Below are 57,360 nucleotides of genomic sequence, written 5' to 3'. Positions count from 1 at the left end.
GCGGTGGTAGTTCAGTTGGTTAGAATACCTGCCTGTCACGCAGGGGGTCGCGAGTTCGAGTCTCGTCCACCGCGCCATATGATTGTAGACAACCTTTTGTATACTAAAAGTGACCCTTTCGTCTAGTGGCCAAGGACACTATCACTTCATGGTAGTAACAGAGGTTCAAATCCTTTAGGGGTCGCCAAACTCGGTGTTAATTTAGATGGGCGCTTAGCTCAGTTGGTAGAGCGCTACCCTTACAAGGTAGATGTCACTGGTTCGAGTCCAGTAGTGCCCACCATCTAAAAAATCTTCAAAATTCCCATATATTTTATTTTTCTCAAAACAAATTTTTATATAATACTTATATACTTGATTTTAAACATTGCAATTATGCATTGTAAAAGGCTTAAATTGGCAAAGAAAAGTAATCGTATTTTATTTTTAGTATTTGTACTTTTAAGTATAGCGATACTCTTGATCGGTAATCAGTTTAAAGATTACAAAGTAAGTGAGTATACATCCAAAAAATATGATTTAATAGCTCAGTCGTTAAGTAATGAAGTTGCAACGCTCATACAAGAAAAGAAAAATGCCACTCTGGCTATGGCTATATCTTTTTCAAAAAGTGATGAATTAAAAAATGCTTTACTTGAACAGAATCAAAATACAGATGTTTTAAAAAGATACTCAAAAGAACTTCAGGAATCTACTGATTTTAAAAATGTGTGGATTCAAATTATAAACAGAAACGGCATCAGTTTAGCAAGAAGTTGGACAGATAGATATGGTGATGATCTTGCATCTATAAGAGAAGATGTAAGGAGTATGAATAATAATCCTAGAATAAATTCAACTATTAGTATTGGAAGATACGATTTGACTTTTAAATCTATGGTTCCAATCTATGATAAAACAACAAACTATATAGGCTATATAGAGATAGTTACACACTTTAATTCAATTGCTAAAAAAATAGAGAAGAAGAAGTTTGAACCAGTAATATTGGTAAATGAAAAATATGTAAAACAAATAACATATCCTTTTACTAAACTATATTCAAACAACAACTATATTGCTAACAATAATGCAGATAAAAAACTAATTGATTATATTTCTAAAAACGGTTTAGGATATTTTATATCACCATATAAGAACTATATAATCGATAAGGAAAAAAACTATATAGTCATAAACTATACATTATTTGACACATCAAAAAAACCAATGGCAAACTTTTTAATGTTCAAGTCTTTAAACGATATAGATATGAGTGCTGTTAATTCAATAAAATCTACAATTAACCTTTTTATACTATTAACCGTTGTAGTAACTGCTATTTTCTTCTATTTCATATCCAATAAAGAGAATATAAATATAGAGGTAGATTCAAAATTAAGCATAGCAGTATTTGGTGCAATATTTATTTTTATATCATTTATATATTATTTAGCATTAACATGGAATTTTGAACAAAAAAGAGATAGTTTCTTTCAGAAATATAATCAGAATATAAAAAAAGATTACCATATTATTCAACATCAATATAGCTCCGTTGCTAAAACTATATATAACACTATAATTAATAAACCAAAAATAGTAGACTTACTGAGTTTTGCTTATGAGGGAGAAAAACAGAAAGATATTGCTAGAAAAAAGCTATATGATGCTTTAGTAAAAGATTATGAATACTTTAAAACACACGAGATAAGACAATTACATTTCCATTTAAGAAATAACGATAGTTTTTTAAGGTTTCACCGCCCACAAAAGTACGGTGATTCTTTAATTGGGGTTAGATCTACGGTTGAATGGGTTAATAAAAACAAGACTATGATAGAAGGTTTTGAAGAGGGTCGTATATTTAACGGTTTCAGACATGTATACCCGCTGTTTTCAAAAAAATATTCAGATCACAGTGAACATGTAGGTAGTGTAGAAATCTCTTTTAGTGCATATGCAATAGCAACAGAGTTTGCTGAGGTTCACGATGTAAAAGCTAGTTTCATTATAAATGAGAACGTAGTTAAAGATAAAGTGTTCAAAAAAGAACAAAAAAATTATGAACAAAGTCCGTTTAGAGGATACCTTTATGAAAAAAGTATAAAAAACCAGTTTGCACACTCTTTTACACAAACAAATATAAAACTCTTATCAATAAAACAAATAGAACAGGCTAGTAATATAATCATTAATGGGGAAGTGTTTTCAATACAGTCAACTGATGAGAATGTTATTTTTACTTTTATGCCTTTAAAAAATCCTGTTACGAAAAATGTTGTAGCGGCAATTATCCTTCAAAAAGATAGTTATGAACTGAGTAAGCAAGATAATTTATACAATATATTTTTATTCTCAGGCATATTAGCTATATTATTTGTATTGATGTATATCTACAAAGAATTTTCATCAAAAAACAAGTTTAGAATGCTCTCTTTAAAAACACAAAAGATCTTAGATGCACAGCACTCTATTGTAGTTATAACTGATGGTAAACAAATAAAAGATGCGAATAAAAAGCTTCTAGTTTATTTTGGTTATAAGTCCATAGATGAATTTAGAAGAGAAAATGATTGTATATGTAATTTTTTTGAAAAAGATGATAGATTTTTTCACTTGGGCAAAATTGATGAAGAACAGGAGTGGATAAACGAGATTGACAAACTTCCTTTTAAAGAACATATAGTTGCTATGCGTGATTTTAAAGGTAAACAAAATATATTTTTTGTTTCTGTAAGTCATTTTGATAATAACCATATAGTGTCTTTTAGTAATATCAGTGATACTATGGCTGAGCATTTTTCTTTAATGGAAAGGGTTGTTCATGATAAACTAACTGGTGCATATAACAGAGACTATTTTGATAGTAGAAAAGAACTTTGGTTGCAGGAACTATCGTATAAAAAAGTTCAGCTAGGAATAATTATACTTGATATTGATAATTTTAAAAGTATTAATGATACGTATGGACACAATGTAGGGGATGTAGTTTTAAAACAAATTGTATCTATAATAGAACTAGTAACTAGACAGGAAGATACACTAATAAGATGGGGTGGTGAAGAATTTTTACTGGTTAGTTATGTAAGCTCTTTGGATGATTTATATAATATTGCAGAGAATATTAGAAAAAAAATTGAAAACGAGTTATTTGAAAAAGTCGGATTAATAACTTGTAGTTTTGGTGTAACACTTTACAAGTCTAACGAAGATGTTGTTAAAGATACGATTGAAAGGGCTGATCAAGCTCTTTATGAGGCTAAGCAAGCCGGAAAAAATCGTGTAGTATCTAAATAGATTTAAGTTATTAGAAAACGGCTTATGATTTTTAAAAGCAAAGTTTAGGTAAAATCGCTCTAATTATCTAATCGCTTTTAAGGAAATATATGTTTGAAGTAGTAATAGGACTTGAAGTCCATGTACAACTAAACACTAAAACTAAACTTTTTTGCTCGTGTCCTACGAGTTTTAATCATAAACAAAATACAAATACATGTCCAACTTGTTTAGCACTACCTGGTGCACTTCCTGTATTTAACAAAGAAGTTTTACACAAGTCTATTATGTTCGGTACGGCTATAGACGCAACAATAAATCAGACATCTTATTTTGACAGAAAATCTTACTTCTATCCAGACAGCCCATCTGCTTATCAGATCACTCAGCTTTATACTCCTGTAGTTGAACACGGTGAATTAGAGATTGATTTTGAAGATGGTACTCATAAAACTATCCGTATAAATCGTGCTCATATTGAAGCAGATGCTGGTAAAAACATCCACGACGGAGAGATATCAAAAGTTGATTTAAATCGTGCAGGTACTCCGCTTTTAGAGATCGTTAGTGAGCCTGATATGCGTAGTGCTGAAGAAGCTATTCTTTACCTTAAAAAGCTTCACTCAATTATTCGTTACCTAGATATTGGTGATGCGAATATGCAAGAAGGTTCATTTAGAGTTGACGTTAATGTATCTATCCGTCCAAAGGGTGATGAGAAGCTTTACACACGTGTAGAGGTTAAAAATATCAACTCATTCAAATTTATCCATAAAGCGATCGAAGTTGAAGTAGAGCGTCAGATTGATGCTTGGGAAGATGGTCTTTACGATGATGAGATCTTCCAAGAAACTAGACTTTATGATCAGGACAAAAATGAAACACGTTCTATGCGTGGTAAAGAGGAAGCTGCTGATTATAGATATTTCCCAGAACCAGATCTTTTAAAAGCTGTAGTAACTGATGAGATGATGGAGTTATACTCAAAAATACCTGAACTTCCTGATGAAAAGCGTGATAGATTTGTAAAAGAATACGGTATGAGTGAGTACAATGCTGGTGTAATTACATCAAGCGTTGAGATGGCTGAGTATTTCGAGACTATGATGGAAGAAGGCATTAGCGCTAAAAATGCGGCTACATGGCTAACGGTTGAGCTACTAGGTCGCCTAAAAGGTGATATGACAATTACAAACTGTCATGTAGATGCTAAGAAACTAGGACTTCTTGTTAAACGTATAGAAGATCAGACTATAAGCGGTAAAGCTGCCAAAGAGGTACTTGACAAGCTTGTAGAAGAGAACCTTGACGTTGATGGTGTTATAGACGCACTTGGACTTAAACAAGTTACAGATATGGGTGCTATTGAAGCTATATGTGATGAGATTATAGGTGCTAATCCTGAAAAAGTTGCAGAGTATCAAGGTGGAAAAGAGAAGCTGTTTGGTTTCTTTGTCGGCCAGGTTATGAAGGCAAGTAAAGGTACTGCAAGCCCACAAGCAGTAAACGAAATTTTAAAATCAAAACTAGGGTAATTTTAAAATGGATATCTTAAGCAAGGGTATTATAAACATCTCCTATGCTTTGGATGAATCTGAAAAATACAACAATACAAAAAAGTTTTTTTACAATCTGCTAGAAAACGATAGTTACAGACTAAAAAAATATTTTGACGGCTTTATGATCACACTTATATTTTTAAGTGTATATATCCTTATACGTGACGTTAAACACGATATTAATGAATTTTGGATCGGTTTTAACAACATTGTAATATCTATAATATTTCTAATAGAGTACTCTCTTAGATTTTGGGTAAGCAGTAGTATAAGCAAAGTTGTAATACATCAAAACGAGCATAATTTGATGTTAAACAGAAAGTTTAGCATCAAAAAGCTTTTTATTCATGTAGCAAAAGATAAATTAAAATATGTACTTTCAATCAAAGCCATAATAGATCTTCTTGCAATTATACCGTTCTTTCACCAATTAAGACTTCTTAGAGTTCTAATTCTATTTAGAGTATTTAAACTCTTCCGTTATGCTAAGAGTTTTCAGACTTTTGTATCTGTTCTTGCTACGAAGAAGTTTGAATTTATTACACTATTAATGTTTGCATCGATCATTATATTTGTATCATCTGTTTTAGTATATGTTATGGAGGCAAACAACCCATCTTCACCTATTAATACACTTTTTGATGCTTTTTACTGGTCTATAGTTACAATATCTACAGTTGGTTATGGAGATGTAACTGCTGTTACCAATGAAGGGCGAATAGTTGCACTTTTAGTGATCACTTCAGGTATAGCTGTACTTGCTTTTTCAACATCTCTTGTTGTATCTGCTTTTAGTGAAAAACTAGATGAGATGAAAGAGATGAAAAGTATAGATAATGTTTCTAAATACAAATCTTTTTATCTTATCTGTGGATATGAAGGTATAGCTAGTGAAGTAGCAAAAATTCTTAGAAGCAACAACTTTGATATTTTAGTTATGGATGAGGATGAAGGACGGATTAAAAATGCTATAAAAGATGGCTTTGAAGCTCTTAACTTTGATCCTGGAGAAGTTGAAAGTTATAAGAAATTAAATATAGACATATCAAAACAGGTTAGAGCTGTTTTAGCACTTCGTCAAAGTGATGTAGAAAATGTTTATACGACTCTTACCGTTCGCTCAATGCATCAGGATGTATATATATTGTCACTTTTAATGGATGAGATGCATAGAAATAAACTCTCTATTGCCGGTGCAAATGAAATAATATACTCAAAAGATCTAGTAGGTATGATTGCAAAAGAATTTGTAGGTCAGCCAGTTGCATTTGAAGTTATACATGCCCTTAGAAGTGAGTATTCAGGTGTAGATATGGAAGAAATTTTGGTTACTAACCGTATCAGCAGTTATATAAAGCAGGTAAATCAATTAGAAAATGAAAAATATCGTGTCGTGCTACTAGGTATATGGAAAAAGGAAGAAGACAAGTTTTTATTTAATCCTCCAAAAGACACATCAATAGACCTTGGTGACTATTTGGTAGTTATAGGTAATTCACTCTTTATTCGTGAGTTTAAAAGAGCAGTCCAAAAGAAGATTTTTAGATGAAACAAATAATAGACAGAAAAGCAACAGCACTTTTATTTGGATATAATGAGTACTCACTAGAGATAAAAAAGAGTATAGCTTTTAAATATGATGATATAGAACTTTTTAGTTTAGATGATAATCCTGAATCAAATAAGTTTGATTTGAGTGATGACTGGAATGAACTTGAAGAACGTTTTGATATGGATAATTCGATAGCATTTTGTGTTTTAAAAGATGATGCAAAAAATATTTTTTTAACTTTGTCGTTAAGATCAAGTTTTAAAAATCTAAAAATTATAGCTTTTTGTAAAAATAAAGAGGGAGCTACCAAACTTACTTTAGCAGGTGCTGACAAGGTTATACCACTTGTCCAGACTACTGCTGCTATGATAAGTGATATGCTTAGAAAACCGATCGTTACGAAGGTTATGCACGGTATTTTATATGAGAAAAGTGATCTCAAAATTGCTCAGATATGTGTTGAAAAAGATGCAGACTTTATAGGCAAACATCCTTTTGATGTTAATTGGGGTGAGGAATACGGAATTATTGTTCTTTCAATTATGCAAGATGATGTCGATTCTAGTTTTATATACTCATCAAAAGCAAAACATAAAGAGATAAAAACAGGTGATATCCTAATAGTTGTAGGATATGATAAAGATATAATAGAATTTGAATCATTGATAGGGAGTAGATGTGAAGTCAATTGGAGTGATTGGAGCAGGTAAGTGGGGAAGTGCATTAGCTTACGCATTTAGTGAAAAAAATGACGTAGTTATAACATCCCGTACACCTCGCGATTTACCAAATTTTGTAACTTTAGAAGAGGCTTTAAAGTGTGAATACCTAATAATGGCTATTCCTGCTCAGCAAGTCTCATCGTGGCTTGAGAAAAACTTCAAGTTTAACTCTCAAAAGATATTAGTAGTAGCTAAGGGGATCGAAGCTTCAAGCGGGCGTTTTTTAAATGATATTTATAAGCCTTACGTGCCTGATTCAAACATAGCCTTTTTATCTGGACCGTCATTCGCTGCCGAAGTTCAAAAATCACTTCCTACAGCTCTTGTCGTAAACTCTTTAAATGAAGAGTTAGCAAGAGATTTTGCAGAGTTGTTTCCATCTTTTATTAAAAGCTATACATCGACTGATGTAATAGGGGCTGAGATAGCAGGTGCATATAAAAACGTTATAGCAATAGCAGCCGGAATTTGTGAAGGTTTAGGTCTTGGAAAAAATGCCGCAGCAGCTCTCATCTCTCGTGGGCTAGTTGAGATGGAGCGTTTCGGTCTTGCTTATGGAGCACGAGAGGAAACTTTTACAGGGCTTGGAGGTGCAGGTGATCTGTTCTTAACGGCAAGTTCAAATATGAGTAGAAATTTCCGTGTAGGTCTTGGTCTGGCAAAAGGGAAAAACCAAGATGAGATCCTTACTGAACTAGGCGAAGTTGCAGAGGGTATAGGGACAACTTATGCACTTCATGAGATATCTGAACATAAAGATCTTTATCTGCCGATTGCTAAAGAGGTTTATGAAGTATTAGAGGGTAAAGATCCTCAAAAAAGTTTAAAAGATTTACTGTCAAAATAAGGGAGAATAGAATGTATGAACATAAAGAACAACTGCAAAAGATAGGAATAGGATTAGGTGCTTGGGTATTGGTATTTGCCTTATCAATGATGCTATTTAATCCTATACAGTCTTCACTATTGGCTCTAATTGCAATGATGGTTGTTCTTTGGACAAATGAAGGACTGCCTTTGGCAGTTGTGTCACTGCTTCCAATCATACTGTTTCCTGCATTTTCAGTGCTTGATACAAAAGCAACAGCGATCAACTACTCACATCCGATTATATATCTTTTTTTAGGTGGTTTCTTACTTGCTATTGCAGTTGAGAAAACAAAACTGCATACTTGGATAGCTGATAAGATGCTTTCACTTTTTCCAAATACTCCACGCGGTATGATCTTCTCTTTGGCAATAACATCAGGTCTGCTTAGCTCAATTTTATCAAATACTACAACTACGCTTTTGTTAATGTCTATAGCATTGTTTATCACAGAAGATGTAAAACTAAAACTTAGATTTGCTCTTGCAATCGCTTATGGTGCGAGTGTAGGCGGGATTATGACGCCTATCGGTACTCCACCAAATTTAATTTTACTTGGCGTAATGTCTGAAAAAGGGATGGAAACCATACCATTTTTCCAATGGATGTGGATGGTGGCACCACTTGCAATAGCTATGTTTATAGTTGTAAGTATGTTTTTAAGTCTTGGAGTACCAAATGTACCTATTCATAGAGAGAGTGAAAGAAAACCGCTTGAAGTAAAGCAGAAAAAAGTGTTATTCATTATAGGCTCTTTAATACTAATGCTTCTACTAAATGCACCTATGAAACCGTTTTGGCCGGGTCTTGGTCTAAGTGAAGCAGGGATGCTTCTTGCTGCAGGGCTAATTCTTTTTGCTCCACCGTTTAGTATCTTAGAGTGGATGGAAGACAAAGCAAAGATCCCATATAGAATTATGTTTTTATTTGGTGCAGGTTTTTCTATTGCAAAAGCTTTTAGTGAAACAGGTCTTGCGTCTGAAGTTGCATCATATCTAATATCTATGACAGAACTTCATCCAATCATTTTACTCTTTGCCGTGGCAATGCTTATTACATTTACTACAGAGATCACATCAAACACCGCACTTATATCTATAATGCTTCCTGTAATATACTCAGTAGCTGTTCAGACAGGTATAAATACGACACTTTTTATGATGGTAGCAACTCTTTGTGCCAGTTATGCATTTATGCTTCCAATTGCAACTCCGCCAAATGCTATTGCCATGAGTAGCGGGGTAGTCGATGTTAAAAGTATGATAAGATACGGAATTGTTTTAAATTTTGTAGGTATTTTTTTAATAGTTATGATAGCTGAATTTTTTTGGAAAGGAATTTTATAAATGATAGTACATATAGTTATGTTTAAATTTAAAGATGAAAACAAGCAAGAGAACCTTATGGTTGTTAAAAGTAAGTTAGAGGAGTTAGTATCAAAAATACCGATGCTTGATAAGATGGAAGTTGGTATTGATTTTAACCAAAGTGAACGTGCTTTTGATCTTTCACTTTATTCGACATTTGCTACAAAAGATGATCTTAAAGCTTATGCTATACACCCTGCACATCTTGAAGTAGTAGAGTTAATTAAAAATGTTACAGAGGTTTCTAAAGTAGTTGATTACGAAATATAACTCTTTAGTTATCTAATGAATATTTCAAAACTTACAAAAATAACTTTGTTACTTTTGTCTATGTTGACTATGATGTCAAATGTAGCAATAGTAACAATGCTCCCACATCTAAACGAACACTTTGAAGGTGTAGATAACATTGAACTTTATTCAAGATTGATGATCACTCTGCCATCACTCTCAATTGCATTTTTATCTCCATTTTTAGGACACTTAGTATATAAGATCGGTAAAAAAAGATCTGCTGTAATTGCTTTGGTTTTATTCTCTTTGTTTGGAACGGCTGGACTTTACTTACAGAGTATATATGAGCTTTTATTTTCAAGATTTTTATTTGGTATTGCTATAGCAATGCTCATGATCATCTCTACATCTTTGATTGGTGATTATTTTAAAAATGAAGACAGACATAAGTTTATGGGTCTGCAAAGTGCTTTTATATCTATAGGTGGAATAATGTTTATAGTAGGCGGTGGAGTTCTTTCAGACATAGGTTGGAGATATCCTTTTTGGATCTATATACTTGGTTTAGTTGTCCTAGTTTTTGTTTTAAAGTATCTTGTTGAAGTAAAAACATCTGAGATAACAGATGAAGATGATACTTATCTAAATCATAACCTTTGGTATATATACCTTCTGGCTTTTATATTGATGTTGATTTTTTATATATTGCCTACTCAAATACCGTTTTTGATTGTCAATGTTTTTGGTGCTAGTGGCACTTTAACAGGAGCTATTATAGCTACAGCTTTTGTATTTAATGCCATTGGTGCTATAAGCTTTTCAAAACTAAAAAAGAGGTTTGAATTTAGCAGCATATATATGATCGGTATGGCTATTATTGCCTTTGGGTTTATGGCTATAGGGAATGTTAATAATGTTTACCTGTTTTTCATAACATCTCCAATTATGGGATTTGGAGGTGGTTTGTTAATGGCAAATATGACTTCATGGATGCTTCATGTTGCACACCATACAAAACGTATAAAGGTATCTGCTTATTTAACCAGTGCATATTTTTTTGGGCAGTTTTGTTCACCAATAGCAACTATGCCACTAGTTAAGTATGCCGGAGTTAAAGATTTCTTTGAATTAAGCAGTATATTGCTTGTCTTAATTTTATCTGTTTTTTTAGTTTTTAACAGAATTAGAAAAATATATAAATAATATTTAATATATTATATTTAGTTATCAAAAAAATAATCATAAAATATACTTAAAATTGATAAGTAGTTTTTAAACACTAATACTTTTGTAACAATTATTCGATAATCTGTTAAAAAACTATAAAAGGAAAGTATTATGAGTGAACCGCGTTTAGAGAATATAGGAGATTATGACAAACTAAAAGGTGAAAAGAAAAAAGTTGTATGGGCAGTTATATTAGCTTGTCTTACAATAGGAGTTATCTACTCAATTTCGTATAACTATTATGATAACACAGATGAAAATTTAGCGCAAGAAAAGTCTTATCAAGCCGTACCTATGAAGTAATATTATCTATTTTTTAGGTAACATTACAAAAATTTAATTAAGGTTGATAAATGTTGATGACAATAGTCGCTATATATACTTTATATGTCTTAGTGTCTATCTATGTAAGTGTTATGCAGATTGGATATATTAACGAGGCTAAAAACAAAGATGCAGTACTCCTTAGCCCGAGTGAATTTGTAAAAGCTGCTTCATATTCCGTAGCCAAAGAGAAACTCTCTATTTTTACATCTTTTTTTGATTATATATTTTTTATAGCATGGATGGGTTTTGGTATATCTTATCTAAGTTCAAATATCTTCTTTGAAAACGAAGTATTTTTAAATATTGCTATTGTGATGGGTTTTGTAATTATAAATGCTGTTTTATCACTTCCTGCATCTTACTATGAAAAATTCGTCTTAGATGAACAGTACGGTTTTAATAAATCAACATTTGGTTTATGGTTAAAAGATACCGTGATCAGCTTTGTTATGACTTTAATTTTCGGTTCAATCGTAGTTTGGGGTATTTATGAGATTATCTCAAATTTCAGCTTGTGGTGGTTATGGAGTTTTTTATTTATATTTGGTGTAGTTGTACTTATAAATATGCTTTATCCGGCATTTCGTGCAATGTTCTTTGACAAGCTAACACCTCTTAAAGATGAAGACTTAGATGCTAAGATCAAAGAACTTATGGATAAAACAGGCTTTAAAAGTTCAGGTGTATTTGTAAGTGATGCTAGTAAACGAGATGCAAGATTAAATGCATATTTTGGTGGTTTTGGAAAAGCTAAAAGGGTAGTGTTGTTTGATACTCTGATTGAGAAGCTTAGTACAAGAGAGCTTTTAGCTGTTTTAGGGCATGAACTTGGTCACTTCGCACACGGTGATATATATAAAAATATAGCATTAGTAGGCGGTATGTTATTTATAATGTTTGGAATTTTCGGTAATCTTCCTGAATCTCTTTATTTAGAGCTTGGAATATCTCAAGAACCATATTTAGTTATGATCTTACTTATGCTTTTTATGCCTGTTTTAGGCTTTATTATGATGCCTATTATGGGAATGGTAAGCAGACATAACGAATATGAAGCTGATCGCATGGGAAGTGAGTTAGGTGGAGCAGGCGGTGAGATAGAACTTGCGAATGCACTTAAAAAACTTGTAGAGGAAAATAAAAGCTTTCCGCTTTCACACCCTCTTTATATTTTCTTTCATTACACACATCCGCCTGTAATTGAAAGACTTAGAGAGTTAGGGGTAGATATATAAGCTACCGCTTTTACCAGTGGCGAATTTCGTAGTGGCATTTCATGCACTGCTTAACTATACTGGTATAAGCTTGTATAGATGAACGAGCGTCTTTTGCATCAAAACGGTTGTATATTGTTTTAGCTTTTTCATCTATTTTTGAAACAATATCGTTTGATAAATCAATTTTTAATTTAACTCTCTTAGCTAATGGTTCTTTGCTTTCCTCTTTAGTCAAAGGCGGTTTAACTCTAACTACTGCTTTTGAAAGTTTTAAAGCACCATCTCTTACAATATCTTTATTATTATAAAAAAAACCAGTTTCAATTAATGACATCGCCTCTGCCATCTTTTGCATATCATCTATTCTGTTTTGTTTGGTATATGCCTCTGCATAAATTGAGGTAATTAACACTAATATTAAATAGATTTTTTTCATTTTGAACTCTTTCTTTTATTATTCTTAGTATTATTCTATAGATAATAAAGTTAAAGTATTATAAAAACTAATATAATGATGCAAATTATTGGAGATTATAAATCCTATTTTACACTTTAAACAGTGTAAATATTTAATTTGATATAATATCTGTAAAATTTATGGACTATATTTTGAAAACTCTTTTGCGCTTTTTTTTAGTTTTAATCATCATATCAAGTACATCTTATGCACTTGATTTTAAACAAACAATAATTATAAAGCTAAAAAAGGATGAACAAAAGAAATTTCTTGTAAAATACGAAAATTTTGTAAAACTTTTTGATTTTAGATGGACGTTATATAAAAATGGTGGACTCGTAATACATAGGTCATATGACAAAATGGTAGCTCAAAATATTCTTTATAAAAGATATAAGAATAACTCTTTTAGACTTGATTTGAAGTCAAGGGGAGAGAGTCAAAAGTTTTCTACACCATATATCTTAGTGAAGTTTGAAGAGTTTGATTATAAAACAGATGAAGCTGTGCTAAAGATGTTTTTATACGACAATGTCGGTAAAGTCAGTTTAGAAGAGATAAAAGAAAGAGGATAGATGCAGAGAGTAGAAGAACAAATTGCAAGACTTATAGATGAGTGTGACTACAGTGAAGTTACACGCTTGTTTAAAAACCTAAGTGGTGGGAAAAGGCTTCGTGCAAAATTGATTTTAAAAATAGCTGGTGAACACAATGAGGCACCGCTGTTAGCTGCAATCGTAGAACTTATCCATGCTGCTAGTTTACTTCATGATGATGTAATAGATGAGGCAGATACAAGAAGAGGTGTACCTTCTGTTAATGCCACTGATGGAAGTAAAACAGCCGTAATGCTTGGGGATATTTTATATTCAAAAGCTTTTACGGAACTTGTTAACTTTGATAAAGAGATCGCTAAAACTATAGCTTCATCAGTAACAGCACTTTCTAAGGGTGAGATGATGGATGTTAAGATGGCAGATGAATTTAACTCAGATGAAGATAAGTATCTTGATATGCTTTATTTAAAAACTGCAACTCTTATAGAAGCAGCAGCAGCTGCTGCTGCAAGACTAGTAGGTAAAGATGTAGAGGCTCATGCAATATACGGTAAAAACCTTGGTCTTTCATTTCAGATAATAGATGATATTTTAGATATTACACAAGACTCTGAAACTCTAGGAAAACCTGCTCTTAATGACTTTGTAGAAGGAAAATGTACACTTCCTTATATCTATCTTCACAGAAAACTTAATGATGGCGATAAAAAACGTCTTGAATCATTACACGCTAAAAAACTTGAAGCTGATGATAGTGCATGGATAAAAGAAAAAATGAGTGAGTTTAAAACAGTTGAACAGTCATTTGAATTTGCTGCACTTCTATCAGACGAAGCAAAAAGTGTTATGGAAAATGATGCTGAGCTGGTTGCTATTTTAGATTCTATGATTAAGAGAAGTTACTAATGCATTATTTAGTCGTAAGCTTTTCACATAAAAACTCTCCATTAGAGGTAAGAGAGAAATTAACTTACCCTAATGATAGGAACGTAGATGGTTGTCTTACAAAGATCAACTCAAGCGAAGCTATAAATGAAGCTATTTTGATCTCGACTTGTAACAGAATGGAGATATTTTGTTCTTGCAGCGATATTATTGAAGCAAAAGGGCATATATTTGAAAAGATAAGCCAGAGATCTGACATATCTATAAACGAGCTTGAGAAGATAGCAGATGTATATGATGACTCAAGTGCTATTCATCATCTCTTTGCCGTAGCATCTGCACTTGATTCTATAGTTATCGGGGAGACTCAGATAGCAGGACAGATGAAAGATGCTTTTAGATTCTCATTCGATAAAGGGCATTGTGATAAAAAAATAGCGCGTGCTGTAAAGGCTGCATTTAAATGCGCTGCTAATGTTAGAAACAATACGGATATATCTTCAAAACCTGTATCTGTTGCATCCGTAGCCGTTTCAAAACTAAAATCTGTTTTAAAGAAGATAGAGGGGAAAAAGACACTTATTATAGGTGTCGGTGAGATGAGTGAGATAACTGCCAAGCATATGATAAGTAACGGTGCAGATGTATATATAATGAACCGCACAAGAGAAAAAGCTGAAATTTTAGCAGAGGAAGTTGGAGCAAAAGTTTATGACTATACAAAGCTAGATAAAGCCGTAAACGAGTTTGAAATACTCTACACTGCTACAAGCTCAAGCGCACCTATAATTACTGATGATATGATCGATGTATGTAACTTTCAGCGTTTTTGGTTTGATTTGGCAGTACCACGTGATATAAGCTGTTCATACAGCGGTATGATCCAGCTTTTTACTGTTGATGATCTAAAGTCTATTGTGGAGGAAAACAAAGGTATTAAAGAAGATGAAGCTAGAAAAGCTCATGGCATTGTAGGTCGCAGTGTTGTTGAGTTTTTTGAATGGCTTGACGCATTAAATGTAGAGCCGATGATCAAAGATATATATCAAAAAGCCTACAAGACGGCAGAGATAGAAGCTAAGCGTGCGATAGATAAAGGTTACCTGCCTAAAGAGTACGCAGAGCAGGCTCAGAAGATGGCTGAACAGACATTAAAAAGGTTTTTACATGATATGACATCTAAGATGCGCCAGGTTACACACGAACCAAAATCAGACAGTGTGAGTGGTGTTATGCAGATGTTAGCAAACAGTGAAAACGACAATATCCCAGATAGATTTAAAAAAGAGGTTAACAAATAAAATGAGAAGAAGTAAAGCGTTTATCCCAACAAGTAAAGATGCACCAAGTGATGCACAATTAGCTAGTCACATATTTTTATCACGTGCAGGGTTTATTTCTCAAGTCGCAGCAGGGTTATACTCATATATGCCCCTTGCTAAAAAAGTTATTAGAAAAATAGAGAACATTATTCATGATGAGATGGAAGGTATTGGAGCACAAGAGGTTGAACTTAGCTTTGTAGCACCAAGTGATTTATGGATAGAGAGTGGACGTATAGACAAGTTCGGTAAAGAGCTTTTAAGATTTTACGATAGAAAAGAGAAGCTTTTCGTACTTGGTCCGACTCATGAAGAGATGATGGTTGACCTTGTTCGCGGACGTATCACAAGTTATAAAAACCTGCCGTTTAACCTATACCAGATTAAAACAAAGTTCCGTGATGAAGTTAGACCTCGTTTTGGTCTTATGCGCGGACGTGAGTTTATTATGAAAGACGGCTACAGTTTTCATGCAAACACTGAAGATCTTGACAGAGAATTTGATGCAGTTGAAGAGGCTTATAAACGTATACTTAAGCGTTTAGGTCTTGATTACCGTGTAGTTGAAGCTGATAGCGGTGCTATCGGTGGTACTGGTTCAAAAGAACTTATGGTACTTGCAGATTCAGGTGAAGATACTATCGCTGTTTGTGATAAATGTGAGTACGGTGCTAATGTTGAAGCTGCGCAAAGAGGTGTTAGAAAAGAGATTCCATCTCAGTTAAACAGAGCATATGAAAAAGTATCAACACCAAACATGACCTCTATTGAAGATTTAGCTAAACACTTTGATACTGATGCATATAACACTCTGAAATGTGTAGCCAAAAAAGCTGTATATGAAGATTCTAAAGAGATAGTTCTATTTTTCTTAAGAGGAAATGATTCTCTTCAAGATGTAAAAGCTGTAAATGCATGTGATGCACTAGATATTGAAGATGTAAGTGAAGCGGAACTACAAGAGTTAGGTTTAAGTGTTGGCTACATTGGACCAATGAATAAAAAAGATATAAAAGTTATCTTTGATAATGAGTTAAAAGATGCACAAAAACTAGTATGTGGAGCTGATGAAGCGGATGCTCACTATGTAGGTTTTTATATGTCTATGCTTGAAGATGTAACTTATGCAGATATAGCTGAAGTAAACGAGGGTGATACTTGTCCACACTGTAGTGGAAAACTTAGTTTCACTAAGGGGATTGAAGTTGGTCACATCTTTAAACTAGGTACTACATATTCTAAAGCTTTAAAAGCAGAGTTCTTAGATGAAGGCGGAAAAAGTCAACCGTTCATAATGGGTACATACGGTATGGGTGTATCACGTTTAGTTGCTGCGGTAATTGAGCAACACCATGATGAAAACGGTTGTATCTGGACTAAAGCAACGGCACCATATATGGTGAATGTAATGATCTCAAATATAAAAGACGAAGCTCAAAACACTTTAGGTGAAGAGTTATACCTTAAGCTACTTGGCGAGGGTGTTGAAGTAATGATCGATGATAGAAAAGATAGATTTGGTTTTAAAATGAAAGATGCTGAGTTAATTGGTTTTCCATACACTGTTATAATTGGAAAAGAGTTGGAAAACGGTGTAGTTCAGATCTTTAACAGAGCTACAAAAGAAAAAATTTCTGTACCTTCTGGTGAAGTGTATAAAAAGGTCATGGAGCTTTTATAGATGATATATTTTATAGTCTATCTATTTTTGGAAGTACTTATATCTGTTAATATTTCATCGTATCTAGGTGGATTATTGACATTTTTTGAAATACTTATAACTGCGTTTATAGGTATATATATTCTTGTAAATTTTAAAGAATCTCTTCGTGAGAATTTAACTGCAGTATCTTATAACTGTATAGATTTACAGGAGTTTCAGAATTTAAATCTTTTTACACTAATAGGTGCTATTTTTCTTATAATACCAGGTTTTTTAACTGATATAATCGGTGCATTAATGCAATTTAGTGTTTTTACAACTATGATTGTAAACCGTTACCAGATGTACTCATCAAAAAGATGTCATACAGATTTTGATGAGTTTAGTTCACAAAATTCACATATAACAAAGGAAACAGATGTCATTGATGTTGAAATTATTAGCGATAACTCTACTAAGCACTAGTTTATTACAAGCAGCAGCTTCAAACAAACTAGTTGAAAACTTTTTAGTTCAAAATTTTCAAAATAATCCAAATATAAAAAGTGTAAAAGTTTCTGTTAATTCAAAAACTAAAATTGTACAGATGCCAGAGTGGGAAGCTTTTGTAGTAGATATAGATGCTATACTAAAAAATAATAAGAATGTTACGCAGAAAATGATCTGGTTCTCAAACGGAATAGTTATAACTGATGATTTAATAGATATGAAATCTAAAAGATCTTTAAAAGACGGTGTTTCACCTAAAATTGAAGGAAGACACTATAAAAAAGAGAACCATATATACGGTAATGTAAATGCAAAACACAAAGTTGCTATTTTTTCAGATCCTTTATGTCCGTTTTGCCGCTCGTATGTTCCAGAAGCACTTGAATATATGAAAAAACATCCAAATAAATTTGCTGTTTATTATTATCATTTTCCACTACCTGGACTTCATCCTGCTGCAGTTGAATTGACAAAAGCGGCAATAGCAGCAGAACTGCAAGGTAAAGAAGATGTAGTTTTAAAACTATACAAAATAAAATTAGAAGCACATGAACGTAATATTACGAAAATACTAAGTGCTTTTAATAAAGTTATGGGTACAAACATTACAGAAAAAGACATTCAAGATCCACGTGTTGAAAAACAGTTTACTCAAGATCAGGTAACTGCTGATGAATTAATGGTTCAAGGTACTCCTACAGTATTTTTTGACGGAATGAAAGACAGATCAAAGAAAAAATATTTAGGTGTAAAATAGATGAAAAAATTAGTAATAGCTACCAGAGTTTCAGACCTTGCTTTATGGCAGGCATATCATATTAAAGAAAGAGTTGAAAAATCTTTCCCTGAAATTGAAGTTGAGTTAAACAAGATAGTAAGTAACGGTGATAAAGTTCTTGATAAACCACTGGCACTGATCGGTGGAAAAGGGCATTTTACAAAAGAGCTAGAAGATGAGATGTTGGCTGGAAATGCACACTTGGCAGTTCACTCTTTAAAAGATGTACCTACGTACATCCCTGAAGGTCTAGAGTTAGTTGCAGTTACACAGAGGCAAGATCAAAGCGATGTGTTCTTATCTCATAAATACAGCTCTTTAGATGAGCTTCCAGAGGGTGCAGTTGTTGGTACTACAAGTCTTAGACGTCGTATGCAGCTTCTTCGTAAACGTCCTGATTTAAAAGTAAAGGATTTACGTGGAAACGTAAACACTAGACTTAGAAAACTTGCAGAGGGGCAATACGATGCAATTATACTCGCATTTATCGGACTTAACAGATTAGATCTGTTAAAAGATATACCGTATACTCAAAAATTATCACTAGATATGATGATCCCTCCTATGGGTCAAGCAGCTCTTGGAATAGAGATAGTTCAAGGTAATGAAAAGGTACGTGAAATAGCAGAATCTTTAAAAGATGAAGATACTTTTATATGTACTCAAATAGAGAGAGATTTTATATCTAAGATTGGTGCCGGATGTTCAGCTCCTGTAGCTTGTAATGCCGTTAAAAATGGAAATGAGATAACATTTCGTGTAATGCTTGGTTTCCCTAATGGTACAAATGTTATGGAAGATAAAGTTGTATGTAACGTTAATGAGAGTGAAAATATAGGTGTTCAACTGGCACAACAAATGATAGACAACGGTGCGTTAGATCTACTAAAGCGTGCTGAAGAGAATGCATTTAAAGAGGAGATGCCTCAGAGATTGTAAAAGTGAAGATAAGTGGTGGGACTTATCTTCATAGTAAAAAAGGGAGAATGAAACAGGTTCTAGTTAAAATTGTTTGATTTTTTAATAATAAAGTGGTGACCCCAAGGAGACTCGAACTCCTGTAACATGGATGAAAACCATGGATCCTAACCGCTAGACGATGGGGCCGATAAAATGGTGTCCTGTTCAGGATTCGAACCTGAGGCCACATCATTAAAAGTGACGTGCTCTACCAGCTGAGCTAACAAGACGTTTGTTCTCTTTGTTAAGAGGTCGAAATTATAGACAAATCAGTTTTTAAAGTCAAGAGTTTTTTTGACAAATTTGTAAATTTTTTTGAAATTTATTATTTTGGGTAAAATATGAACATGAATTACTTTAGTTTTGAATATCCTTGGTTCATATTATTTCTTGTGCCGATTATTTATTGTTTATACAAATGTAAAGAGTATCCAAAGAGTATCTATTTTGTTCACTTGCATCTAATGAGTGCAAAAAGATCTCTAAAACATATTGAGTGGATAATAAAAATACTTATCTTTATATTTTTAGTTATAGCTTTGGCATCTCCTATAATTATAGATAAGGCTAATCCACTAAATCGTCACGGTAAAGATATACTGCTTGCAATAGATGCAAGCGGTTCTATGAACTCATCAGGTTTTGATTCAAGTGATGATGAAGAACTTAAAGGTAAGAGCAGGTTCGAGATCACAAAGTACATAGCAAAAGAGTTTATAAAAAACAGACAAAGTGATAATGTCGGGATAGTTCTGTTTGGGGATTTTGCTTTTATTGCAAGTCCTATTACTTATGAGAAAGATATAGTTATAGATATGTTTGACCTTTTATCGCAAGGTATGGCTGGACAAAATACGGCTATGGGTGAGGCTATATCTATGGGTGTCAGAGCTTTTAAACACTCTACTGCTAAAAGTAAAGTTATTATACTTCTGAGTGACGGTGAGCACAACAGTGGATCAATTAGTCCAAAAGATGCGGTAAAGTTGGTAAAAGAAAAAAATATAAAAATATATACGATAGCAATTGGGAAAAAAGGCGAAGCGGATGAGGCTCTTCTTAGTAAAGTAGCAACTTCAAGTGGAGGGCACTTTTATTATGCTTCTAATTCAAAAGAGTTAAAAGCCGTATATGAAAATATAGATGAGTTGGAGAGTTCAAAAATCAAAAGCAGGGAGTTTTTACTAAAGGACTACTATTATGAACTGTTTTTATTACTAGCAGTAACTCTTTTACTATATCTAATGTACAGGGAGATAAAAAGATGAGCTTTTTAAACCCTGAATATCTTTGGCTATTTTTGTTTTTATTGGCAATTATAGTAAAAAAAGACTATAAAAACTTTTTACCAAGTACATACGGGTATACGATTACATTTGTGTTTATCGTATTGGCCCTGGCTCGCCCTGTAATTGAACAAGAGCCAATAAAAACAAAGCAGAATCTTAACGATGTGGTAGTTGCGGTTGATCTCTCATACTCTATGCAGGCAGAAGATATTTATCCTACAAGACTTACTCATTCAAAAGAGCTGCTAAAAGAGTTGGTAGAGAGTCATAAAAATACAAGGTTTGGAGTTTTAGGATTTACAACAAATGCCATAATATTAAGTCCACTTACGCAAGATAGTGAGCTGCTTCTACATCTGTTTAATTCACTTGATGAATCACTTATAGTTACAAAGGGATCAAGTGTAATGCCTGCCTTAAAGCTAGCTAGAAAAATATCAAAGAGTAAAAAGCTCTCGGTTGTATTGTTTACAGACGGTGCAGATGAGCTTAACTACTCTGAAGAAGCTAGGTATGCAAAAGAGAATAACATGATAGTAAATATTATGCTCACAGCTACAGATGCAGGCTCAACTCTGAAGTTAAAAAACGGCGATTTGCTTGAAGATGAAAATAGTAATATAGTTATAACCAGTGCCAACACTGCTGTTAAAACTATTGCAAATGTAACTGGTGGAGTTTATAGTAGAAGTTTTTCAGACATAGTATCTGCTCTAAATTCACAAAGAGAAGATGTAATAAGCACACAGGTTACTATTGTTCAAAATAAAGAACTTTTCTATTATTTTGTAGCCTTGGCTATTATAAGTTTTTTAATAAGTGTTACAAATCTAAAGCGATTTATATTGGCTTTTTTGCTTTTATTTGGAGTAAATACTCAGGCACTTGATTATAAAAGTTTTTATGAGGCTAACAAGATGTATACTTTGGGAAAATATGAAGAGGCACTGGATATTTACAAGCAGTTAAAATCTGATGATGAACTAAACAAGTCAATTATTTTTTACAATATGGCAAATACTTACGTTAGATTAAAAGAGTTTAAAAAAGCGCGTGAGAGTTACATGAAGTCGCTTACTCTTCACTATTCACTAGAAGCTGATCAGAATATGCGTTATATTGAAGATGCCGGAGAAAATAAGCAGATGAATACAGGTCAGCAAAAGTCTGCAAAAAAATCATCTCATGCCAAGCAAAGAGAATCTTCTCAAAAGAAAAAAGAAGGTGGCGGTTCAAACATGAATGTCAGTGCGGCATCAAGTAGTTCAAGTGATAACAGCGGTAAGAAAGTTAAGTCAAACCAAAGTTCTGTTGATATGAGTCAAGGAAAAGCAAAATTAAGTTCACGTCAATATGAGCTGATCAACAAAAGGGGTGTAAGTGAAAAGAAACCTTGGTAGGGTAATCTTATTTTTATCTCTGATAATTATAAACCTGTATTCAAATGAAGAGTATAGATGGAGTGCTTCTATAGATAAAACACAAGCGTATGTAAATGAAGCCGTGCATCTACATTACAGTTGTAAATTTAATTCAAGAGACGAGTTGCACGTTATTGAATTTAATCCTGTAGGAGAGTATAAAGATTACGATATACATCTGCTTAGTGAGATTGAAAGAATAGAAGACTCAAAAAGAATAAACGATTATGAGTTTGTAGCTTTTTTAAAAACAAGCGGTTTTGTAGAGTTTGAATTTGACGTATTGATGAAAAAAACAAATCAAGACTCAATTGAAAATACGGTTTTGGGTCGTGACAATGCAGTGTATGAACAGTTTAGCAAAAAACTTATAAAACAAAAAAAGTTAAGTTTGAATGTTATGGCAAACAATATCCCGTTAGTAGGTGATCTTAACTTTACTATAAAGAAAGATAAACCTAGTGTTAGTGCGTATGAGCCGTATCATTTTGAGATCATTATAGATGGAGTTGGAAATTTAGATAAATTGCAGATGATTGATCTGAATATTTCAGGTGTAAAAGTTTTTACATCCACTCCTAAAACAGATTATAAACTTACTAAAGACGGTTATAAAGGCTTTTGGAGTCAAAAATTTGCATTAGTTACTGATAAAAGTTTTCAGTTTCCATCTATTAAATACACATATTTTAATCCTTTTGAAAAACGCTCAAAAGAGTATGAAGTTAAAGCTTTCGATATAGAGGTAAAAGAACTTTATAAAAAAGACGAGCTTTTAGATAAGATAGAAAGAGATGAAATTGTTTTTAAACAGGAATATATATATTATCTATTAGTCTTTATTCTTGGATTTTTATTGGGAAAAGTAAAAATAAAAAAATCAAAAACTAAAAGTGTAGATACAGAGTTTAAAAACAAAGTAGATAGTTGTAAAAACTTAGATGAGCTATTGATTTTACTTGTTATAAATAATTCATCACGATTTAGTGATATAATAAGAAAAATTGAGAAAAAACAGATAGAATTAGAAGTAGCTAAGAAAATGTTGATCAAATGAGAAACATAAGAAAAGTTAAAAAAAAACTGTGTAAAATGCGAATATATTAATGTTTAAAACAGAATGGAAAAAAAATGAATACCAAAAGTATTAAATTCAGAATCACATCTTTAATCGCCGTTGCTATATTTATAGTTATTTCAAGTCTATTATATGTGTCGGTTTCACGCTCAAGCGAATCTCTTGTAAAAAGTAATATGGATCTTTTAGATGCGGTAAAAGAATCTAAAAAAGAGCATATTATGGATTTTTTCTCATCTGTTAAAAACTTATTGTTGGCAAAAAGTACGGATAACGCTACAACTCAGATTTTATGGACTATGGATGAAGGTTTTGAAGAGTTGGAAGATTTTGATAAAGTTGATATTAAAACAATTAAAAAAGAGTTAATTGAACATTATGAAAAAGAGTATATCAGCAGAATAAACTATAAAGTTAAAGGCTCAAAACCAAAACGTTCGGCTGAAGAGTATCTTCCTAAATCTAAAGCAGGTCTTGTAGCTCAGTATCTTTATATAGTTAAGAATGAAAATCCTGTTAATGAAAAACAAAATCTTTTTATGAATAAGGATTTCAGTGATACATACTCGCCAAATCATGTTCAAGTTCACCCTACATATAAACATATACTTGACAACTACGGTATGTATGATATTTTTTTAGTAAATGCGAATGGAGATATCGTTTACTCAGTTGCTAAAGAGAAAGATTTTGGTACAAACATATTAGAAGGGGTATATTCTGATAGCGGTATTGCAAAGGTATTTAAAGAAGTTCAAAATAAACAAAGAGGATATGTAGCTTTTTCAGATTATGCGGCTTATGAGCCAAGCTACAATGATCAAGGTCTATTTTTGGCATCTCCGCTAAATTTTGGTAAAGATTTCGAAGGTGCGGTTATATTCCAATTACCTAGAAGCAAGATAAATAACGTTGTAAATTTTTATGGAAATTTTGAAAAAGCGGGTCTTGGAAAAACAGGTATAGCAAACCTTGTTTCAAGTGACGGTTATATGAAAAACGACAGCCGTTTTATAAAAGATATAAAAAATAAAGATGTTTTAAATGCAGGTACTACGGTTGGAACATTCCAAATAAAATCTAAGTCTGTAGATGCAATTAAAGCAGGCAAAACAGGAAGCTGGATCATTGATGATCACAGGGGTGTAAGTGTATTAAGCTCATATGAGCCGATAGATGTTTTTGGAAAAAAATGGGGTGTAATAGTTGAGATAGAAGAGGATGAAGTCTTAGAAAACGTTCATGAACTAAGAAATATTATTATAGGCGTTTCTGTTGGATTGTTTGTAGTATTTTTTATAATCAGTGCACTTTCAATTCAAAAAATTGTTGTAGCCAAACTTCAAGTACTTCAAGATGCTACATATGATCTAGCAAAAGGTGAAGGTGACTTGACACAGCGTATTTCAGTGCCAGAAGGTGATGAGATATCTGATGTTGCTACAAACATAAATGATTTTATTAAAAAAGTACAAGAGACTGTATCTGAAGCGAAAAACTCATCGTCTCAAAATACATCTATTGCTTTTACTCTGTCAACTACATCAATTCAGATGCAAGAGAAAGCAAAAAAAGAGAGCGAGATAGTAGAAGCTGTATCTACAGAGGGTAATGAGTTAAGAGATATTCTTACAAGTTCAGTTCAACAAGCTAAAGAGACAAAAGAGAACATTAACTCTGCAGGAGAGATTCTTCGCGGTGTTAATAACCAAATAGTACATTTGGCAAACGAGGTTCAACAGCGTGCAGAAGACGAGGTTCAATTATCACATAGACTTGAACAGTTAAGTGCAGATGCAGCACAAGTTAAAACTGTTTTAGAAGTGATCTCAGATATTGCTGATCAGACAAATTTACTTGCACTAAATGCTGCTATTGAAGCTGCGCGTGCAGGTGAACACGGTCGTGGATTCGCTGTTGTTGCAGACGAGGTTAGAAAACTGGCTGAGCGTACTCAAAAATCTCTTTCAGAAATCAATGCAACTATAAGTGTGATCGTTCAGTCTGTTATAGATGCAAGTGACAGCATTTCAAAAAATGCAGAAGCTATGGGAAATCTTTCTGAATATGCTTCTAAAGCTGAGAGTGAAATCAATGAAAGTGTTGGAACAATTGACAGCTCAATAGCACAAGTTGATGAGACTGTAACAGGTTATATTAATAACTCTGCGACTGTTGAGTCTATGGTTAGTAAGGTAAATGAGATTGAAAATATATCATCTGAAAATAAAAGAAGTATAGAAGATATTGCAAATGCATCTTCTGAATTATCTAAGATGACAGAACATCTCAATGATATGTTAAACGATTACAACACATAAGTTTTGCAAGAAAAAATATATTATCTAAACAAAGAAGCAGTTGATAATGATATCTTTTTCAAAAACGTACTTTGTTTAGACACTACAAATAACTATTACTGGAGTGATGACTGGAGTGAAGAGTTTTATATAAAACTAGCATACTCCGGGTTTATCTCCACATCTTTAGAAGTTAATAACGATCTAGTTTTACTTCCTGAACTCCAATTTGACTACGCTGTTTTAGACTTTGAAGATCTACATATATCTAAAAAGCTGCAAAAACTACTAAACTCCGATAGATATATATTTTCACAAAATACAAATTTTGATGAAGTACTTGATCAAATAGACAAACTACATGAACATAATTGGTTAAAAGGAAAGTATAGAGAACTTCTAACAACTTTATTTGAAAAGAATGATTTAAGAGATAATTTTAAAGTATATAGCTACGAAGTTTTGTGTTCAAAGACAAATAAACTTATAGCGGGTGAAGTAGGTTACAAGACGGGAAATATATATACTAGTCTAAGTGGTTTTAGTCTAAGGGAAAAAGAGTTTAACAACTTTGGAACTCTTCAGCTTGTGCTTCTTGGGAAACATCTTGAAAAAGAAGGTTATGCTTTTTGGAACCTGGGACATCCACATATGGATTATAAAAAACAACTCGGTGCTAAGGTTTATAGTAGAGATGAGTTTTTAAAGAGATTTGAGAGTTCTATTTAACTAAATATTTACCACTCTGGGATATACTTATATAAATTCAAAATAGGTATGTTTAATGAGTAAATTAGCAGAGATTAAAAAAGAAGTAAGTAAGGTTGTAGTTGGTCAGGAGAAGATGATAGATTCTCTTCTTATTGCACTTTTATGTGAGGGTCACATCTTGATCGAGGGTGTACCAGGACTTGCAAAAACAACAACCGTAAATGCACTTGCTAAATCTTTGGGACTTGGCTTTAAACGTGCTCAGTTTACACCCGATCTTTTACCATCAGATATACTTGGTGCTGAGATCTATGATCCTCAAAACAATGCTTTTAAAATTAAAAAAGGTCCTATTTTTACAAACCTTCTACTTGCAGATGAGATCAACCGTGCTCCTGCAAAAGTACAATCAGCTCTACTTGAAGTTATGCAGGAAAAGCAAGTAACACTCGGTGATGAAACCTTTAAATTAGATCTTCCATTTTTTGTTATGGCTACACAAAACCCTGTTGAGCAAGAGGGTGTATATCAACTTCCAGAAGCACAGCTAGACAGATTTATGTTAAAGCTGATTGTTGATTACAATACAAAAGATGAAGAATTAGAGATCGCCAGACGTATATCAAGCGGTAATTTTGAAGAGATTCAAGCAGTGATCAATAAAGACGATCTAGATGATTTGAAAAAACAGATTAAAAACGTACATGTTGACGCGGAAGTTGAAGAGTATATGATAGAACTTGTAAATGCTACAAGACATCCGGAAGAATATGGGTTAGAAGATCTAAAAGATTTTATACAGTTTGGTGCGTCTCCTCGTGTAAGTATAGATATGTTTAAAGCGGTAAAAGCTATGGCTTTCATGCGCGATAAAGACTTTGTAACACCTGTAGATGTAGCCTACATTGCAAAAGAGCTTATGCGTCACCGTATCGTACTTACATATGAAGCTGAGGCTGAGGGTATAACGACAGATGAGATCATCCAAAAAGTTTTAGAGACTGTAAAAATACCATAAGTTAAATCATGTCAAAACTACAAAAAATATTAGTACGTGCCCGCCGTCAGGTCTTTAGCGAAATGGTTGGAAATAACCCATCCATTTTTCAGGGCGAGGGTTATGATTTTATAGAGCTTCGTGAATATATGCCGGGTGATGATATACGCCATATAGACTGGAATATTACGGCAAAGATGCAGAGCCCTTATATTAAGATCTTTCGTGAAGAGAGAGAACTGAATGTTGTATTAGTATCTATTTTAAACGGTAGTGTACATTTTGGCTCAAAGAAATTTAAACAAGAAAGTATTGCGGAAATAGTTGCGCTTTTAGGGTTTTCAACTTTAAAAAATGGAGATCTTTTAAGCTATTACAGCTTTACTGACAAAATAGATAATTTTTACAAACCGAGTAAAAAGATACATCAGATCCAGTCAATTACAAAAGATATTTTAGAGTTTGATGCACTAAACAAGCAGGTAGATTTTAAATTTATTTCAGACACTCTCTATAAAAGGCTAAAAAGAAAATCACTTATACTTTTTGTAGGTGATTTTTTTGAAGTGCCTGATTTTAAACTGCTTGCTAAAAAGCATGAAGTCGTATCTATAATAGTCCGTGACAAACTAGAGGAAAAGCCTCCTCAAATGGGTTTTTCATCACTAGTTGATCCTGAGAGCGGGACTACTTTAGAAGGTGATTTTAATTCTTCAAGCGTACAAGCTTATGCAAAGAAAGTTCATGAACATGATCATAAACTTTTCGAGACTTTTAGAAAACATCAGATCCGTTTTACTAAAGTTTATACAGAAGATAATCCAAGTGTAAAACTTCGTCGCTTGTTTGAGGGTAGGTAATTATGCAGAATTTACAGACTCAGAGTTATGATATCCCTTTACACGATATAAAAACTATTATCGAGGTTCAAGAGTACTCTTTTTACTATCTTTTAGCCATAGTTGCTATTTCCTCTATTGTTGTTTTAGGGTTTATATATCTAATATACAAATATTTTAAAAATAGAAATATCTACAATGAAAGAAAAGAGCACTTTAAAATTCTTACATCTGTTGATCTTAAAGATACAAAAAAAGCAGCATATGCAATTACATTCTATGGTGCTACTTTTAAAGATGATGGAGACAGACAAAAAGGTATGTATCAAAATCTTATAGATCGTTTGGAAGTTTATAAGTATAAAAAAAATGTAGATGATTTTGATGGGGAGACTCTAAGCTATATAGAACTATATAAGGGTATGATTGATGTTTGATGGCATCTACTTCGAGTTTCCAAAACTTGTATTTGTCATTTTTTTCTTTATAGCTTGTGCTAGTTTATGTAAAATGAGGCTGCCTTCTATTTATTTCCCTCATACTGCATCATTTATGAAAAATACAGCCTCTAAATCAAAACTGTTGTTTTTTCTCAAATGGCTATCTATTGTTATGTTTGTTATGGCTTTAATGAGCCCTGTAAAGGACGAACCGTATGAATTAGAACCTAAAGACGGTTATGAGATGGCACTTGTTTTAGATGCATCAGGTTCTATGAAAGCCAGAGGTTTTGATATGACTTCACCATTATCCACAAGGTTTGATGTAGTAAAAGAGATAGTAAGTGATTTTATTGAAAAAAGAAAGAATGATAACATCGGTCTTATAGTTTTTGGCGCATACTCATTTATAGCATCTCCTCTTACTTATGATGAAAATATTTTAAAAGGTATTGTGAAAGAGTTGCATATAGGTATGGCAGGTGAGAAAACAGCACTTTATGAATCACTTGCACAAGGTGTTAACCTTTTAAAAATGAGTGAATCAAAGTCAAAAGTGATCATTCTTCTTACAGATGGTTATAATGCTCCTGAAAATAACTTTCCTCTTGATGTAGCACTAGATATGGTAAAAAAAGAGAAAATTAAAGTTTATCCAATAGGTATAGGCGGACCAAACGAATACAACAGAAATGTATTAGTACAAATAGCACAAGAGAGTGGTGGTCAGGCATTTGGTGCGGCTAATGCAGGTGAACTTGAAGAGGTATACAAACGTATAGACGAGCTTGAAAAGTCAGAGATTAAAAACGAGACTTTCTCATATCTGCAGTATTATTATATATATCCACTGTTTATTGGATTTTTATCATTAATGTTTTATGTATATATGAGAAATAAGATAGGGGCTAGTGAATGACGTTTTTACATCCTGAGTTTTTATACTATCTTCTTCCACCGATGTTCATACTTTTTGGACTGCTTTTAACTCAAAAAGAATCACAGGCACATTTTTTTAGCGATCATGTTATGGATAAGTTAAGGGTTTCTGCAAATATGCTTACGCTAAAAGCAAGAAATGCACTTTTTTTACTTACAGGAATTCTTCTTGTTGTAGCACTGGCAGAGCCTGTTATAAAAGACGGGACGATCAAAGTTAAAGCTAAAAGTGCAGATATTATGATCGCACTCGATATTAGTGATTCTATGCTTGCAGAAGATGTATACCCATCACGAATAGAGTTAGCAAAGAAAAAAGCACTAACACTTCTTGAAGATGCACCTAATGAGCGTTTTGGTATTGTAGCATTTGCTAAAAATTCATACCTTGTGTCTCCACTTAGTTTTGACAGCGGTGCTGTTGCATTTTTGCTATCAAAACTTGATACATCATCAATTACTCAAAAAGGGACAGACTTTTTATCTATGCTTGAGGTTGTTGCAAATTCTCAAACTAAATCTGAAAAAAAGTACCTGCTGATATTAAGTGATGGCGGTGATGCAAGAGATTTTAGCAAAGAGATAGAGTATGCAAAAGAGAAAGAGATAGTTGTATTTATACTTGGTGTAGGGACACAAAAAGGTGCACCTGTAAAACAAGTAGACGGCACTTACATAAAATACAAAGGTGACATTATCATCTCAAAACTAAATGAAGATATATCTTCATTAGCAACTAAAACTGGTGGTGTGTATATTCAAAATACAACTTCAGATAAAGACATACAAACTATGTATGAAGAGATCCAAAGTCATAGTGAAAAAAAAGAGTTAAAAAGCCAGGAGATTCAAAAATATATCCCACTGTTTTACTATCCTTTAGGACTTGCGATGTTTATACTGTTGATCGCTACAAGCTCAATGAGTAAACGTGTGACAGTTAATGTTCCAAATATCTTTTTAGTTTTTGTAGTGCTTGGAGCTAGTGCTGATCTTAAAGCCGGTATTTTGGACTTTATGGAGCTGGATAAAGCTAAAAAAGCATATGAAGCAGGGGAGTATGAAAAATCTGCAAAGGTATATGAAAAGTATGCCTCTGAACATAACAATGGGCAAAGTTATTTTAATGCTGCAAACTCTTACTATAAACAAAATAATTATAAAAAAGCTTTGGAGTATTATGAAAAAGCAGTATTTGATGACAAGTATCAAAGAGCAAAAAACTTTGCAAATATGGGTAATGCATATGCAAGGACAAATTCATTGGAAAAGGCCAAAGAATCATATGAGAAATCTTTAGAGATAAAAGAGGACAAAGAGGTTAGAGAAAATCTTGAAGCTGTAAAAAAAGAGCTTGATAAACAGAAGCAAGATAAGCAAGAACAACAAAATAATCAAAACAAAGAGCAAAACCAAAAAGAGAATAAAGACCAAAAAGATCAAAAAAATAATAAAGATCAAAAATCTCAAGAGAACAAGAATAAAGATTCAGAAAATAACTCTGAAGATAAACAAGATAAAGCTAAGCAAAAAGACAAAAAAGAAGAGTCAAAATCACAAAAGCAACAAAACAAAGAAGATAAAAAACATAAAAATGATCAGCAACAAGAGAAAGAGCAAGCATCTGCTGAGATCAAACAGATGAGTGATGCTGAGATGAAGAAGTGGATTGAACAACTCAAAAACAAACAAAATACTTACCTTTATCAGTTAAATAAACCTCAAGAAAGGCAAAATGAAAATGAAAAACCTTGGTAGAATTTTAATATTTTTAACTTTTTTAACAAATATACTAAACGCATCCGTAGTTGCAAGCGTAGATGCTCAAAAAGTAGTTAAGGGTGAGATGGTGACCCTGTCTTTAAAACTTGACGGTGATGATATAGAACAACCAAATATCCAGACTATTTGTGGGGAGGACATAATATCTACAAATTCTCAAACAAGTGTTGAGATGATAAATGGAAACTACAACAAAACATATATACTTTCATATAAATTTTTACCGCAAAAAAGTTGTGAGATCAAGCCTATAGCCATAAAGATAGGTGGAAAAACAGAGTATACAAAACCTATAAAAATAGATGTAAGCGATCAAATAATAACAAAAGATTCACAGTTTGTACTTAGTCTAAAGAGTTCAAAAGATGAAGTTTACGTAGGGGAGGGGTTTGAAGTAACGCTTCTATTTAAACAAAAAAACAATGCAAATGCAGTTGATAGCAAATTTATACCACCTAATCTGCAAGGTTTTTGGGTTAAGTCAGAATCAAAGCCTGAGCGTTATAAAGAAGATGACTATACAGTTACAAAAGTAGTTTATAAACTTGCAGCCCAACGTGAGGGGAGTTTAAAGATCTCTCAGGCACAGATCAAAATAGCTTCACGTGTAAATACAAAAGATTCATGGGGATATTTAATACCGCAGGTTAAGTGGCGTACATACTTTTCTAATGAACTTAACATAGATGTAAAACAGCTTCCAAGCGGAGTAGATTTGGTAGGTGAGTTTGAGATAGAAGCAGAGATAGATAAAAACTCTATTAAGCAAAATGAAGCCGTAAATCTGACTTTGAAGGTTAAAGGTGAAGGAAATCTTGAAGATATAAAAACGCTAAAGCCTGAGGTAGAAGGTGTAAGTATATTCGATGAAAAGGTTGATGTAAGTAACAATATTTTAACTCAAAAAATTGCTTTTGTATCCGAGCATGACTTTGTGATTCCTTCTATTAGTTTGAGATATTTTAATCCTAAAACAAAAGAGATAAAAACTATAAAAACTAAAGAGTTTAAGATAGAGGTTAAAGGCTCAGAAACTAAAGATGAAACTCTAAATATAAAGCGTCAGGAAACTAATGATAAAAGTGAAAATAACGGGGAAAATAGTTCTGAAGAGCTTTCTATATTTTGGATGGTGACAATCTTTGTATTAGGAGTTATTGTAGGTATGGCCATCATGCTTTTTAAAACTGTAATTAAGAGCGATAAAAAAGATAGTTTTGATATAAAAGATGAGAAGATGCTTCTTGTAAAACTCCTCCCTTATGAGAGTGATGATGAAGTAAAAAAGTTTATAAACAAAATAGAATCAAATATATACTCAACTCAAAAAGAGTATATAGATAAAAAAGAATTAAAAAATCTACTTAAAAGACTAGGAATATCCTAGTCAAATATATCGTGTAGCTTTTTACCATTTTCTATATTTTGGTGAACTTCTTTCCAGTTATCATTTTGGATGTTTGATTTTAGCTGTTTTAGTTCATCTTCAAAAAGCTCTATAGCTTCTAAAAGGTTTGACTTGTTTTGACGAAAAATATCTTCCCACATATTAGGACTGCTTTTTGCCAAGCGGCTCATAGAACGAAAACCACCCGCTGCTAGAGCTAAAATGTTATGTTTGTTTTCTTGATTCATTACGGTATTTGCTATAGAGTATGAGATGGCATGTGGCATGTGAGATATAAATGCGGCATGGCGATCATGTTCACTTGAACCCATAAAATATTTTTTCATATTTAGTGAACGGAATATCTTTTTAGCTATATCAGATTGGAGCTCACCACTGTCTTCTAAATCACATAGAACTACTACTTTATCTTCATAAAGTCCTTCAACAGCTGCACTTGGTCCAAAATTTTCAGTCCCCGTCATAGGGTGTGCTGCTACGAAGTTTTTACGAATAACATCAGGTACTGCTTTAACTATCTTCTCTTTTGTACTTCCAAGATCAACGATAGTAGCGGTTGTATCTATATCTGTTAGGTTATTTAACACAGCTATTACACCATCAACAGGGATAGCTAAAAAAATAACGTCGTATTTTTTTATTTCTTCAAACTCTACTATCTCATCAACGAGTCCAAGTTTGATCGCTTCACTTTGGTGAGCTTTGTTATGATCACTTCCGACAATTTTTTTTATAAAATCTAATTTTTTTAAACTGAGGGCTAAAGATCCACCCATTAACCCTAAACCAACGATTGCTACGTTCATATGTTTCATCTTTTATACCAATTTTTAAACTTTTACGAGAGTTTACCAAAGATTAACCTCAAGGTAGCTTTGGTTTATCTCTTTCTGATTACCTAAAACAGTTCAAAATCATCTTCATCTTCATTTTTTGTGTCTTCATTAAAAATCAATTCAAGTTGTAATATTGAGCTAAATAAAGAGCTGTCCATATAGTGAATATCATTTGCGCTTTGCTCTATAAATACTATTCTGCGCCAACTGGAGAGGTCTAAAATAATATTTTCCAAAAATAGAATCATTTTTTTGTGAATTGTTTCATCAAGTTCCGACATTTTTTGTTTATCTAACAGATTGGCTAACGAAGATATTGAGAATGCCAACTCTTTAAACTCATGTAAATTGTTCAGCACAGATGAGAACTTGAGTAATCTTAGAGCAACCTCGTGAAGTGCATCTTCATCTTTAGCGTGTAATTGATCTATCAGCTCGTTTATATCATCTTCTAATTCTGTTAATTCATTAATCTCAAGGAGTGTATATTCATTGATCTCTTCTGTGTAATCTTTAGAACTAACAGCAAGGTCTGAATGCACACGTTTTAGTAAAGTTCTCTCTTCATCACTAAGCTCTCTTACTTGTTTATGAGAATCTGTATCAAGAGTTTCAAAATCTTCCGGACGTTCATTCTCTTTTTCTATAAAACCTTTTCTTGATTTTTTTGATCGTAAATAGTACTCTTGAAGCTGTTCATTATAGTATGATATTTTTAGTTTTTGATACTCTGTTTTAGTAATATTATTTAGGGTATACATCTTCAATGGGCGCCCATTAAATGATTGAAACTCCTCATAGTAAAGGTTAAAAATATTTTCTCCATGTCTTGTTTGAATGGCAACTTTATTTTCTTTGTTTAAAACAAAGTCTTCTTCTTTATCTATGTAATCTTTACCTGTGACTAGAAATTCACATAGGTTGCATGTATTAGCTGTAAGATCACCCCTGCTTTTGGATACTAAATTCAAAAACGCTTTATTTACAAATTCAATATTATCTTCACTTACAACTATAATAGGGTTTGGGATACTGTCTAAAAATATATTTAAATTTGCTATTTGTTCTATGTCTTTTTTACGGTTTTTCTCAACTTCATATGCTACACGGTCTTCAAGATGTTCAGTTAAATTATGAAGCTCTGTAATATCGTGACGTATAGATATATATTCTACTATCTCATTATTTTTATCTAAAAAAGGGACAACTGTAGCATGAACATAGTAACTAGTACCATTTTTATGTTTGTTCTTTATAATTCCCTGCCAAGTTTTTTTTGCTTGGATTGTCTCCCACATATCCTTAAATGCTTCAGAATCTTGTTTAGGATGTCTTACTATGTTATGTGGCTGACCGATAAGTTCATCTTTTGAATAGCCGGATATTTCGCAGAACTTGTCATTAGCATATGTAATTCGTCCTTTTAGATCCGTCTTAGTTACAATCGAGCTGATATCAACAGCTTCTTTATAACCTTGCAATAAGTCTTTGTATTTATCATTAGATAGGTCCATATAACAGCCTTTTTTTTTCTTCTTTAAATATATTATAAATTATAATTGTTACACATTTTATCAAAAAGTTATTTATATACACTACATATAAGTTAATTTAATTTACGTTAAAAAACAAATTGCAAAATTTCTTTTCTTCCTTTACCATAGATTAACCTCACAGAGGGTAAAATCACTTCCTATTTTACATTATGGATGATATATGAAACTACTTTTGGCTCTACTTCTAACATTATTTATTACACAGAATATTTTTGCGCAAACAATTAAAGAGATTAAATACGAGGGCGTTGTCCATATATCGGAGTCTGTCGCACTCGGTATGCTTGATTTTTCAGTAGGTGATGAACTTGATGTAAAGAAAGTAAACGAAGCGATAAAAAAGTATTTTGATCAAGGCTATTTTACAGATATAACAGCTGAAATTGAAGATGGTGTACTAACATTTTACTTTATTGAAAAACCATTAATATCAAAAGTTGAACTTAAAGGTTATAAAGAAAGCGATGAAGATATAAAAGATACCATCATTCAAATTAAACGCGGAAGTTTATATGATGAGAAAAAACTTCAAGCTGCAAAAAAACGTCTTATCGATGCTATGAGTCAAGATGGAAAGATAGACTCTGTTGTTGAGATTCAGACTGAACATTTAGAAAACGGAAGCATAAAAGTTACTTTCATAGCCAATGAGGGTGAAGAGATTATTATTGAAAAACTTCGATATTCAGGTGTTGAAAAACTTGACTATGAAGATTTTGATGATGTGATTGCAAATAAAGAACATCAATGGATGGGTTGGTTTTATGGTAGGAATGATGGAAAGATGCATCTTCAGGACCTAGAGTATGATCATCTAAGAATAAAAGACTATTACATGCAATACGGTTTTTTAGATGCAAAGGTAGAACAGCCGTTTGTAAAAGCTGATTTTAATAATTATACAGCTTTTATGAGTTATGTTATAGAAGAGGGTGAAATTTACAATATAAGCGGTATTAGTGTAAGTCAGACTAAACATGTAATAGATGATGAAAAGATTAAAGAGGTAATCTCTTTAGAGGTAGGTGAACCTTTTAATATTAAAACATTCCGTGATGATTCAGATAAAATAAAAAGACTTGTAGCAGATCTTTCATACGCTTTTGTTCAGGTTGTTCCTGATCTTAGAAAAAATAAAGAAGATAATACTGTTGAAGTAGTATTTAAAGTTATTCCTGGTGATAAAGTTAAAATTAGAAATGTTCTGATCTCCGGTAATAATAGAACTCTTGATAGAATAATTAGACGTGAATTATATCTTGGACCTGGAGATATGTACTCTCTGACTGATTTGACAGATTCCAGAAATGCCTTAGGTAGACTTGGCTTTTTTGAAGGCCAAACAATAGAGGAAAAAAGAGTTGATAATCAAACAATGGATTTGATTGTTAAAGTTAAAGAGGCACCAACAGGAAACATTCAGCTAGGTGGTGGATATGGATCGTATGGTGGTTTCTTAGTTAATGTAGCTGTTAATGACAGAAATATCTGGGGTTCAGGTATTGATGTAGGTATACAAGCAGAGAAATCGGAAACTACAAGAAACTACTCTTTTAGTATTGCAAATCAAAGATTAAACGATAGTGATTTTAGCGGAAACTTCTCACTTAGTGAATCATCATATGACTACAACGACTACACTACAAATTCGCAAGGTGTGAGTGTTGGTGTAGGTCATAGGTTTTCAAGACACATAAGCGGTTATTTAGGTTATGGATATTCAAAGCACAGTTATGAAAACATAGAAACAACATCGATTGTAAATCCATATTTTTTTGAAGATTATGCAAAAAGTTCTATATCCTTAAGTATTAACTTTGACAATACAGATGATTATTATCTGCCTCGTGAAGGACAAAATATAAGTCAAGTATTTGAAAAAGCTGGAATTGGTTCAGATGCAAATTATTTTAAATCACGTACCAAATTTAATATTTATAAAGGACTGGATGATTACATAGGGTTTGATGCTATATTAAGATACAAATCTAGATACTACCTTGCAGTGGATACTGGTTATTTACCTGTTTCTGAAAAATTTTATATGGGTGGAATTGGATCGGTTCGTGGTTATGAATCATATTCTATAGCTCCATATGAGATATATAAAGATCCAATAACAGGTTATCCAAATACAATAAAGACTGGTGCAACACAAACATTTTCAAATTCATTTGAGATTAGTCTTCCTCTTGTTGAAAAAGCAAAAATGCGTCTTGTAACATTTATTGATTGGGGTTTTATTGGTGATAGTAAGTTAGATGAATTTTCACGCGGTGGGTATGGTGCAGGTATAGAATGGTTCTCTCCTGTTGGTCCAATTCAGTTAATGTTTTCAAAACCACTTAATGAAGAAATAGAAGATAATACATCTGCCTTCGAATTTACAATGGGGCAAAGATTTTAGAGTTTAGCTAAAAACTATCTCTAGATCTTCAAGTGGTTTTAGAGAAGTCATATCCTCTTTTGTTAAGTATAATTCATCTTTTGAATCAATAATAAGTCTATTGTCCTTCAGACTACATGTAAAATCAATATTTCTAGGTCTATGATTTAATAGATATATACTTAAAGTAAGTATATAGCTAAGAGTATTTAATGTTCTAACATCAGGAAGTAAAACTTTATACTTTTCTACATGTGTAGATGATGGAAGTCTTCTTTTTGCATATCTAACAAGCGTTGATATTAATACCATCTGTTTTTGTGTAAAACCGTATTCAAGAGAGCTTTGTAAAAGATAGTAGCTATGTCTGTTTTGAGCAAATTGGTGTATGCTTCCACCCGATGGGTAAAGCTTGGCAGCTATTGCCAGATCACTTCTATAATTTTCATCTAGTTCAAACTTATCTTTTAAGAGATCAAATAGTTGTTTTGAGAGTTTGTTCAGGTTATTTGAATACTCTTTATCACTTACATGAGAATCCAGAATATGTCTTACGGATGTATTATAGTTTACCGGAAGTCTATCATTTGACGTACGTAATAAATCACTTAAATAAACACCTTCACGTACACCTACACCACTCGTAATAAGCTCAGATATATTTAGCTTCTTTATAACTCTATGAAGTATCAGTGAACCTGGTTTTATAATGTCAAATCTGTTTTCTTTAATATACAAACATTTTAAGTCACTCTCAGTTTGTGAATCAAGAACATTTTTTATAAATGATTTGAATGAATCTATATCACACTCATAAGCATGAAGTTTTCTCAGCGGAAATTTGTTTTGTTTCATTATAGATGTAATAATCGCACGAAAAGTTCCACCTATACCAATGAGTTTAGAAGTATTTATATTATCTAAAACAGATAGTTTTTCATCTATATATTTTTTTGCACCTTCTATATCTTCCGTATCAAAAAACATCTCTTTTAATCTTACGGTACCCAAATCAAGCGATATAGTTTCTTTTACATTTTTATTGTTTATATAGGCAAACTCGGTTGAACCTCCACCTATATCAACAGTTAATGCATTTTCCTGTGTTGGCAGAAGATTTGCACATGCTATACCACCAAGGTATGCTTCACGTTCACCGTCTATAATTTTTATGTTTAGTTTTAATCCATTTCTTACACGTTTTAAAAAGTCAAGTTTGTTTGGTGCATCACGAAGAGCAGATGTAGCTACACAAAGAGTTTTTCTAGCTTTAAAAGATGATATTATGTTTACAAAATCACTTAGAGCATGATATGCTCTATCCATAGCATTTTGTTGTAAGTTTCCATTGTTGTTGTAAGCATTTTCGGAGAGACGAACCTTGCTTTTTGATTCGTATAGTAGGTGAAACGCAAAGCGGCTTGTTTTTTCATAGATAACCATTCTAACTGAGTTAGAACCGATATCTATAACGGCTACACGCTTTGCCAAGTTTTATTCTTCTTCGGCTAAAATAGTTTTATATTTAAATTGAAGTTCTGTAATTGATTCAATATTGTCTTTATCTAAAACTATACAATCTACAGGACAAACAGAGATACATGCAGGCTCATCATAAACCTCTACACATTCCGTACATCTATCAGAATCTATGAAGTATATTGGATCACCTTCTTCAATAGCCTCAGTAGGGCATTCCTCTCTACATGCATCACAAGCAATACACTCATCGTTAATCAATAAAGCCATTTAAAAACCTTGTTTATATTATCATTATTTTTTATTAATCAGATTTATATCAAATTAAAGCTTTAAGTTATCTTTTGCTTGTAATTATACAAGATAACTTTGAATTTATCTGTAATGTTGCGATAGCTCCACTGGTTCCATCTGTTCTATTTTTTATGTTAATTTTTGCACCTAAAGCATCTGCAGCACTCTTAGCTAAAAACAGACCAAGTCCAACACCACTTTTGTTTCCTTGGCGTTTAAACGGTGCAAATAGGTCTTCACTTTCATCAATACCGCAACCTTCATCAATAACTTCTATTAACAGCCCAAAATCATCTTGAGAACTTCTTATATATACTTTTTTATCTACAGGTGTAAACTTTAGTGCATTTTGTATAAAGTTTTGTACTATCTGATTAAGTAGACCAACTTGAAGCATAGCCATAAAACCATCCGGTTTAAAATCCATCTCAATGCTTTTACCTTCATTTTCTGCTATAAGTTTAAAATCATTTGTCTTATCTCTTAAAAACTTTATAATGTCTATCTCTACAGGTTTTTCTAATTGTGCGCCTTCTTGACGACCGATATTTAAAATGTTTGATACAATAAAGTTCATATCATCAACTGCTTTATTTGTGGTCTCTATTGCTTCAATATACTCTTCATCCGATCTTTTTTTGATAAGTGTAACTTGATTTTTTAGTTTTATTACGGCAAGTGGTGTTTTCATCTCATGTGCAGTTCCGATAAAGAGCTCTTTTTGGTACTTAACAAAGTTTTGTATACGAAGTATTAAGTGATTCAGTGTCTCACCAAGCGGTTCAAACTCCTCAGGTAACTCCTCAACTCTCACAGGTCTTATAAGGTGTTCATTCATGTTTGATAGTTTATTTGAGAGTGATTTTATAGGTTTAGTTAACATCTTTGATAGTGCAACTGCATATATTATTACAAGCCCGAAGCCGACAACGTTTATAATAAGTATATATCTAAGTATTTTTCTTAATAAGTGTTTTGTAGGAGTTATATCTTTTGTAATCTTTAAAAAGCTAAACTCACCTATATCAAATGGATATATAAGAGTCAGGTATGTATGCTTTTGTTTAGTAGTTTCGTATATATCAAGACCGTTGTTTGTTGGGTATTTTTTTAGTTTAATGACCTCTACTGAAATTTTTAAGTATGTATCTGTAGTATCTGATCCAAGTTCTGTAACGGACCGGTTGGCAGATATATTTTTCGCATAAGTTAAAAGCTCATTTCTTTTTTCATCATAAACAGATTTTTCAATATAAAAATATAAAAAAGATGAAAATACAAATATCAATAAGATAGATGCTATTATGATTTGTAGTAAGAAGTTTCTTCTAATACTTTTTGAAAACATTATGTGTCCACGCAATAATAAGATGTAAAATTATAACAAAAAGTTAGATTTAAAATACATAGCAGATAGTGATTTCCCCAGAAGATGGGGAAATAAAATTAGTTTACTTCTTTAGGAAAACAAAAACGGTAACCACGACGACGAACAGTCTCAATTGTAGTGATACCTAATGGTTTGTCCATTTTTTGACGAATTTGATTGATAGCTACCTCAATTACGTTTGGAGTAACTAGTTCCGGCTCTTCCCAGATAGCATCTAATAATTGCTCTTTAGATACGATTTGATCACGGTGACGTGCTAAGTGAGTTAATACTTCAAAAGGTTTACCTTTTAGTTCAATCTCTTGCTCTTTGTAATTGATTTTTTCCTCTTCAGGATTAATAGTAAGATCTTCTATTTCAATTATATTACTTCCACCAAAACGTAAACGTGCTTCAAGACGAGCAACAAGTACGTCAAAATCAAATGGTTTACGAATATAATCATCAGCACCAGCTCTTAAGGCTTCGATTTCACTTTCGTTATCATCACGAGCAGAAAGTACAACAACAGCTGTTTTTGGAGTATTTGTTTTAATATCACCAATAATATCTACTGAGTTTCCGTCTGGAAGCATCCAGTCCATTAGAACTAAATCGTAGTTACGAATGTCCAGGTAGTATTCACCATCTTTTAAAGTTTCTGTAACATCACTTTGGTAACCAAACTCTTTTAGTCCCTCAGCTAACATTTTATTTAAAGTAACTTCATCTTCAATAATTAATATACGCATATATGTTTTTCCTATAAATGAAAATTTTGTGGAATTGTATCATAAAAATGAGGTTAATTTAAAGTAATTTTAATAATTGTTAAAGTTTTTTTTAAAATTAGCGTTTAAATTGATCGCTTACACTAACGCTACAATCACTTAAAATAGAGGGTTTTGAGATTTTTAGAGTATGTGAATTTATAAGTGGAAATTCTTTTGAAATTTCTGATTTTAAACTTAAAATAGCGTCTTCTATAAGCTCAAATTTAGAAAAAATCATCGTTTTTTTGATTAAATCAGCTATATTTACATAGTTTATATACTCATTTTTAAACTCATATTCACACTCAAAGTTAACAATTACGTCCTGTTCTTTTTCGCGTTCATGATCTAAAATTCCAATAATACATTGAAATTTTAGATCCTCTATATGAATTTTCATAAGTTATATTACTCTTTTTTCTTCACCTTTAAATAGGCGGATAAAGTTTGGTATATGTTTGTAAAACAGAATAAATGCAATCAGAAGAACAGGTGCATGCGGCATATCAGGTTTTAATACAAAACTTGCAACAACCAATGCTAAAAGAGCAGTCATTGATGAAAGTGAAGATATACGGATAACTTTAGCAGCAATTGCCCATACAACTAATGCTATAATAGTCTCTATTGGAAGCATAACCATCATTACACCCATACCAGTTGCAACACCTTTACCACCTTCAAAATTTAAATATGGCGAGAAACAATGACCAATTACTGCTAAAACGGCAATACCCCAAAGTGTAGATTCACTCAAACCTATTGCCATAGCAATAAGTAAAACTGCTATACCCTTTAGTGCATCAAGAGCCAGTGTTGCAGCTCCAAGTTTTTTAGCAAGAGCAGGATTAGTTTCTTTTACAACACGTAAAACATTTGTAGCACCAATACTTCCACTACCGCTAGATTTAACATCAACACCAGCAAAGTATTTTGCTAAAAGAAGACCAAAAGGGATACCACCTACTAGATAAGCAAGTATAAAAAACTGTACATTTGTATTATTTAAAAATTCCATAAAAATCCTAAAGAAAAAATTATTGTATTTTACTTGAATCTTAATAATAAATAGATAAAATGTTTTTCAAAACAAAAATACCTAAAGGGGATATTGTATGATCGATTTTTTTATGAAACTTTTTAAAGCTTTTAACTCTTCTCAAACACCTTGGCAGATGTCTTTAGCTATAGCACTGGGTATGGCTATGGGTCTTACTCCGTTTTCCGGTTGGCAAAGTGTTATTATAATCCTTTTAGCACTTATTATAAATATTCACTTAGGTCTTTTTATAGTAGCCAGTGGTTTTTTTGCAGCAATTGCATATATGTTTGACCCTATATTTGAATCTATCGGATACTATATACTAACTAACCCTGCTTTAGCAGATATTTTTACAAGTGCTTACAATTCGTCTATTACAAGAACTACATACTTCAATAACACTTTGGTTATGGGGACATCTATAGTAGCACTAGTTCTGATTGTTCCAATCTATTTTGCACTTAACAAAATAGTTTATATATACAGAGATAAAATAGCTACAACACTTCAAAAATATACAATATTTAAAACGTTGGGAATATCGGTTAGCGATAAAAAAGATAAGTTTTTAAGAATATGGGGATTTGGGTTATTTGCAGTTTTAGCAGGTTTGTCAACAGCTTTTATTCTATTGTTCTTAGATCCGCTAACAAAGTTTTCTTTGGAAAAATCGATAAGTATAATTACAAATAAAGATGTAGAGATAGATAGTGTAGATGTGTCTTTAAAAGAGGGTTCATTAACTATAAATGAACTAAATGTTTTCAAAAACGGGATCAGCTCTTTAAAAACTGAATTAATAGCAATCGATCTCGACTTTAATCAACTGTTTTTTAATAGATACCATATAGAAAATGTAGTTTTTAAAGGGATGGAGTTTAATCAAGTAACAGATGCAAAGGTAAAAGAAGAGAGCCCAAAAAGCTCAGCTGCTTCTAAAGAGAAAAGCAAATCTGAAAAAAGCAGTTTTGAATTTAACACATCATCTCTTCCAAAACCTGAAGATCTAATTGCCAGAATGGGGTTAAGTTCAACAAAAAATTATGAACAGGCTGCAGCAAAGTTTGAAAATATTGAGAAAAAATATAAAGACGCAATAGAGAAAAATTTTTCAAAAGAAGAACTAAATCGTATAAAATCAGATGCTGAAAATATAAAAACTAATTTCAATAAGATAAAAGGTGTTAAAAACATAACACCTGAACATCTTAGCTTAATCAAGAAAACTCTTGATGATGTTAAGAAGTTACGTAAAGAGCTAAAGCAGAAAAAACAAGCCTTTAAAGTGTTAAAAAATGAGTTTAGTAAAGATAAAAAAGAATTATCAAGTTTAACAAATAAAATCGTTGATGGTGCCAAAGGTGATTATAAAAACCTATCTGAAAACTATAGATTTAATAAACAGGGCGGTTTAAATGTAGTTGGTGTTGTGTTTGGAAAAGATATAAAAGAGTATACGTCAACTTTTCTAACTTACTACGATATGGTGAAACCATACTTAAAAAGTGAAGAAGAACCACCTGCACCACCAAGAGGCGAGGGTAGATGGATCAGGTTTAAAGAGTTGAATTCACAAGTTGATATGCTTGTAAAAAATATAGACTTAAGCGGTGTATACAAGTTAAACAGTTTTAGTGCGAATATGAAAAACATAAGTTCAAACCAAGAGTTGTTGAATAAGCCGTTTAAACTAAAGCTAGAGAGTGAAGGTAAACTCTCAAAAAGTTTTGATCTCGGACTTACAAAACTCAATAGTGCTGAACTTAGTATAGATGCAAAAGCACAGAGTATGGATTATGTAACTATATTAGCAGATACAAAACTACAATATAGCAAAGCAAAATTCTCTACAAAAGAGCTTAACGATCTTAACAGTTTTAATGTAGATATTGCACTTAGTGAAGAGATAGTATCGCCAAAAATAAAAGTTAAATCTGATTTGGATGAAAAACTAAAAGATATTTTTGCAAAAGTGATAAAGCAAAAACTTCAAGAGTACAAAGGTGAACTTAAAAAGCTTATTGATGAAAATATGAAAGAGAAATTGGCTGAGCTTGGACTTAAAAATAAAGATATAGCAGAGTTGCAAAAAGTTTTAAACGGTTCGTTAGATGATTTTGTCAGTATAGATTCTCAGCTTAATAATCAAGAAAAAGGATTAAAGTCGAAATCTACGGATGCAGTGAAAGACAAAGCAAAAGAAAAAGTAAATGATCTACTTAAATCGTTTAAGTTTTGAATTTGATATAATTACGCCAAATAAATATTAGGACAGTTTTTTGAGTTTATCTAATAAAGAATTAGTTGAAAAAATAAATGAATATAAAAAGAAACTAAGTGTTACAGTAGTTGCTCACTTCTATCAAAGAGACGAAGTTTTTGAGATGGGTGACATTACAGGAGATTCACTAGAGTTGGCTATGCGTACAAAAGCTGATGATGCTGAGTTTGTAGTATTTTGCGGTGTTGGTTTTATGGGACAAAGCGTTAAAGTTTTAAGCCCGCATAAACGTGTAGTTATGCCTCGCATAGCTTGTTGTGCAATGGCAAAAATGATTGATGCAGAAGCTTATGATAATGCCGTTAAAATTTTAAATGACTCAGGCATTAAAAGTGAAGATATACTTCCGATTACATACATAAATTCAGATGCCGGGGTAAAAGCAAGAGTAGGTGAGATGGGTGGTATGGTTTGTACAAGCTCAAACGCTAAGAAGATCATCACAACAGCTTTAAAAGAGGGTAAAAAAATATTTTTTGTACCTGATCGCTGTCTTGGTCAAAACATAGCAAACCAGATGGAATTAAAATCTTGCGTAATAGGTGACGGTAGTGATCCTAAAGAATCAGACATTATCTGTTTTGACGGCTTTTGTTCAGTTCACCAACTTTTTACTGTAGAAGATATTGAATTTTACAGAGAAAAGTACCCGGGTATATTAATTGCAGTACACCCTGAGTGTGATCCTGCCATTTGTGACAAGGCTGACTTTGTAGGTTCAACTTCTCAACTTATAAAATACATAACAGAGTTAGACCCTGAACAAAAAGTAGCAGTAGGGACTGAATTTAATATGGTAAATCGCCTACGTCCTAAAAACACTTATGTACTAAGTTCTACAAAACCTGAATGTCCGACTATGAATGAGACAACGCTTCAAGATCTTTATGATGTTTTAAAGTCTATTGACGAAGGTCAACCTTTAAACGAGATTCAAGTAGATGAGTCAACACAAAAATGGGCAAAAATAGCACTAGAAAGAATGCTGGAACTATAATGAACTTAGAAAAATTTGTAAAATCTACTTTAGCAGAAGACATAGGACGTGGAGATCTTTACGCATTAGTAGAAGAAGCCGTAGATGCAGAGGCATATGTTTTTGCAAAGTGTGACGGTGTCATGGCAGGACAGGTATATGTAAACGTACTTGCGAATCTTGAAGATCTTGAGATTGAGTGGTTAAAGAATGACGGCGATAAGTTTGTAAAAGGCGATGTACTTTTAAATGTTAAGTCAAACTCTCACAAAGTTTTAAAAACAGAGCGTACACTTTTAAATATGCTTTTGCATGCCAGCTCTATTGCAACACTTACTAATAAATACTTAGAGATCATAAAACCATATGACGTGAAACTTTTAGATACTAGAAAAACTAGACCGCAGTTAAGAGTGTTTGAAAAATATGCTACTAGATGTGCAGGTGCTGTTAATCATAGAATGGGTCTTGATGATTCTTTGATGATCAAAGATACTCACTTAAAAACTATAAAAGATTTAAAATCTTATATTAAAAAGGCAAGAATGCAGATACCTTTTACTACAAAAATTGAGGTTGAAGCTGAAACTTTTGAGATTGCAAAAGAGGCTTTTGAAGCAGGTGCTGATGTAGTTATGTGTGATAATATGACACCTGAACAGATTAAAGAGATAGTTGAGTTTAGAAATAAAAACTATGCGCACATAATACTTGAAGCTAGTGGAAATATCTCACTTGAAACTATAGAATCATATGCAAAAACAGGAGTTGATGCTATAAGCAGCGGTGCACTTATCCATCAGGCTAACTGGATTGATTTGTCTATGAAGTTAAAGTAGTTTAACTTTATAGATTAGTCTTTATACTTTAAACCTACAATCTGAAATTTTCTATAGTTATTTAAAAATAGTTCAACAAGTTTAGGATCAAAGTGTTTTGCACTTTGCTCTTTTATGTGTTTTAAAACCTCTTCCTCTTCCCAAGCCTTTTTATAAACACGATCAGATATCAGAGCATCATATACATCTACAAGTGCGGTTATTCTTCCATATATATGAATATCTTCACCACTAAGCCCTCTAGGATAACCTTGTCCATCCCATTTTTCATGGTGTTCATGAGCAATGATGGCAGCTGTAGCTATAAGAGGTCTATTTGAGTGTTTAAGCATATCATATCCACGGTTCGCATGGGTTTTCATGATCTCATACTCTTCATCATTTAGTTTTCCATGTTTTAGTAAAATACTGTCAGGTATAGCAACTTTTCCAATATCGTGCATAGGAGATGCCATATGTAACAGATCTGTATCTTCTTGAGAAAGTCCGTATAATGATGCTAATAGTTTAGAATACTCAGCTACACGTTTAACATGGTTTGCAGTTTCTTTTGAACGGCTCTCACCAATAGAACCCATCGTAAAAATAATCTCTTTTTGAATTTTTTCAATCTCTTTAGAATCACTTATATTGTGTCTAATAGCCCTATAGCCAATTATTTTTTTATTTGAATTGAACATAGGCTCAATCTCTGCTTTAACCCAGTAATAGGAACCATTTTTATGAAGATTTTTTATATCCCCACTCCAGTGTTTACCTGCTTTTAGCGTTTCCCACATATCATTGAAAACCTCTTTTGGCATATCAGGGTGTCTAATGATATTGTGGTTTTTACCTACAAGTTCATCTTCATTATAACCACTAATATCACAAAATGCAGAACTTACATTTGTAATCTTTCCTTTAAGATCTGTTTCTGAGAAAATTACGTTGTTATCGTATGAATTTAAAAGCTCAACTAACTTATCTTTTTGTTTTATAATTTTCCAAATAAATATCAATAGTATTAGGATTATGAATATTCCAAAAAACCTTGCATTATGAGTGTCTTGAATGTCTGATAACAAGTATGGATCATCTTCATACGATACAAGCCATGCAGATAATTCTTTTGTAGTATTTTGTTTAATAGGCATAAATGAGATAATTTCTACATCATTATCAATATTGGAAAATATAGCGAAACTTTCACTCTTTTGCATCTTTTTATTAAGTTTATCAGTTATATTTTCTAAATGTTTTTTATATCTGGTTTCTTCATTAGGATTATGGGATGCTGAAAGAGTCATTAGAAAATCTTTATGCTCAATACTTGGTTTATAGTTTAAGATCCTATCATCACGATCCCATGCTTTGGAATCAAAAATAGATTTTTTTACTAAATAATGGGTGTGAATTTCACTAAGTTCATTAAGTTTTTTTTGAAACAATTCTGAAGGGTAAGAGATCTCTACAGCACCAACATGTTTTAAATTTTTGTCAAAAATAGGGTATACGTTTCTTATAGCATGAGCGGTTCTACCACCTGAAAAACCTCTAACAACCTCTTTAGTACGGTTTACATATTCAAAATCTTGACGAATATTTGTAAGATCGTCACCATACTTTTCTGTTTTGTGTAGACGTACAAATACTTTGTTGTTTGGAAATACAAAATGGTATTGAAGCAGACCTTCATTTCTATACGTATTGTAGTCAGAAGATAATATGCTAATAAATTCTTCTCTTAATTCATCTCTTTTTTTATTATTTTTTGTGTTCCATGCTTCAGATAAGATATCTAATACTCTATCTTTTTTAATAGTTATATCATATATTATATCTGCTTGTGTAGCTTGGTTCTTTTCCCAAATTTTATAGTTTGTTTGCAAATGTTTTAAGTGTGTAATATTTGAGTATTCTATCTTATTATTTAGATTTATTTGAGTTATGTAATATAGAAGATAAGATAAAAGTAAAAAAAATATAAAAAAATATAAGTGTAATAGATGAAATTTTTTATAAATAGAGTTGTAAATTAGATGTTTCATAATCGTATTATATCAATATTATTACTATTTTATATATAAAACATATATTTTAAATCTCTAACAATAGTTTCAGTAAATTTAGATAGAATTATTGCCTTTAAATTTAATATAAAGATCTTTTATGCAACAAACACAAGCAAGAATAAATATATATGCCCTCTTATCTAGGGTTTTATTACAAGAGCTAGATTTAGAGCTTTTAAAAACTATACAAAATGATGAAAATATTTTGGAGTTTTTTCCTACGTTTAAAGAGTGGGGCGCTTTAAAAGAAGTAGAAAATAAAAAGTTACTAGATGAGTTCATAAATCCTGATTTTGTGAATCTTTCAGTATTACACTTAATACCGTATGAGACTTTTTATACAAGAGAAGATCAGATGGTTGAAACAGGTGGAGCTAATCCTGTTACAGATATGTACAGTGCATACGATTTTATGGTTGATTTTGAAAAAGCGCGTACAGTATCTGCAGATCATATTGGAGTTGAATTAGAATTTATGCACCATTTGGCAAGTGCTGAGTTAAAAGCATTGGAATCAGATGATCAAAAAGCTGTAGCTGAGTTAAGAGAAGTTCAGTATGAGTTTTTAAATAAACACCTTTTAAACTGGGCACCAATGTATTTAATCAACTTAAAGTACGAGGCTCGTACACCACTTTATTATGATGCTGCTGATCTGGCACTTGAATTTATATTAAGTGATAATGAATATCTAACAGAAGAGTTGAAAAAATAAAACATGATTAATTTGAACGCGGGTTTATGTGTACGCTCAAAAAGCGTAGAATCAGAATGTAACAATTGTGAAGTGATCTGTCCGACTGATGCGATAAGTTTTGTAGAACAAAACCCAGTACCTGCAATTAACCATTCAACTTGTGTAGAGTGTGGAGCTTGTGGTGCAGTATGTCCCAATGAAGCTTTGGCACTTGATGATTTTAAATCTCATGAGTTTTTCTTTGACTTTCTAGAAGATAAAGACAATCTAATATCATGTAGAAAGAACGTACCTTGTATAGCTGCTATTAATGTTGAAAATCTTATATCTATAGCTGTACTTAAAAAAGATCTAGTATTTGATATGGGGTATTGTGATGAGTGTGAGATAGTAAACACATGTAAAGAAAAAATAATAGCTAATGCGGAAGAAGCTTCTTATCTGTTAGAAGCTATGGAAAATGAAGCAGTTATTACACTTAAAAATGTAAAATATGAGCCAAAAGAGGAAAAATCAGAATCAAATAGACGCGATTTTTTCCGTTTGGCTAACTTAAAAACTGTAGGGCATGCTCATAAGAAGTTTGAAGATGAGATTAAAAAAGCAACAGATGAGCTTACAGAACATACTTTGGCTAAAACTGATATTGAACTGCTTAGACAAAAAAATATTCCTGCAAAAAGAAAGCTTTTTTATACTGCAATAAAAAGGGTTGAAAAACCGAGTCAGTTTCATGTAATAGATGCAAGCGAAGTGACATTTACATCTTCAAAACTTTTAGATATAGACAGCTGCAGCGCATGTCAAATGTGTTACAGAGTATGTCCGACGGGAGCACTCAGCAGTGATCTTAAAAATTCTAAAATTGATTTTGATCCGTTTTTATGTATAAAGTGTAATATTTGTCACGATGTGTGTGAGCCTAATGCAATCACAACAAGCCCTTCGTATAATATTAAAGAGTTTTTTGAGCCAAGTGTAATTAATCTAATAACTTTTGATGTAAAACGCTGTAATGAATGTAATGTAGTGTTTAGTACAAATGATCCTAATGTTAAGTTATGCTATAGATGTAAAGCTGAAGAGGAAGAAGCAAGAGAGCTTTGGGGAATAGATGAGGAGTATTAAGTTATGATGAACAATGATAACCAGATATCTAAAGAGACAAAGCTTTTTGGATATATTGGTGAACATGCAGGTGTAAGCAGATTTAGTGCAATAAGCAATAAATTATATAAAGCTGATGGCTTTGATGCGATGATGATCCCTATGAATATACGCGAGGATGATCTTTATTTTACAGTTGCAAATATGAAAAAATCACATGTTAACGGTGCTGTTATTTCAAGCGAATATGTGAGTGATGTTTTAGAGATTGTTGATGAAGCATCGGGAATTGCCAAAAGAAGCGGAATGTGTGATATTATATTTCGTAAAGGTGAAACTCTTGAAGGTGATATATTCTCTATTAGGGTATTGACAGAGATTTTAAAAGATATGCGTATTAGACGTATAGCACTAATAGGAATTAACCATTATGCAAAAGCATTTTCGTTTCTATCATGTGGATTTGAAGTAAGTTATTTTAATGATAACTTGGAAGAGTTGATGGCTTTTACACAGGAGCTTGAATTAAATAATGCAGATATAAACCGTATTGCAGATGGAATGAGTGTTGATTTTTCATCTTATGATGCAGTGCTTGATTTTTCAGATCTGCAAAGTCTGACAATGGTTGAAAAATTAGCTGAGTTTAATTTTGATATGAAAAATACAAAACAGTTCTCACCGCTAAAGCAAAGGGCTATAGAGTTAGACAAAAAATATATATCTTATGATGATATGCTTGAAGAATTGACTCAAGCAGTATATAACAAAATTAAAAGTTAAATAAAGGAAGTATAATATGAACCACCACGATTTAGATGATTTAAAAAATGAGTTTGACAAGTTTGTAAAGGATAAATGTTCTCTAAATCCGGAAGACAACATGGCTAACGGACAAAATCCGGATGCAGGTGATAAAGAAGATGAAGAACCTGTTCCACAGTTTGTTGATGCGTTAACTTCAAAATTGTTAGCACCTGCAATAAGCGGTGTGTATTTATCTCGTTTAGATATAAAAAGAATTGCTGAAGGTATAGATGAATCAATACCTATCAAAGAGCGTATTAAAATGGTTAGAGCACTTTTTCGCCATACTACAAAAAGAGAGTATCTAGAAACAGCTTTTGCAGAGATAAACAAACATATAAACGGGCGTATATTAATATATAAAGAACTTAGTGAAACTTTCCCTGCATCAAAAAAGATTTTTGATGATAATATAGAAAAAGCTAACAAAACAATGAAGATATTTGAGCAGATTGTTAATGATTATGAAGAGATCGAACCGACAGACGATCCAATGTTTGTATAGAACTATTTGAACAACTTAATTTTTTTGTTGTTCAAGTAATTTAATGAAACATCTTTTTCATAGCTTTGAAAAAGACTTTGAACATTCCCTTATTCTGTACAGTTTCATCGATAAACTCGTCATAAGTCATGTTTTTTGACTCTAAAAAATCTCTTAGATATTTTTCACTGGCTTCCATCCCACCAGTATTTTCAAGTTTTACAAGTTCTTTATAAATTGGAGTTATCTCTTCAATGGCATCTCTTGGCGCAGCTCTTCTAAAAGCAGTATAAGATACAATTTGACTGCTAAGTGCATCACGTTTGGGTTCAAATTCCGTTACAACCCAGTAAAAACTGCCATCTTTAGCTAAGTTTTTTACTAAAGCCATAATATTTTGCCCTTTAGATATTCTATCCCACATCATCTTAAACACAATCTTAGGCATATCAGGGTGTCTAATAATACTATGTGGTTTACCTAAAAGCTCTTGCTCAGTATATTTTGAGATCTCTATAAAGTAATCATTTCCGTATTCTATAAAACCTTGAGGGTTGGTTTGCGATACGATATATTTTTTTGAATCGAGAATGATTTCATTATCTGTAGGAATTGGTCTGTACATACTAATACCTTAATTTATTTATTATCTAATTTAATTTGTATATACAGAAACTATTCCTATATATTTATTTATAATTAGATTTTTTTATAATAAATAATAATATATAATAATATATAAATTATAGTTTAATTTAAAGAAAAGTATTACATTTAACTTAATAAATGATTATGAATTAACAGATATATACTTTTCAATAGAGTTGTTTAATATAGCCAACTTCTCTTTATATGCTTTTACATAATCTCCAAGCATGTCATATTTTTTAAATATGATTTTTTGAAGTATTTCACTTGAAAACTCTTGCATATCATCAGCACCAACGGCACCTGCAAGTCCACGCATATCTAAACATAACATTCTTGCCTGCTCAAATCTGTGTTCATAAACAAGTTTTTCAAATACAACGTCACTGTCTCCATAAGCATCAACAAACTCTTTTAAAACTTCTATATAAAAAATAGGATTTCCACCTGCCTGTTTTAAACCGTTCTCTACATTTAAACCATCTAAGTTTTTAATTTCAACCTCTTGAGATAGATCTTCACTAGAAGCACTTTCAACAAAGTTCTTTTTATTTATAAACTTATCAAATGCTGTATATAGTTTCTCTTTTTCTAATGGTTTTGATAGATATCCGTTCATTCCTACAATAAAAACTTTATTAATTTCATCTGCAGCTGTTAATGCACTAAGAGCTACAATCGGAACCATATCTAGATCTTTATTTTGTCTAATTTTCCTAGTAGCTTCATACCCATCCATGATCGGCATGTTGATATCCATCAATACCATATCAAATTGATTATTATCATTTAAAATATCAACCGCTTCCTGACCGTCATTTGCAATAGTGATATTCATATTTGATTTTTTAAGCACACTGGTCAAAACTTTTTGGTTTATCAAATTATCTTCTACAATTAATAAGTTGGTATCTGAGAAATGTGCGAAACTTTCCAGCTTAATATTTGGAGCATCTGCGAAACGATCTCTATGAACTAGCAGTTTTTTATTGCTAGTATTATTTTCAATAGTTTTATCAGACTTGTTAAATTCAGATAAAGTATAAAAGATACTCTCTTTTGTAAGTGGTTTATGAAGACTAATAGCATCAATATTCTTTTTTGAAGTTTTGGCAAATATATTGCTTAGGGTTAATAGATTTGGTCTTTTATCTTTTTGAATATTTGAGATAGTTTTTGTAAATGTCGAATTGATAAGTTTTTCATCTATTAAAATCGTTGTATATTTTGAAAGATCAGGTGTTTTACTTAAAAATTCTTCTTTTGTTTGCGTGTCGACATCACATTTTATTGTTTGAAGAATTCTTTTTATTGCAAGTGTTGTTTCATATGAAGAGTCAACAAGAAATATTTTTTGATTTTGAGTTAGTTTTGTATTAAGTCTATTTTCTTTAAGTGTGTTTGCGTTTACTTCATAGTATGGTAAGTTTAATACAAACTCAACATTTGAGTTTTGATGATTGTTTCTTGCAATAATAGTACCACCCATAAGTTCAGCAAGCTCATACGATACAAATAGTGCCATACCATCGTATTTTTTTGTTTGTTCATTATATTTTGTTTTAAAAATATCTTTACTAACTGTAACCATTGTATTTGAGTAAACAACAAAATGTAGTGTAGTAGGTGCATTGAATTTACTTCTTTTAGAAACTTGAACAGCTATCTGTTTAGAAGAGTTTACTATACAAAACTCTATAAGATTGACTAGAATTTTTGATATTCCAAGCGTGTCTGAATTTAACATATCAGGAATATTGTCATCCACATCAAAGATTAGCTCTAAGTCTATTTCGCTGTGGTTTGTTTTTATCTGTCCAAGTATGTCGTTTAGCAAGTTTTCAAGTTTAAAATTTTCATTTAACGGATGGACTTTTTTAGATTTAATTTGTAAGAACTCAATTAAATCACTAGTTGCATCTATAATAGTGTTTTCAGAGCTTATAACTTTACTAATATGTTTTTGTACAGACTCATTAGTAGTTTTAAGTTTTGTAGTATCACCAAGTGTTTCTTTAGTAATATTTTGTATGTTTTTACTCATTTCTACAAGAAGTTCACTCTGGCGGTGTTCTATCTCTTCTTGATGTTTCATCATTTGTGCATGTTCAGATTTTACTTTGGAGAGTTGTTTAGAGGATAAAAATAGAGAAATAATACCTATAAATGCTAATGCAAAAAGGGCAACTAACATAGTTAGTTCCTCATTAGTACCTAATGTACTTGCAAAAAGAGGTGCACTTAGAATGACAAAAATAAGAAAAAAGTTTTTCATTGATAAACCTTGTTATTTTAAATTAAAGGATTATAACAAAAAATAGATTATTTTAAAAGTTATAGAAACTTTAAGATTAACTGCCAAGTAACTGCACTTAGAATACCTGCTGTAAAACCTGCTACGATGTCGTCTGCCATCACACCGACACCGCCTTTTGCCTCACGATCAAGTCTGCCTATGATCGATGGTTTTGTGATATCAAAGTATCTAAATAATAAAAAAGAAAGAATTGATTGTATTAAAAAACCGTTTTCAAAGTTTGAAACTTCATTTAAATTAATACTTATTGCAGGAGCAACACTTAAGGCAAACCACATCCCTGCAAGCTCATCAATAACAATTCTTTTGTCATCGTGAATACCACTCTTTTGCTCATATTTGTTAATCTCTCTTATAGCTATGGCTGTGATTAAAACAGTAGCCATAAAAAGTGTTTCGGCACTAAAGTATATTAGTATTAGCATACCAAGTGGAAGTGATACTAACGTACCTACAGTTCCAGGAGCTTTAGGAGATAGTCCAGAGTAAAAAAGTGTAATAAAAAACCAATTCATAATTATTTGCCTATTAAGTTAGTGATGTTGTTTGATAAAGCTTCATAAGCTCTAAATAAAAATCTTTTTCAGTATGCTCTTCTAAAAGGCCCTCTACCGGAAGCAGATCATAATAAAGCTTTTCTAAATTTTTAAACCTGTTTGGATGTAGTTTAGATAGTATTTGAGCTGAGAGCTCTTTTCTAATGAGCATCGTTGGTGGCAAAATACCGAGTTCTAAAAGTTCTAGGATAGAATCTGAATGAAAAGAGATCTGGTGATGCTGACCGTGTGGACAAGTTGTTTTGCTTACAAGTGTCGTACATTTATCACAGTAAACATACTGGCTTGCTACCGTGATCTCTATATCTATTCCTATAACCTTATCTATGATAGAGTTATTTGAATTTGAATCATAAAACATACCAAGACCTGCATGGTTTAGTCCTACCGTCAGTCTGTCACATCCATAGTTTTTAGATACTATTGCATCTAAAATAATTTCATTATAACCTGCAAAAATATAGCTATTTTCAAGTGGTACTACAAGGACTTCATTTTTTGTTAAAAAGTTGTTTATGAAATATTCTAAACTCTCTTTTCTAATATCGAAACTCAGATTTGTTTCTGTATACGGTTTTAATAAGAAAATTACTAGCAGATCAGTGTTGTCAAGTGTTTGTCTGATCAGTTTTTCATGTCCACGGTGAAGCGGATTAGCCGCCATCATAAGTGCTGTAGTATGTTTGGCATTTATAAGACTTTTTGCTTCTTCAATAGTGTTTTTATGCTCAAACTGCTTAGGGTTTGTTATAGTAAACTCACCGCTTATGGCGAAAGAACCAAGTCTGCTCAGAGTAGCTTGAACACCTGGATGACCTGTATCTGAAGTTCCGTAAATTTGTTTGATACGTTCAAGTGGATCAATTTCAAATACCTCCTCAACTATCAAAGTAGCAAATTCTACCTTATCACAGATCAGTAAGATCTCTTCACCGGGTTTTAAAGATTTTAATACTTCTGCATTTGTTTTTCCAGACGGTGCAAGAATAAATGGAAATGGAAAAGTTTGTCCGTTAATAAGTCCAGTTTGTAAAACTTCTGCACTTTCTTTAGAGTTCATTAGTTTTGTTGCAGGTCTTAAAAGACCGTTTTTTAACATCTCTAAAGCAGATACTGCTTCTGCATCTATAAAGAGTGTTTTATTTCTTTTTGACGATGTCATATTTTTTACGTTTCTCCCATAAGCTTTTACGTGATATACCTAGTTTTTTAGAAAGCTCGGTATCTGGAAATTTATTTTGATAATTTAAAACAATAAATTTAACATAATCCTCTATAGGAAGGATTTCACCTTGATCAAAGACGTTGTTGTCACTCTTGATCTCAATAACGTTAAAGTCAACATCGTCAACTTTATCACTGTTGGCTATAATGGCTTGTTTGTCTGCTATAACTTCTAAAAAGGCTTTTCTTTCACCTTTTTTTAGTGATTGGTAGTCTATTATATAGAGTATTGTATTTGGTCCTGTAGCATTTATCTCAGACATAGCTTTAGGATCATTTAAAGAGATAAAGTTTATTGCCTTGTTTTTAATGCGAGCATGTTCAAACGCAAATGCATCTATGTTTTTAATAAAACCTGATGAAACAAAAACAGGAAGTTCAATCTCTTCATGGTTGTAATCGTTTGATATGTTTGCAAAAGAGTGCGCTAGATATTTTTCATAAGCAATATTACGTTTTTTAACTTTTTCATAATCTTGGTAATGGTTTATTTTTCTAACAAGCTCTTCTATCATAAAAGGTTTTAGTATATAATCTTTTGCACCTGCGGCTAAAGGTTTTGATACGGTATCATTTGATATATATGACACCATTAAAATTATGATAGAGTTTTTAAAAGTTTCAATAACAGGGTTAAAGTCTTGACCGTTTATGTTTGTAGATAATAGTACTACATCGTAGCTGTTACTCTTAATAGCATCTCTAGTTGACGTACACATCTCACATACATGACCTAGATCACCAAGTTTTGTTGCTATACTTTGTGCTAAATATACTTCGTTTTCTATAATTAATATTTTCAAATTTTACCCTTTAACTCTTCTGTTGCCAATTAAAATATTTTAAATTGGCATTTGCAAAAACTGCTACACCTTCGGCTCTACCGACAAAGCCTAGTTTTTCAGTTGTTGTAGCTTTTACGTTAACTCTATGCATATCACAGTTTATAATACTTGATATGGTCTCTCTCATTTGCTGCTTATACTGT

The 57,360-nt window shown here is 32.2% G+C and carries 52 protein-coding genes and 5 tRNA genes (1 of these 57 cut by a window edge); 39 read left to right on the top strand and 18 right to left on the bottom strand.

Features of this window, described 5'->3' with window-relative positions:
* The 13 genes from ABZA65_RS08745 (at position 1) to ABZA65_RS08685 (ending at position 12,349) form a co-directional block, all read left to right on the top strand.
* Positions 1 to 77: transfer RNA gene (locus tag ABZA65_RS08745), tRNA-Asp, on the top strand.
* Between the two features lie 34 nt (positions 78 to 111).
* A tRNA-Glu gene (locus tag ABZA65_RS08740) sits at positions 112 to 187 on the top strand.
* A 20-nt stretch (positions 188 to 207) separates the two neighbouring features.
* Positions 208 to 283: transfer RNA gene (locus tag ABZA65_RS08735), tRNA-Val, on the top strand.
* A 113-nt stretch (positions 284 to 396) separates the two neighbouring features.
* Positions 397 to 3,279 carry a diguanylate cyclase gene (locus ABZA65_RS08730; RefSeq protein WP_373072734.1) on the top strand — a complete coding sequence of 961 codons (2,883 nt, stop codon included), beginning with the start codon at positions 397 to 399 and terminating at the stop codon, positions 3,277 to 3,279.
* 89 nt (positions 3,280 to 3,368) lie between these two features.
* Positions 3,369 to 4,793: an Asp-tRNA(Asn)/Glu-tRNA(Gln) amidotransferase subunit GatB gene (gene gatB / locus ABZA65_RS08725; protein WP_373072732.1), complete on the top strand. Its 1,425-nt coding sequence runs from the start codon at positions 3,369 to 3,371 to the stop codon at positions 4,791 to 4,793.
* A gap of 7 nt (positions 4,794 to 4,800) precedes the next feature.
* Complete coding sequence (locus ABZA65_RS08720) at positions 4,801 to 6,366, top strand: ion transporter (RefSeq protein ID WP_373072730.1); 1,566 nt, start codon at positions 4,801 to 4,803, stop codon at positions 6,364 to 6,366.
* Entirely contained in the window at positions 6,363 to 7,079 is a 717-nt protein-coding gene (locus ABZA65_RS08715; RefSeq protein WP_373072727.1) for an NAD-binding protein, read from the top strand. Before ABZA65_RS08720 ends, ABZA65_RS08715 begins: the two co-directional genes overlap by 4 nt.
* Positions 7,048 to 7,938, top strand: coding sequence for an NAD(P)H-dependent glycerol-3-phosphate dehydrogenase (locus ABZA65_RS08710; RefSeq protein ID WP_373072725.1), 891 nt, complete (start codon positions 7,048 to 7,050; stop codon positions 7,936 to 7,938). Before ABZA65_RS08715 ends, ABZA65_RS08710 begins: the two co-directional genes overlap by 32 nt.
* 11 nt (positions 7,939 to 7,949) lie before the next feature.
* Complete coding sequence (locus ABZA65_RS08705; protein WP_373072723.1) at positions 7,950 to 9,305, top strand: DASS family sodium-coupled anion symporter; 1,356 nt, start codon at positions 7,950 to 7,952, stop codon at positions 9,303 to 9,305.
* Positions 9,306 to 9,596 (top strand): Dabb family protein, encoded by a 291-nt coding sequence (locus tag ABZA65_RS08700; RefSeq protein WP_373072721.1) that lies wholly within the window; start codon positions 9,306 to 9,308, stop codon positions 9,594 to 9,596.
* Positions 9,597 to 9,611: 15 nt separating this feature from the next.
* Positions 9,612 to 10,763 (top strand): MFS transporter, encoded by a 1,152-nt coding sequence (locus ABZA65_RS08695; RefSeq protein ID WP_373072719.1) that lies wholly within the window; start codon positions 9,612 to 9,614, stop codon positions 10,761 to 10,763.
* Positions 10,764 to 10,898: 135 nt separating this feature from the next.
* Positions 10,899 to 11,090, top strand: a complete 192-nt coding sequence (locus tag ABZA65_RS08690; RefSeq protein WP_373072717.1) for a hypothetical protein — start codon at positions 10,899 to 10,901, stop codon at positions 11,088 to 11,090.
* 50 nt (positions 11,091 to 11,140) lie between these two features.
* Positions 11,141 to 12,349, top strand: coding sequence for a M48 family metallopeptidase (locus ABZA65_RS08685; RefSeq protein ID WP_373072715.1), 1,209 nt, complete (start codon positions 11,141 to 11,143; stop codon positions 12,347 to 12,349).
* 10 nt (positions 12,350 to 12,359) lie between these two features.
* Here ABZA65_RS08685 and ABZA65_RS08680 read toward each other — a convergent pair whose 3' ends face one another.
* A complete protein-coding gene (locus ABZA65_RS08680; RefSeq protein ID WP_373072713.1) occupies positions 12,360 to 12,767 on the bottom strand; it encodes a cytochrome C in 408 nt (135 codons plus the stop codon).
* 173 nt (positions 12,768 to 12,940) lie between these two features.
* On the opposite strand from ABZA65_RS08680, the gene ABZA65_RS08675 reads away from it, so the two are divergent.
* Genes ABZA65_RS08675 through hemC form a run of 7 tightly spaced genes read left to right on the top strand, consistent with a single transcriptional unit; the run spans position 12,941 to position 19,421 of the window.
* Positions 12,941 to 13,363, top strand: coding sequence for a hypothetical protein (locus ABZA65_RS08675; protein WP_373072711.1), 423 nt, complete (start codon positions 12,941 to 12,943; stop codon positions 13,361 to 13,363).
* Positions 13,364 to 14,251 carry a polyprenyl synthetase family protein gene (locus ABZA65_RS08670; RefSeq protein ID WP_373072709.1) on the top strand — a complete coding sequence of 296 codons (888 nt, stop codon included), beginning with the start codon at positions 13,364 to 13,366 and terminating at the stop codon, positions 14,249 to 14,251. It begins immediately after the preceding gene.
* Positions 14,251 to 15,531, top strand: a complete 1,281-nt coding sequence (gene hemA / locus ABZA65_RS08665) for a glutamyl-tRNA reductase (protein ID WP_373072707.1) — start codon at positions 14,251 to 14,253, stop codon at positions 15,529 to 15,531. Before ABZA65_RS08670 ends, hemA begins: the two co-directional genes overlap by 1 nt.
* 1 nt (position 15,532) lies before the next feature.
* Entirely contained in the window at positions 15,533 to 17,233 is a 1,701-nt protein-coding gene (locus tag ABZA65_RS08660; protein WP_373072705.1) for a proline--tRNA ligase, read from the top strand.
* A complete protein-coding gene (locus ABZA65_RS08655; protein WP_373072703.1) occupies positions 17,234 to 17,680 on the top strand; it encodes an FxsA family protein in 447 nt (148 codons plus the stop codon). It abuts the gene before it with no gap.
* Positions 17,643 to 18,461 carry a DsbA family protein gene (locus tag ABZA65_RS08650; protein ID WP_373072701.1) on the top strand — a complete coding sequence of 273 codons (819 nt, stop codon included), beginning with the start codon at positions 17,643 to 17,645 and terminating at the stop codon, positions 18,459 to 18,461. Before ABZA65_RS08655 ends, ABZA65_RS08650 begins: the two co-directional genes overlap by 38 nt.
* Entirely contained in the window at positions 18,462 to 19,421 is a 960-nt protein-coding gene (gene hemC / locus ABZA65_RS08645; RefSeq protein ID WP_373072699.1) for a hydroxymethylbilane synthase, read from the top strand.
* A gap of 93 nt (positions 19,422 to 19,514) precedes the next feature.
* Here the strand turns inward: hemC and ABZA65_RS08640 are convergent.
* Together ABZA65_RS08640 and ABZA65_RS08635 are read right to left on the bottom strand one after the other, a co-directional pair.
* Positions 19,515 to 19,589, bottom strand: a tRNA-Glu gene (locus ABZA65_RS08640).
* A gap of 7 nt (positions 19,590 to 19,596) precedes the next feature.
* Positions 19,597 to 19,672, bottom strand: a tRNA-Lys gene (locus tag ABZA65_RS08635).
* A gap of 234 nt (positions 19,673 to 19,906) precedes the next feature.
* Here ABZA65_RS08635 and ABZA65_RS08630 point away from each other — a divergent pair.
* The 11 genes from ABZA65_RS08630 (at position 19,907) to ABZA65_RS08580 (ending at position 32,625) form a co-directional block, all read left to right on the top strand.
* Entirely contained in the window at positions 19,907 to 20,710 is an 804-nt protein-coding gene (locus tag ABZA65_RS08630) for a VWA domain-containing protein (RefSeq protein ID WP_373072697.1), read from the top strand.
* Positions 20,707 to 22,131 (top strand): VWA domain-containing protein, encoded by a 1,425-nt coding sequence (locus tag ABZA65_RS08625; RefSeq protein ID WP_373072695.1) that lies wholly within the window; start codon positions 20,707 to 20,709, stop codon positions 22,129 to 22,131. The genes ABZA65_RS08630 and ABZA65_RS08625 overlap by 4 nt, the downstream gene beginning before the upstream one ends.
* Entirely contained in the window at positions 22,112 to 23,209 is a 1,098-nt protein-coding gene (locus ABZA65_RS08620; protein WP_373072694.1) for a hypothetical protein, read from the top strand. The genes ABZA65_RS08625 and ABZA65_RS08620 overlap by 20 nt, the downstream gene beginning before the upstream one ends.
* A 74-nt stretch (positions 23,210 to 23,283) precedes the next feature.
* The gene (locus tag ABZA65_RS08615; protein WP_373072692.1) at positions 23,284 to 25,551 is read left to right on the top strand and encodes a methyl-accepting chemotaxis protein; all 2,268 of its coding nucleotides are present in this window, start codon (positions 23,284 to 23,286) and stop codon (positions 25,549 to 25,551) included.
* Positions 25,552 to 25,554: 3 nt separating this feature from the next.
* Positions 25,555 to 26,259, top strand: coding sequence for a hypothetical protein (locus ABZA65_RS08610; RefSeq protein ID WP_373072690.1), 705 nt, complete (start codon positions 25,555 to 25,557; stop codon positions 26,257 to 26,259).
* 55 nt (positions 26,260 to 26,314) lie between these two features.
* On the top strand, positions 26,315 to 27,259 hold the full coding sequence (locus tag ABZA65_RS08605; protein WP_373072688.1) for an AAA family ATPase: 945 nt from the start codon (positions 26,315 to 26,317) through the stop codon (positions 27,257 to 27,259).
* Between the two features lie 8 nt (positions 27,260 to 27,267).
* A complete protein-coding gene (locus tag ABZA65_RS08600) occupies positions 27,268 to 28,098 on the top strand; it encodes a DUF58 domain-containing protein (RefSeq protein ID WP_373072686.1) in 831 nt (276 codons plus the stop codon).
* A 2-nt stretch (positions 28,099 to 28,100) separates the two neighbouring features.
* Complete coding sequence (locus ABZA65_RS08595; RefSeq protein ID WP_373072684.1) at positions 28,101 to 28,514, top strand: hypothetical protein; 414 nt, start codon at positions 28,101 to 28,103, stop codon at positions 28,512 to 28,514.
* The gene (locus tag ABZA65_RS08590; RefSeq protein WP_373072682.1) at positions 28,507 to 29,436 is read left to right on the top strand and encodes a VWA domain-containing protein; all 930 of its coding nucleotides are present in this window, start codon (positions 28,507 to 28,509) and stop codon (positions 29,434 to 29,436) included. The genes ABZA65_RS08595 and ABZA65_RS08590 overlap by 8 nt, the downstream gene beginning before the upstream one ends.
* Positions 29,433 to 31,214, top strand: coding sequence for a VWA domain-containing protein (locus ABZA65_RS08585; RefSeq protein WP_373072680.1), 1,782 nt, complete (start codon positions 29,433 to 29,435; stop codon positions 31,212 to 31,214). The genes ABZA65_RS08590 and ABZA65_RS08585 overlap by 4 nt, the downstream gene beginning before the upstream one ends.
* Complete coding sequence (locus tag ABZA65_RS08580; protein WP_373072678.1) at positions 31,198 to 32,625, top strand: BatD family protein; 1,428 nt, start codon at positions 31,198 to 31,200, stop codon at positions 32,623 to 32,625. Before ABZA65_RS08585 ends, ABZA65_RS08580 begins: the two co-directional genes overlap by 17 nt.
* Here the strand turns inward: ABZA65_RS08580 and ABZA65_RS08575 are convergent.
* On the bottom strand, positions 32,622 to 33,452 hold the full coding sequence (locus ABZA65_RS08575) for a prephenate dehydrogenase (RefSeq protein WP_373072737.1): 831 nt from the start codon (positions 33,450 to 33,452) through the stop codon (positions 32,622 to 32,624). The genes ABZA65_RS08580 and ABZA65_RS08575 overlap by 4 nt on opposite strands.
* A 92-nt stretch (positions 33,453 to 33,544) precedes the next feature.
* On the bottom strand, positions 33,545 to 34,996 hold the full coding sequence (locus ABZA65_RS08570) for a PAS domain-containing protein (protein ID WP_373072676.1): 1,452 nt from the start codon (positions 34,994 to 34,996) through the stop codon (positions 33,545 to 33,547).
* Between the two features lie 202 nt (positions 34,997 to 35,198).
* Between ABZA65_RS08570 and bamA the strand changes: the two genes are divergently transcribed.
* The gene (gene bamA / locus ABZA65_RS08565) at positions 35,199 to 37,445 is read left to right on the top strand and encodes an outer membrane protein assembly factor BamA (protein ID WP_373072674.1); all 2,247 of its coding nucleotides are present in this window, start codon (positions 35,199 to 35,201) and stop codon (positions 37,443 to 37,445) included.
* A 3-nt stretch (positions 37,446 to 37,448) separates the two neighbouring features.
* On the opposite strand, the gene ABZA65_RS08560 is transcribed toward bamA, so the two are convergent.
* The 6 genes from ABZA65_RS08560 to plsY all read right to left on the bottom strand — a co-directional run bounded on the left by ABZA65_RS08560 (position 37,449) and on the right by plsY (position 42,357).
* A complete protein-coding gene (locus ABZA65_RS08560; protein WP_373072672.1) occupies positions 37,449 to 38,915 on the bottom strand; it encodes a Ppx/GppA phosphatase family protein in 1,467 nt (488 codons plus the stop codon).
* Between the two features lie 3 nt (positions 38,916 to 38,918).
* Complete coding sequence (locus ABZA65_RS08555) at positions 38,919 to 39,173, bottom strand: YfhL family 4Fe-4S dicluster ferredoxin (RefSeq protein WP_373072670.1); 255 nt, start codon at positions 39,171 to 39,173, stop codon at positions 38,919 to 38,921.
* A 67-nt stretch (positions 39,174 to 39,240) separates the two neighbouring features.
* On the bottom strand, positions 39,241 to 40,545 hold the full coding sequence (locus ABZA65_RS08550; protein WP_373072668.1) for a sensor histidine kinase: 1,305 nt from the start codon (positions 40,543 to 40,545) through the stop codon (positions 39,241 to 39,243).
* Between the two features lie 98 nt (positions 40,546 to 40,643).
* The gene (gene hsrA / locus ABZA65_RS08545) at positions 40,644 to 41,318 is read right to left on the bottom strand and encodes a homeostatic response regulator transcription factor HsrA (protein WP_373072666.1); all 675 of its coding nucleotides are present in this window, start codon (positions 41,316 to 41,318) and stop codon (positions 40,644 to 40,646) included.
* Between the two features lie 97 nt (positions 41,319 to 41,415).
* Positions 41,416 to 41,739, bottom strand: coding sequence for a dihydroneopterin aldolase (locus tag ABZA65_RS08540; RefSeq protein WP_373072664.1), 324 nt, complete (start codon positions 41,737 to 41,739; stop codon positions 41,416 to 41,418).
* Between the two features lie 3 nt (positions 41,740 to 41,742).
* Positions 41,743 to 42,357: a glycerol-3-phosphate 1-O-acyltransferase PlsY gene (plsY, locus tag ABZA65_RS08535; RefSeq protein ID WP_373072662.1), complete on the bottom strand. Its 615-nt coding sequence runs from the start codon at positions 42,355 to 42,357 to the stop codon at positions 41,743 to 41,745.
* Between the two features lie 97 nt (positions 42,358 to 42,454).
* Between plsY and ABZA65_RS08530 the strand changes: the two genes are divergently transcribed.
* Genes ABZA65_RS08530 through nadC form a run of 3 tightly spaced genes read left to right on the top strand, consistent with a single transcriptional unit; the run spans position 42,455 to position 46,477 of the window.
* Positions 42,455 to 44,620, top strand: a complete 2,166-nt coding sequence (locus tag ABZA65_RS08530) for a TIGR03545 family protein (protein WP_373072660.1) — start codon at positions 42,455 to 42,457, stop codon at positions 44,618 to 44,620.
* A 40-nt stretch (positions 44,621 to 44,660) separates the two neighbouring features.
* On the top strand, positions 44,661 to 45,659 hold the full coding sequence (gene nadA, locus ABZA65_RS08525) for a quinolinate synthase NadA (protein WP_373072658.1): 999 nt from the start codon (positions 44,661 to 44,663) through the stop codon (positions 45,657 to 45,659).
* Positions 45,659 to 46,477: a carboxylating nicotinate-nucleotide diphosphorylase gene (nadC, locus tag ABZA65_RS08520; protein ID WP_373072656.1), complete on the top strand. Its 819-nt coding sequence runs from the start codon at positions 45,659 to 45,661 to the stop codon at positions 46,475 to 46,477. Before nadA ends, nadC begins: the two co-directional genes overlap by 1 nt.
* 14 nt (positions 46,478 to 46,491) lie before the next feature.
* Here nadC and ABZA65_RS08515 read toward each other — a convergent pair whose 3' ends face one another.
* Positions 46,492 to 48,348, bottom strand: a complete 1,857-nt coding sequence (locus tag ABZA65_RS08515) for an HD domain-containing phosphohydrolase (RefSeq protein WP_373072654.1) — start codon at positions 48,346 to 48,348, stop codon at positions 46,492 to 46,494.
* A gap of 280 nt (positions 48,349 to 48,628) precedes the next feature.
* Between ABZA65_RS08515 and ABZA65_RS08510 the strand changes: the two genes are divergently transcribed.
* From ABZA65_RS08510 to ABZA65_RS08495, 4 genes are read left to right on the top strand one after another with little or no spacing between them, the layout of a single operon-like run.
* The gene (locus ABZA65_RS08510) at positions 48,629 to 49,246 is read left to right on the top strand and encodes a molecular chaperone (protein WP_373072652.1); all 618 of its coding nucleotides are present in this window, start codon (positions 48,629 to 48,631) and stop codon (positions 49,244 to 49,246) included.
* A 3-nt stretch (positions 49,247 to 49,249) separates the two neighbouring features.
* A complete protein-coding gene (locus ABZA65_RS08505) occupies positions 49,250 to 50,356 on the top strand; it encodes a 4Fe-4S dicluster domain-containing protein (RefSeq protein ID WP_373072650.1) in 1,107 nt (368 codons plus the stop codon).
* A gap of 3 nt (positions 50,357 to 50,359) precedes the next feature.
* A complete protein-coding gene (locus ABZA65_RS08500) occupies positions 50,360 to 51,118 on the top strand; it encodes a hypothetical protein (RefSeq protein WP_373072648.1) in 759 nt (252 codons plus the stop codon).
* A 16-nt stretch (positions 51,119 to 51,134) separates the two neighbouring features.
* Complete coding sequence (locus ABZA65_RS08495; protein WP_373072646.1) at positions 51,135 to 51,647, top strand: hypothetical protein; 513 nt, start codon at positions 51,135 to 51,137, stop codon at positions 51,645 to 51,647.
* 40 nt (positions 51,648 to 51,687) lie between these two features.
* Here ABZA65_RS08495 and ABZA65_RS08490 read toward each other — a convergent pair whose 3' ends face one another.
* The 6 genes from ABZA65_RS08490 to ABZA65_RS08465 form a co-directional block, all read right to left on the bottom strand.
* A complete protein-coding gene (locus tag ABZA65_RS08490; protein ID WP_373072644.1) occupies positions 51,688 to 52,251 on the bottom strand; it encodes a PAS domain-containing protein in 564 nt (187 codons plus the stop codon).
* Between the two features lie 165 nt (positions 52,252 to 52,416).
* A complete protein-coding gene (locus tag ABZA65_RS08485) occupies positions 52,417 to 54,549 on the bottom strand; it encodes a response regulator (protein WP_373072642.1) in 2,133 nt (710 codons plus the stop codon).
* 59 nt (positions 54,550 to 54,608) lie between these two features.
* Positions 54,609 to 55,106, bottom strand: coding sequence for a phosphatidylglycerophosphatase A (locus tag ABZA65_RS08480; RefSeq protein WP_373072640.1), 498 nt, complete (start codon positions 55,104 to 55,106; stop codon positions 54,609 to 54,611).
* A gap of 13 nt (positions 55,107 to 55,119) precedes the next feature.
* A complete protein-coding gene (locus tag ABZA65_RS08475) occupies positions 55,120 to 56,310 on the bottom strand; it encodes a sulfate adenylyltransferase (RefSeq protein WP_373072638.1) in 1,191 nt (396 codons plus the stop codon).
* Complete coding sequence (locus ABZA65_RS08470) at positions 56,288 to 57,175, bottom strand: response regulator (RefSeq protein ID WP_373072636.1); 888 nt, start codon at positions 57,173 to 57,175, stop codon at positions 56,288 to 56,290. Before ABZA65_RS08470 ends, ABZA65_RS08475 begins: the two co-directional genes overlap by 23 nt.
* 10 nt (positions 57,176 to 57,185) lie before the next feature.
* Positions 57,186 to 57,360 carry the 3' portion of a bifunctional 2-C-methyl-D-erythritol 4-phosphate cytidylyltransferase/2-C-methyl-D-erythritol 2,4-cyclodiphosphate synthase gene (locus ABZA65_RS08465; RefSeq protein WP_373072634.1) on the bottom strand. Its footprint extends 950 nt past the window's final position, so 175 of the gene's 1,125 nt are visible here — the last part of the coding sequence; the start codon falls outside the window, past its right edge; it ends in the stop codon at positions 57,186 to 57,188.

The organism is Sulfurimonas sp., from assembly GCF_041583195.1.
Lineage (GTDB): Bacteria > Campylobacterota > Campylobacteria > Campylobacterales > Sulfurimonadaceae > Sulfurimonas.
This window is presented reverse-complemented; position numbering and strand designations above follow the sequence as displayed.

Excerpts from the sequence above, each read along its gene's own strand:
- gatB (WP_373072732.1), top strand. The coding sequence starts at position 3,369 with ATGTTTGAAGTAGTAATAGGACTTGAAGTCCATGTACAACTAAACACT.
- ABZA65_RS08720 (WP_373072730.1), top strand. The coding sequence starts at position 4,801 with ATGGATATCTTAAGCAAGGGTATTATAAACATCTCCTATGCTTTGGAT.
- ABZA65_RS08715 (WP_373072727.1), top strand. The coding sequence starts at position 6,363 with ATGAAACAAATAATAGACAGAAAAGCAACAGCACTTTTATTTGGATAT.
- ABZA65_RS08705 (WP_373072723.1), top strand. The coding sequence starts at position 7,950 with ATGTATGAACATAAAGAACAACTGCAAAAGATAGGAATAGGATTAGGT.
- ABZA65_RS08700 (WP_373072721.1), top strand. The coding sequence starts at position 9,306 with ATGATAGTACATATAGTTATGTTTAAATTTAAAGATGAAAACAAGCAA.
- ABZA65_RS08695 (WP_373072719.1), top strand. The coding sequence starts at position 9,612 with ATGAATATTTCAAAACTTACAAAAATAACTTTGTTACTTTTGTCTATG.
- ABZA65_RS08690 (WP_373072717.1), top strand. The coding sequence starts at position 10,899 with ATGAGTGAACCGCGTTTAGAGAATATAGGAGATTATGACAAACTAAAA.
- ABZA65_RS08685 (WP_373072715.1), top strand. The coding sequence starts at position 11,141 with ATGTTGATGACAATAGTCGCTATATATACTTTATATGTCTTAGTGTCT.
- ABZA65_RS08680 (WP_373072713.1), bottom strand. The coding sequence starts at position 12,767 with ATGAAAAAAATCTATTTAATATTAGTGTTAATTACCTCAATTTATGCA.
- ABZA65_RS08670 (WP_373072709.1), top strand. The coding sequence starts at position 13,364 with ATGCAGAGAGTAGAAGAACAAATTGCAAGACTTATAGATGAGTGTGAC.
- hemA (WP_373072707.1), top strand. The coding sequence starts at position 14,251 with ATGCATTATTTAGTCGTAAGCTTTTCACATAAAAACTCTCCATTAGAG.
- ABZA65_RS08660 (WP_373072705.1), top strand. The coding sequence starts at position 15,533 with ATGAGAAGAAGTAAAGCGTTTATCCCAACAAGTAAAGATGCACCAAGT.
- ABZA65_RS08655 (WP_373072703.1), top strand. The coding sequence starts at position 17,234 with ATGATATATTTTATAGTCTATCTATTTTTGGAAGTACTTATATCTGTT.
- ABZA65_RS08650 (WP_373072701.1), top strand. The coding sequence starts at position 17,643 with ATGTTGAAATTATTAGCGATAACTCTACTAAGCACTAGTTTATTACAA.
- hemC (WP_373072699.1), top strand. The coding sequence starts at position 18,462 with ATGAAAAAATTAGTAATAGCTACCAGAGTTTCAGACCTTGCTTTATGG.
- ABZA65_RS08630 (WP_373072697.1), top strand. The coding sequence starts at position 19,907 with ATGAGTGCAAAAAGATCTCTAAAACATATTGAGTGGATAATAAAAATA.
- ABZA65_RS08625 (WP_373072695.1), top strand. The coding sequence starts at position 20,707 with ATGAGCTTTTTAAACCCTGAATATCTTTGGCTATTTTTGTTTTTATTG.
- ABZA65_RS08615 (WP_373072692.1), top strand. The coding sequence starts at position 23,284 with ATGAATACCAAAAGTATTAAATTCAGAATCACATCTTTAATCGCCGTT.
- ABZA65_RS08605 (WP_373072688.1), top strand. The coding sequence starts at position 26,315 with ATGAGTAAATTAGCAGAGATTAAAAAAGAAGTAAGTAAGGTTGTAGTT.
- ABZA65_RS08600 (WP_373072686.1), top strand. The coding sequence starts at position 27,268 with ATGTCAAAACTACAAAAAATATTAGTACGTGCCCGCCGTCAGGTCTTT.
- ABZA65_RS08595 (WP_373072684.1), top strand. The coding sequence starts at position 28,101 with ATGCAGAATTTACAGACTCAGAGTTATGATATCCCTTTACACGATATA.
- ABZA65_RS08590 (WP_373072682.1), top strand. The coding sequence starts at position 28,507 with ATGTTTGATGGCATCTACTTCGAGTTTCCAAAACTTGTATTTGTCATT.
- ABZA65_RS08585 (WP_373072680.1), top strand. The coding sequence starts at position 29,433 with ATGACGTTTTTACATCCTGAGTTTTTATACTATCTTCTTCCACCGATG.
- ABZA65_RS08580 (WP_373072678.1), top strand. The coding sequence starts at position 31,198 with ATGAAAAACCTTGGTAGAATTTTAATATTTTTAACTTTTTTAACAAAT.
- ABZA65_RS08575 (WP_373072737.1), bottom strand. The coding sequence starts at position 33,452 with ATGAACGTAGCAATCGTTGGTTTAGGGTTAATGGGTGGATCTTTAGCC.
- ABZA65_RS08570 (WP_373072676.1), bottom strand. The coding sequence starts at position 34,996 with ATGGACCTATCTAATGATAAATACAAAGACTTATTGCAAGGTTATAAA.
- bamA (WP_373072674.1), top strand. The coding sequence starts at position 35,199 with ATGAAACTACTTTTGGCTCTACTTCTAACATTATTTATTACACAGAAT.
- ABZA65_RS08555 (WP_373072670.1), bottom strand. The coding sequence starts at position 39,173 with ATGGCTTTATTGATTAACGATGAGTGTATTGCTTGTGATGCATGTAGA.
- ABZA65_RS08550 (WP_373072668.1), bottom strand. The coding sequence starts at position 40,545 with ATGTTTTCAAAAAGTATTAGAAGAAACTTCTTACTACAAATCATAATA.
- hsrA (WP_373072666.1), bottom strand. The coding sequence starts at position 41,318 with ATGCGTATATTAATTATTGAAGATGAAGTTACTTTAAATAAAATGTTA.
- ABZA65_RS08540 (WP_373072664.1), bottom strand. The coding sequence starts at position 41,739 with ATGAAAATTCATATAGAGGATCTAAAATTTCAATGTATTATTGGAATT.
- plsY (WP_373072662.1), bottom strand. The coding sequence starts at position 42,357 with ATGGAATTTTTAAATAATACAAATGTACAGTTTTTTATACTTGCTTAT.
- ABZA65_RS08530 (WP_373072660.1), top strand. The coding sequence starts at position 42,455 with ATGATCGATTTTTTTATGAAACTTTTTAAAGCTTTTAACTCTTCTCAA.
- nadC (WP_373072656.1), top strand. The coding sequence starts at position 45,659 with ATGAACTTAGAAAAATTTGTAAAATCTACTTTAGCAGAAGACATAGGA.
- ABZA65_RS08510 (WP_373072652.1), top strand. The coding sequence starts at position 48,629 with ATGCAACAAACACAAGCAAGAATAAATATATATGCCCTCTTATCTAGG.
- ABZA65_RS08505 (WP_373072650.1), top strand. The coding sequence starts at position 49,250 with ATGATTAATTTGAACGCGGGTTTATGTGTACGCTCAAAAAGCGTAGAA.
- ABZA65_RS08500 (WP_373072648.1), top strand. The coding sequence starts at position 50,360 with ATGATGAACAATGATAACCAGATATCTAAAGAGACAAAGCTTTTTGGA.
- ABZA65_RS08495 (WP_373072646.1), top strand. The coding sequence starts at position 51,135 with ATGAACCACCACGATTTAGATGATTTAAAAAATGAGTTTGACAAGTTT.
- ABZA65_RS08490 (WP_373072644.1), bottom strand. The coding sequence starts at position 52,251 with ATGTACAGACCAATTCCTACAGATAATGAAATCATTCTCGATTCAAAA.
- ABZA65_RS08485 (WP_373072642.1), bottom strand. The coding sequence starts at position 54,549 with ATGAAAAACTTTTTTCTTATTTTTGTCATTCTAAGTGCACCTCTTTTT.
- ABZA65_RS08480 (WP_373072640.1), bottom strand. The coding sequence starts at position 55,106 with ATGAATTGGTTTTTTATTACACTTTTTTACTCTGGACTATCTCCTAAA.
- ABZA65_RS08475 (WP_373072638.1), bottom strand. The coding sequence starts at position 56,310 with ATGACATCGTCAAAAAGAAATAAAACACTCTTTATAGATGCAGAAGCA.